The 53,752-nt window shown below is 42.7% G+C and carries 47 protein-coding genes; 24 read left to right on the forward strand and 23 right to left on the reverse strand.

The features are described from left to right. The first annotated feature begins 324 nt into the window (after positions 1-324). Positions 325-2,571 carry a penicillin-binding protein 1A gene (locus C8D94_RS13350; RefSeq protein ID WP_115124458.1) on the forward strand — a complete coding sequence of 749 codons (2,247 nt, stop codon included), beginning with the start codon at positions 325-327 and terminating at the stop codon, positions 2,569-2,571. Here the strand turns inward: C8D94_RS13350 and C8D94_RS13355 are convergent. The 8 genes from C8D94_RS13355 to C8D94_RS13390 all read right to left on the reverse strand — a co-directional run bounded on the left by C8D94_RS13355 (position 2,568) and on the right by C8D94_RS13390 (position 11,939). Continuing rightward, positions 2,568-3,785, reverse strand: coding sequence for a bifunctional folylpolyglutamate synthase/dihydrofolate synthase (locus tag C8D94_RS13355; RefSeq protein WP_115124459.1), 1,218 nt, complete (start codon positions 3,783-3,785; stop codon positions 2,568-2,570). The two genes, C8D94_RS13350 and C8D94_RS13355, sit on opposite strands and share 4 nt — an antisense overlap. Before the next feature lie 6 nt (positions 3,786-3,791). Next, complete coding sequence (locus C8D94_RS13360) at positions 3,792-6,296, reverse strand: VPS10 domain-containing protein (protein ID WP_115124460.1); 2,505 nt, start codon at positions 6,294-6,296, stop codon at positions 3,792-3,794. 71 nt (positions 6,297-6,367) lie between these two features. After that, positions 6,368-7,060, reverse strand: a complete 693-nt coding sequence (locus tag C8D94_RS13365) for a hypothetical protein (protein ID WP_115124461.1) — start codon at positions 7,058-7,060, stop codon at positions 6,368-6,370. 41 nt (positions 7,061-7,101) lie between these two features. Then, on the reverse strand, positions 7,102-7,926 hold the full coding sequence (locus tag C8D94_RS13370) for an energy transducer TonB (RefSeq protein WP_115124462.1): 825 nt from the start codon (positions 7,924-7,926) through the stop codon (positions 7,102-7,104). A gap of 128 nt (positions 7,927-8,054) precedes the next feature. Then, positions 8,055-8,447: an ExbD/TolR family protein gene (locus C8D94_RS13375; RefSeq protein WP_115124463.1), complete on the reverse strand. Its 393-nt coding sequence runs from the start codon at positions 8,445-8,447 to the stop codon at positions 8,055-8,057. A 1-nt stretch (position 8,448) separates the two neighbouring features. Then, positions 8,449-9,159: a MotA/TolQ/ExbB proton channel family protein gene (locus C8D94_RS13380; RefSeq protein WP_115124464.1), complete on the reverse strand. Its 711-nt coding sequence runs from the start codon at positions 9,157-9,159 to the stop codon at positions 8,449-8,451. 49 nt (positions 9,160-9,208) lie between these two features. Next, complete coding sequence (gene nhaB / locus C8D94_RS13385) at positions 9,209-10,681, reverse strand: sodium/proton antiporter NhaB (RefSeq protein WP_115124465.1); 1,473 nt, start codon at positions 10,679-10,681, stop codon at positions 9,209-9,211. Between the two features lie 31 nt (positions 10,682-10,712). Continuing rightward, the gene (locus tag C8D94_RS13390) at positions 10,713-11,939 is read right to left on the reverse strand and encodes a Glu/Leu/Phe/Val dehydrogenase dimerization domain-containing protein (protein ID WP_115124466.1); all 1,227 of its coding nucleotides are present in this window, start codon (positions 11,937-11,939) and stop codon (positions 10,713-10,715) included. A 142-nt stretch (positions 11,940-12,081) separates the two neighbouring features. Between C8D94_RS13390 and C8D94_RS13395 the strand changes: the two genes are divergently transcribed. Next, on the forward strand, positions 12,082-13,716 hold the full coding sequence (locus C8D94_RS13395; RefSeq protein WP_115124467.1) for a hypothetical protein: 1,635 nt from the start codon (positions 12,082-12,084) through the stop codon (positions 13,714-13,716). On the opposite strand, the gene C8D94_RS13400 is transcribed toward C8D94_RS13395, so the two are convergent. Genes C8D94_RS13400 through C8D94_RS13410 form a run of 3 tightly spaced genes read right to left on the reverse strand, consistent with a single transcriptional unit; the run spans position 13,713 to position 15,515 of the window. Continuing rightward, entirely contained in the window at positions 13,713-14,126 is a 414-nt protein-coding gene (locus tag C8D94_RS13400; RefSeq protein ID WP_115124468.1) for a DUF2452 domain-containing protein, read from the reverse strand. The genes C8D94_RS13395 and C8D94_RS13400 overlap by 4 nt on opposite strands. Before the next feature lie 28 nt (positions 14,127-14,154). Next, positions 14,155-15,222, reverse strand: coding sequence for an anhydro-N-acetylmuramic acid kinase (locus C8D94_RS13405; RefSeq protein ID WP_115124469.1), 1,068 nt, complete (start codon positions 15,220-15,222; stop codon positions 14,155-14,157). 53 nt (positions 15,223-15,275) lie between these two features. Continuing rightward, positions 15,276-15,515, reverse strand: a complete 240-nt coding sequence (locus C8D94_RS13410) for a hypothetical protein (RefSeq protein ID WP_115124470.1) — start codon at positions 15,513-15,515, stop codon at positions 15,276-15,278. Positions 15,516-15,569: 54 nt separating this feature from the next. On the opposite strand from C8D94_RS13410, the gene C8D94_RS13415 reads away from it, so the two are divergent. Beyond that, entirely contained in the window at positions 15,570-16,712 is a 1,143-nt protein-coding gene (locus C8D94_RS13415; RefSeq protein WP_115124471.1) for an acyl-CoA dehydrogenase, read from the forward strand. Positions 16,713-16,896: 184 nt separating this feature from the next. On the opposite strand, the gene C8D94_RS13420 is transcribed toward C8D94_RS13415, so the two are convergent. Next, positions 16,897-18,795, reverse strand: coding sequence for a putative porin (locus C8D94_RS13420; protein WP_115124472.1), 1,899 nt, complete (start codon positions 18,793-18,795; stop codon positions 16,897-16,899). A 107-nt stretch (positions 18,796-18,902) separates the two neighbouring features. Here C8D94_RS13420 and C8D94_RS13425 point away from each other — a divergent pair, with 107 nt between their 5' ends. The 8 genes from C8D94_RS13425 to C8D94_RS13460 all read left to right on the forward strand — a co-directional run bounded on the left by C8D94_RS13425 (position 18,903) and on the right by C8D94_RS13460 (position 28,284). Beyond that, positions 18,903-19,502, forward strand: coding sequence for a ribonuclease HII (locus C8D94_RS13425; protein ID WP_115124511.1), 600 nt, complete (start codon positions 18,903-18,905; stop codon positions 19,500-19,502). 114 nt (positions 19,503-19,616) lie between these two features. Then, positions 19,617-20,996, forward strand: a complete 1,380-nt coding sequence (locus C8D94_RS13430; protein WP_115124473.1) for a right-handed parallel beta-helix repeat-containing protein — start codon at positions 19,617-19,619, stop codon at positions 20,994-20,996. A 55-nt stretch (positions 20,997-21,051) separates the two neighbouring features. After that, positions 21,052-21,480, forward strand: a complete 429-nt coding sequence (locus C8D94_RS13435) for a LytTR family DNA-binding domain-containing protein (protein ID WP_115124474.1) — start codon at positions 21,052-21,054, stop codon at positions 21,478-21,480. 106 nt (positions 21,481-21,586) lie between these two features. Continuing rightward, entirely contained in the window at positions 21,587-23,995 is a 2,409-nt protein-coding gene (locus C8D94_RS13440; RefSeq protein ID WP_147278554.1) for a LamG domain-containing protein, read from the forward strand. A 142-nt stretch (positions 23,996-24,137) separates the two neighbouring features. Continuing rightward, complete coding sequence (locus C8D94_RS13445) at positions 24,138-26,924, forward strand: tail fiber domain-containing protein (RefSeq protein WP_115124476.1); 2,787 nt, start codon at positions 24,138-24,140, stop codon at positions 26,922-26,924. A 5-nt stretch (positions 26,925-26,929) separates the two neighbouring features. Next, positions 26,930-27,289, forward strand: a complete 360-nt coding sequence (locus tag C8D94_RS13450; protein ID WP_147278555.1) for a hypothetical protein — start codon at positions 26,930-26,932, stop codon at positions 27,287-27,289. A gap of 27 nt (positions 27,290-27,316) precedes the next feature. Continuing rightward, the gene (locus C8D94_RS13455) at positions 27,317-27,592 is read left to right on the forward strand and encodes a hypothetical protein (RefSeq protein ID WP_115124478.1); all 276 of its coding nucleotides are present in this window, start codon (positions 27,317-27,319) and stop codon (positions 27,590-27,592) included. A gap of 17 nt (positions 27,593-27,609) precedes the next feature. Next, positions 27,610-28,284, forward strand: a complete 675-nt coding sequence (locus tag C8D94_RS13460) for a TapB family protein (protein ID WP_115124479.1) — start codon at positions 27,610-27,612, stop codon at positions 28,282-28,284. A 41-nt stretch (positions 28,285-28,325) separates the two neighbouring features. Here C8D94_RS13460 and lipB read toward each other — a convergent pair whose 3' ends face one another. Genes lipB through C8D94_RS13475 form a run of 3 tightly spaced genes read right to left on the reverse strand, consistent with a single transcriptional unit; the run spans position 28,326 to position 29,944 of the window. Further along, the gene (gene lipB, locus C8D94_RS13465; RefSeq protein WP_115124480.1) at positions 28,326-29,039 is read right to left on the reverse strand and encodes a lipoyl(octanoyl) transferase LipB; all 714 of its coding nucleotides are present in this window, start codon (positions 29,037-29,039) and stop codon (positions 28,326-28,328) included. Continuing rightward, complete coding sequence (locus tag C8D94_RS13470; protein ID WP_115124481.1) at positions 29,040-29,780, reverse strand: hypothetical protein; 741 nt, start codon at positions 29,778-29,780, stop codon at positions 29,040-29,042. A gap of 5 nt (positions 29,781-29,785) precedes the next feature. Next, positions 29,786-29,944: a YqaE/Pmp3 family membrane protein gene (locus C8D94_RS13475; RefSeq protein WP_115124482.1), complete on the reverse strand. Its 159-nt coding sequence runs from the start codon at positions 29,942-29,944 to the stop codon at positions 29,786-29,788. Between the two features lie 88 nt (positions 29,945-30,032). Here C8D94_RS13475 and C8D94_RS13480 point away from each other — a divergent pair, with 88 nt between their 5' ends. The 4 genes from C8D94_RS13480 to C8D94_RS13495 all read left to right on the forward strand — a co-directional run bounded on the left by C8D94_RS13480 (position 30,033) and on the right by C8D94_RS13495 (position 34,175). Next, the gene (locus C8D94_RS13480; protein WP_245946327.1) at positions 30,033-31,091 is read left to right on the forward strand and encodes a helix-turn-helix transcriptional regulator; all 1,059 of its coding nucleotides are present in this window, start codon (positions 30,033-30,035) and stop codon (positions 31,089-31,091) included. Positions 31,092-31,445: 354 nt separating this feature from the next. Further along, positions 31,446-31,865: a DUF1573 domain-containing protein gene (locus C8D94_RS13485; RefSeq protein ID WP_245946328.1), complete on the forward strand. Its 420-nt coding sequence runs from the start codon at positions 31,446-31,448 to the stop codon at positions 31,863-31,865. A gap of 156 nt (positions 31,866-32,021) precedes the next feature. Then, positions 32,022-33,713 carry a lysine--tRNA ligase gene (gene lysS / locus C8D94_RS13490; RefSeq protein ID WP_115124483.1) on the forward strand — a complete coding sequence of 564 codons (1,692 nt, stop codon included), beginning with the start codon at positions 32,022-32,024 and terminating at the stop codon, positions 33,711-33,713. A 3-nt stretch (positions 33,714-33,716) separates the two neighbouring features. Beyond that, positions 33,717-34,175 carry a DUF805 domain-containing protein gene (locus C8D94_RS13495; RefSeq protein ID WP_115124484.1) on the forward strand — a complete coding sequence of 153 codons (459 nt, stop codon included), beginning with the start codon at positions 33,717-33,719 and terminating at the stop codon, positions 34,173-34,175. 73 nt (positions 34,176-34,248) lie between these two features. Here C8D94_RS13495 and C8D94_RS13500 read toward each other — a convergent pair whose 3' ends face one another. Genes C8D94_RS13500 through yiaA form a run of 4 tightly spaced genes read right to left on the reverse strand, consistent with a single transcriptional unit; the run spans position 34,249 to position 37,207 of the window. Next, on the reverse strand, positions 34,249-34,827 hold the full coding sequence (locus C8D94_RS13500; protein WP_115124485.1) for a GDYXXLXY domain-containing protein: 579 nt from the start codon (positions 34,825-34,827) through the stop codon (positions 34,249-34,251). Next, on the reverse strand, positions 34,820-36,094 hold the full coding sequence (locus C8D94_RS13505) for a DUF2157 domain-containing protein (protein WP_115124486.1): 1,275 nt from the start codon (positions 36,092-36,094) through the stop codon (positions 34,820-34,822). The genes C8D94_RS13500 and C8D94_RS13505 overlap by 8 nt, the downstream gene beginning before the upstream one ends. Beyond that, a complete protein-coding gene (locus C8D94_RS13510; protein WP_147278556.1) occupies positions 36,091-36,726 on the reverse strand; it encodes a hypothetical protein in 636 nt (211 codons plus the stop codon). The genes C8D94_RS13505 and C8D94_RS13510 overlap by 4 nt, the downstream gene beginning before the upstream one ends. Beyond that, complete coding sequence (yiaA, locus tag C8D94_RS13515) at positions 36,719-37,207, reverse strand: inner membrane protein YiaA (protein WP_115124488.1); 489 nt, start codon at positions 37,205-37,207, stop codon at positions 36,719-36,721. The genes C8D94_RS13510 and yiaA overlap by 8 nt, the downstream gene beginning before the upstream one ends. A gap of 363 nt (positions 37,208-37,570) precedes the next feature. Between yiaA and C8D94_RS13520 the strand changes: the two genes are divergently transcribed. After that, positions 37,571-39,031 carry a hypothetical protein gene (locus C8D94_RS13520; protein WP_115124489.1) on the forward strand — a complete coding sequence of 487 codons (1,461 nt, stop codon included), beginning with the start codon at positions 37,571-37,573 and terminating at the stop codon, positions 39,029-39,031. Positions 39,032-39,217: 186 nt separating this feature from the next. On the opposite strand, the gene C8D94_RS13525 is transcribed toward C8D94_RS13520, so the two are convergent. Continuing rightward, complete coding sequence (locus C8D94_RS13525; RefSeq protein ID WP_147278557.1) at positions 39,218-40,519, reverse strand: hypothetical protein; 1,302 nt, start codon at positions 40,517-40,519, stop codon at positions 39,218-39,220. A 184-nt stretch (positions 40,520-40,703) separates the two neighbouring features. Here C8D94_RS13525 and C8D94_RS13530 point away from each other — a divergent pair, with 184 nt between their 5' ends. The 3 genes from C8D94_RS13530 to C8D94_RS13540 all read left to right on the forward strand — a co-directional run bounded on the left by C8D94_RS13530 (position 40,704) and on the right by C8D94_RS13540 (position 42,964). Further along, entirely contained in the window at positions 40,704-41,966 is a 1,263-nt protein-coding gene (locus C8D94_RS13530; RefSeq protein ID WP_115124491.1) for a fibronectin type III domain-containing protein, read from the forward strand. A gap of 124 nt (positions 41,967-42,090) precedes the next feature. Then, positions 42,091-42,525: a hypothetical protein gene (locus C8D94_RS13535; protein ID WP_115124492.1), complete on the forward strand. Its 435-nt coding sequence runs from the start codon at positions 42,091-42,093 to the stop codon at positions 42,523-42,525. 91 nt (positions 42,526-42,616) lie between these two features. After that, the gene (locus tag C8D94_RS13540; RefSeq protein ID WP_115124493.1) at positions 42,617-42,964 is read left to right on the forward strand and encodes a hypothetical protein; all 348 of its coding nucleotides are present in this window, start codon (positions 42,617-42,619) and stop codon (positions 42,962-42,964) included. Positions 42,965-43,014: 50 nt separating this feature from the next. On the opposite strand, the gene hemL is transcribed toward C8D94_RS13540, so the two are convergent. The 3 genes from hemL to C8D94_RS13555 are packed head-to-tail and all read right to left on the reverse strand — an operon-like array spanning position 43,015 to position 46,057. Further along, on the reverse strand, positions 43,015-44,304 hold the full coding sequence (gene hemL, locus C8D94_RS13545; protein WP_115124494.1) for a glutamate-1-semialdehyde 2,1-aminomutase: 1,290 nt from the start codon (positions 44,302-44,304) through the stop codon (positions 43,015-43,017). Between the two features lie 3 nt (positions 44,305-44,307). Then, positions 44,308-45,135, reverse strand: a complete 828-nt coding sequence (locus C8D94_RS13550; protein WP_115124495.1) for a glucosaminidase domain-containing protein — start codon at positions 45,133-45,135, stop codon at positions 44,308-44,310. A 1-nt stretch (position 45,136) separates the two neighbouring features. Then, positions 45,137-46,057, reverse strand: a complete 921-nt coding sequence (locus C8D94_RS13555) for a 1-aminocyclopropane-1-carboxylate deaminase/D-cysteine desulfhydrase (RefSeq protein ID WP_245946329.1) — start codon at positions 46,055-46,057, stop codon at positions 45,137-45,139. 292 nt (positions 46,058-46,349) lie between these two features. Here C8D94_RS13555 and C8D94_RS13560 point away from each other — a divergent pair, with 292 nt between their 5' ends. From C8D94_RS13560 to C8D94_RS13580, 5 genes are all read left to right on the forward strand, one after another. Next, the gene (locus tag C8D94_RS13560; RefSeq protein ID WP_147278558.1) at positions 46,350-48,584 is read left to right on the forward strand and encodes a hypothetical protein; all 2,235 of its coding nucleotides are present in this window, start codon (positions 46,350-46,352) and stop codon (positions 48,582-48,584) included. Between the two features lie 283 nt (positions 48,585-48,867). Continuing rightward, on the forward strand, positions 48,868-49,692 hold the full coding sequence (locus C8D94_RS13565; protein WP_147278559.1) for a hypothetical protein: 825 nt from the start codon (positions 48,868-48,870) through the stop codon (positions 49,690-49,692). Between the two features lie 77 nt (positions 49,693-49,769). Continuing rightward, positions 49,770-51,137: a choice-of-anchor J domain-containing protein gene (locus tag C8D94_RS13570; RefSeq protein ID WP_115124498.1), complete on the forward strand. Its 1,368-nt coding sequence runs from the start codon at positions 49,770-49,772 to the stop codon at positions 51,135-51,137. Between the two features lie 34 nt (positions 51,138-51,171). Further along, positions 51,172-52,026, forward strand: a complete 855-nt coding sequence (locus tag C8D94_RS13575; protein ID WP_115124499.1) for a hypothetical protein — start codon at positions 51,172-51,174, stop codon at positions 52,024-52,026. A 31-nt stretch (positions 52,027-52,057) separates the two neighbouring features. Further along, on the forward strand, positions 52,058-53,752 hold a 1,695-nt coding region (locus tag C8D94_RS13580; protein WP_115124500.1), incomplete at its 3' end, for a DUF1028 domain-containing protein.

Genomic DNA, 53,752 nt, shown 5'->3' on the forward strand with positions numbered 1-53,752 from the left:
AAAAATGTGGAAGAGCAGGAAGATGATCGAAAAACTTATAGGCAAATAACCCTGCAAAAGGGTATCTGGAAGGTCCAGAGCATCCCGAGTTCACCTAGGGAGGGTCGGGGGTTCGAATCCCTCAGCGCCCACTTCCAATGAGACTGTCTAAAAAGTTTATACAGATTGTCAAACTGAACTTGTCGAAGTTTTAATATTATTGATAATCAATATATTTCGACAAGCTCAATGTGACATATTAATTGTTTTGATACTTTTAAACTTTGGTTAAAGGGTATAGCAAAACGTAATACATTGTTTTATTTTGTCGTTTCAAACAAAGCGATGAAACTAAACCGTAAACTCACAAAAGTCTTAAAAAAGGTAGGTGGTATCTGCCTGGTGTTATTTGGCGCAGCATGTGTCTTTATGGGCACTGTATATTTTGGACTTTGGGGTGCTTTGCCTTCAAAAAAGGAGCTGAAGGAACTCTCCCAGTACCGCGCATCCGAAATTTACGATGTGAACAATGAGCTTATTGGAAAGTTCTATATCCAGAACAGACAACCCATACCGCTGGACAGCATTCCAGAACATGTAATAAATGCCGTAATCGCTACCGAGGACGCACGATTTTACAATCATAGTGGCATTGATACCCGAAGTATGTTTCGGGTTGTGATAAAATCTATTTTACTCCAGGACAAGTCTGCTGGTGGCGGAAGTACGCTCACACAACAATTGGCAAAGAATCTCTACAAAAGAAAAGATTTCAGCATCTTTACATTACCAGTTGCAAAATGCAAAGAAATTTTTATCGCCAAGAGATTGGAGACCGTTTACGAAAAGGACCAAATTCTTGAGCTCTACCTCAATTCGGCTCCATTTAGTGGTAACACCCACGGCATAGAAAGCGCCGCCCGAAAATTTTTCAACAAATCTACCCAAAACCTGTCCCCTGCAGAAGCGGCGACATTGATAGGCACACTAAAAGCCACCACCTATTACAATCCCTATAAACATCCCGGGCGCAGCGCAGAGAGACGTAATATAGTGCTGGGGCAAATGCAGAAGTACGAGTACATCACTCAAGAGGAATTTCAGAAATTTAAAGAGGATTCGTTGGTTACAGATTTTGCCAGATATGACGAGCAGAGTGGGCTTGCCCCCTATTTCCGTGAAAAATTACGTCAACGTATGCTTACTTGGTGCAAAGAAAACACCAATCTGCTCAAACAGCCCAACTTGTATACCAGCGGACTTAAAATATATACCACGATAGACAAAAAAATGCAGGAATTTGCTGAAGCTGCTACACGTGAGCATCTACAAAAGTTGCAACAACAGTTTGAAGGTGAGTATGGCAACAAAAAACCGTGGGGACAAAAAACCACCCTTTTTAAAGAAAGACTGAAGACAACCCAAGCCTATATAAAACTGAAAGAGAAAGGACTGCCCGAAGATCAAATTCTTGACTCTTTAAGCATAAAACGAAAAATGAACATCTCCAGTTTTGGAAAACAGAAAAAAGTACGTTATAGTACCTTGGACAGCTTGGAGTTTTATTTAAAATCGTTAGCTACGGGAACATTGGTCGTAAACAACACTGGTGCCATTAAGGCCTGGGTGGGCGGTGTAGATTTTGAAAATTACAAGTACGACCACGTACAGAGCAAACGCCAAGTAGGTTCTACCTTTAAGCCCATTGTATATACTGCTGCACTAGAAAATGGCATATCCCCTTGCGATTATATATCTGCACGTGAGGTATCTTATGAAAACCTGAACAATTGGACGCCTTCCAATTCAGGGAAAAAGGATGAAAGTTACATTAACTACAGTGTTAAAGAAGCACTTACCCAATCTATCAATACCGTTTCGGTAAAAATTATTGAACAAACAGGAATCCCCAATGTAGTTCAACTTTCAAAAAAATTGAACATTACCACAAAATTGCCTGAAGTTCCCTCACTGGCATTGGGCACAGCAGAATTGAGCATTTTGGAAATGGCTGGCGCATATACAGCGTTTATTAATGGAAGCCGCGCATCAGCACCTCATTTTTTACGAAAGATCGAGAACGCACAAGGCAAAGTTTTAGAAACCTTTAAGGAAGAAGAACCAAACAAAGAAGCTTTTTCTGAAACTACCAGACAGCAACTATTGGCAATGATGCAAAATGTTGTGAACAATGGTACCGCAAAACGCCTTCGATCTGTTTATGGACTCAAAAACGAACTAGCGGGAAAGACCGGAACCACCCAATCCAACAAAGACGCTTGGTTTGTGGGAATTACCCCAAATCTTGTCATGGTAACCTGGGTAGGACACGACGACCACCGCATAGGTTTTAAAAGCACTAGGTTGGGCCAAGGAGCCAATGCTGCCTTACCCGTTTTCGCAAAGTTTATCCAAAAAATAAATGCCGAAAAAGATTTTACAACCTATACAACAGCAAAATTCCCTAATATAAGTGATGAAGTAAAAAGCACCTTGGATTGCCCACCCACCAAACGTGACGGATTCTTAAAACGCTTGTTTACCAATCCGGACAAAAAGAAGTCTAAAAAATTCAAGGGGAGGAAAAACTAAACCACTTCTGCCACTACAAATGTGCTGCCGCCCACAAAAATCAAATCGGTCGGGGCTGCATTTCTCTTTGCTGCTTTTAGTGCATCTTTGACTGTAGCATACGCTTCGCCATCCAACCCAGATTTTTTTGCCTGCTGCTGTAATATACTCACCTCCATCCCACGTGCAATGTTGGGTTTACAGAAATAATACCTAGCCGTTGTGGGGAACATAGGTACAATTGTATCTATTGCCTTGTCGCCCAACATCCCTAGTACGATGTGCAATTCGTTAAAATCTTCTTCTTGCAATTGCTGTAATACATACTTCAGACCTTCTTTATTATGAGCCGTATCGCAGATTATTCTTGGTTTTTCCTGTACTATTTGCCATCTCCCCAGCAAACCAGTATTAGCGACTACATTTTGAAGGCCTTTTGCCAAGTGTTGAATACCTACACTATATCTTTTTTGCTGTAAGACTTTCATCACTGTTTGTACTGTTTGAATGTTACTTTTTTGGTAATCTCCTTTTAAGTCAGATGGCAACAAAGCTCCTTTGTACTCAAACGCTTTGTAAAGTGTTGCGTTATTCTTTTTTGCAATTTTTTCAAAAACAGGAAGTGTGTGTTTATTGTATTCACCTATTACAACCGGGACTTTTGCTTTTATGATGCCTGCTTTTTCAGTTGCTATTTCGGGGAGCGTTGTACCAAGAAACTGTGTGTGGTCCAAGCCAATATTTGTAATTACCGAAACCTCTGGAGTGATTACGTTTGTACTATCCAGACGCCCTCCCATGCCTACTTCCACAATGGCGATGTCCACTTTTTCCCTTCTGAAATAATCGAACGCCAAGCCCACGGTCATTTCAAAAAAGGAAAGCTGGTTGCTTTCAAAAAAAGGTTTGTGCTTGGTTACGAACGTTGAAACAGTACGCTTGGGAATTACCGTACCGTTTATCTTTATGCGCTCCCTGAAGTCTTTTAAATGGGGCGAAGTATAAAGCCCAACTTTATACCCAGCTTCCTGTAACACAGAGGCAAGCATATGGCTGGTAGAGCCTTTCCCGTTTGTACCTGCTACGTGTACGCTTTTAAATCCATTTTCGGGATGGTTAAGATGTTTGGCAAGCTTTTGGGTATTGCTCAAATCTGCTTTATAGGCCGCTTGTCCCACGCGTTGGTACATGGGAAGCTGCGCAAAGAGCCATTCTAATGTTTCAGGGTACGTGATGGCAGTTTATTTTACGATCAATTTTTTGGTTTGGGTTTGGGTGCCTACCTGTATTTTCAGAAAATAGGTTCCTGCTCTCATATCGGCTATAGGAATGGTACATGTACGTGTATTGGTAATGTTGAGATTTTTCACGTTTCGTCCCAGTGCATCAAACATTTCAATAGAAGCGTTCGTAACATTTTCCGTAAAGGTGATTTCAGTAAAGTCTTCCGCAGGATTAGGAGCAATGGCGATAGTTGCACTTTCAACAACTTCAGAAGTACCCAACACCACTGTTGAGAGATCCAATTTATATATAGACCGCCCATATGTAGCTGCATAAAGGGTCTGGCTGGGTTCATGAATATGCATATCGTTCACCACCACAGAGGGTAAATTCCCATCTATCACTTCCCAAAGATAGGCTTGGGTTCCTGCTCCAAATATACCTACATCGGTTGCCAAGAATACTTTTCCGCTGGCATCCTTTACAATATCGTTAATGGGGATATCTGGCAGCTCTTCTCCAATTGCGCTCCAAGCTTGCCCCCTATTACTGCTTCTATATACATTTCCGTTGTCCTCGCCATACCGATACCCGGAGAGGGTTACAAAAACCCTGTTAATATTGTCACGATCTGCCAACACCTTGGTCACCCAACGGTTAGGAATCCCTATGGAAATATCTTGCCAAGTAGCTCCACCATCTTCGGTTACCCATACATTACCATCGTCTGTTCCTACGTAGATCAAATCACTGTCCAGCGGGGAAACATCTATCGTGGTTATAGTGCCATATACATTATTGCCACCTCCCGAACCATTGGTAAGGTCTGGACTAATGGCCTCCCAACTTCCTGCAGCATTTGTGGTTCTATACAACCTATTGGCTCCGTAGTATAATATTTGTGAATTGTTTGGGTCGAAGGTCACGGGGGTATCCCAATTTTTACGATCACCACCCGCTATACCACTGGTTGCACTGGAAAATGACGCTGCATCGTTAGTAGATTTTACAAAATTTCCTCGTTGCGACAGGGCGTAGATTACGTTGGTGTCATTCTCGTCCACCAAAGGTTGAAAACCGTCCCCACCGTTTATGATACTCCAATCTGTCAAGCCACCTGTTATAGTTCGCACGGTGCTGTTGTCTTGGGCACCGGCATACACTTTGTCCTCGTTTTGGGGGTCTACGTACATACGGTACAATTGTGTGATGGGCAAGCTTACATCTTTTGTTGAACTAGCACCATCATCGTTGCTGTAATACAACCCACCATCGTTGCCCAATAGCACTTCGCCTCCTGTTTGGGCGTTAAAGGCCAATGCGTGCTGATCTACGTGAACGTTTGGAAACGCTGTATTCCACGTGTTTCCACCATCTGTGGATTTTTCAACTATAAAATCTACATTGTAGATCGTATTTTCATCTAAGGGGTCTACATAAATTCCCCTGAACCACCAGTGAAAACCTACATTGGTCAACTGATTTGAATTACGCTCTTGCCAGGAATCACCTCCGTCTTGCGAGCGATATACCCCTTCAATACTTCCCGAAGCATTTGCATAACGGGCGTACAGTACATCGGGGTTGGATTGTGAGATAGCAATGCTTATGCGTCCTTTATCGTTTGCAGCGGTTGGCAATCCGTTGGTCAGTTCGGTCCACGTAGTACCACCATCTATAGAACGGTACAGACCTGAGGTGGCACCTCCAAATACGGTATTTTCGGGTCTTCGCTCCCGCTCCCACATAGCTGCGTAAAGTATTTCGCTATTTGAAGGGTGTATGGCCATATCTATCGCTCCCGTTTTATCGCCAATAAATAATACTTGTTCCCAAGTATCACCCCCATCTTGCGACCTGAACACACCACGGTTATCATCGTTCCTAAAAAGCGGCCCCATTGCTGCCACAAAAACTGTTTCGTCATCATTGGGATCTATCATTACTTTTCCCACGCTACCAATATCTGCTAGGCCTTTTGACTCCCATGTGCTTCCTCCATCTTCAGATTTGTAGATGCCGTCCCCATCGTACACCAAGGAACCCCCACCGGAATTGGGCTCACCAGTCCCCACCCAGATAGTGTTTGTATTATTTTTTGAAATCTCCATATCGCCAATGGAGAGCATATCCATTTCATCGAAAATGGGCTGCCAGGTTGTACCACCATCGGTTGTCTTAAAGATCCCTCCTGAAGCTGCACCCACATAATATGTAGTCGCATTGTCCACAGGTATTTCAATATCGGTTATGCGGCCACCAATGTTGAGGGGGCCCGCAAATTCCCAGACATTCAGTTGGTTTCGCTGCTGCGAAAGCTGTCTCTTTTTCCATGCAATTGCTTCTCTATAGGCTTCCGGTTTTATCTTGCCCCTTGGGTATGCTCGTTGAAGGAACATGAGGTCTGAGGGAAGTTTTTCTGAAATTTCTGAAGTTGGAGTTTTTACGTTTTCTTCAGAAGGATTAGTACAGGAAACGAACAGGAAAACTATTCCGAAGAAAAAATATAGGGAAGATCTCATAGCATTAAAATTTGAAGGCTAAAGATACTGATTATTTACCCAAGCAGTTTGTGAGAATGATACGGATAGATTTAAATGAGCCATTCCTGTTTCTTCAAGAATTCGCTTCTGGAAATCAGGAATCGAACAAACGCAAATTGTGCTATAATTTCAGTTGTATTTATGAGGGCAATCAATAATGTGTTGGTAAATAACAGTTCGTAGACGAGATACCCAATACAAACAATAAAATAACATATACCTACAATAAACAATGTTACTTTCTTGGGGTGTGGGTGAAATAAAGTTACATAAAAGCAACTACCAACAAAACCTACAAATGTTATGGCACCTATAACCGCTGGCACCTGTTCGTTAAATTCTTGCACTGAATAATACACAAGTGCATAGACAATATATAAGATAATAGAAGAAAACAATACCCCCAAGATACCCGTAGTATTGCTGAGTTTTAATTTCGCTGTCTTGAGTACAGGAACCTGGAACAAAATCCCAATTGAAAAGTAAATTGCAAAAAGAATGTTTATAATGGCGTAATAATATTCAAAATTCTTAGCTGTTAAAAATTCGGCGACCATACCAGCTAGGAGAAACATGAGCAACAAACCACTATGTTTCTTGTTTGAAACATAAAAAAAAGTGTACAAGCCTACATGAAATAATGGTTTAATATATAGGGTTTCCTCGTTTCCGAAAAACAAGGATGTTAGTACGGAAACCAAACCAATAAACCAAGTAGTATATCTAGTGTAGGTTAGTAGCATAGTAAGTTGGGACTACCAAAATACTATAAAAATCTAAACAATTACTGGGAGAGGGTAAAATTGTAGATAATCTTCCCTATTTGCTTGGCGGGGGCATTACTATCTGAATTGAACTTAGTAGCCATTGCATTTTCCTTTGCCTTGTCCAACAGGCACTTAGAATTGTTTGTGGTACCTCGCACACCAGGTTGTGCCGCAATCACCTGTCCGTTTCGATTTACCTCTATGCTCACGACAACCTTACCTGCCTCGTTACAATCTTGGGGGTTTCTGGGTTTGTTAAGGGGCTTCCGGCCTCCCAGGAGGTAGTTTCCGTCGCCATCCAATCCCTTGCCAGTGCCGTAATAACTCTGTGCATTGGGATCGCCACTGGGGTCGCCTTTATCTCCGCCACCCTTTGTGTCGTCGCCCTCGCTACCCTTTGCGGTTCCGTCACTCTTGGGGCCGTTAATCAAGTTTGAGAGGGCATCTGTGGTGGTTTTATCTGGCTTTGGCTCCTCTTTTTTGGGAGTTTCTTTTTTGGGCTCTACTTTTTTGGGAGTTTCGGTCTGTTCCTTTTTCTTTTCTTCTTTTTTTATTACGGGGGCCTCCTCATTATCTTGGGTAACCACTTCTTCCTTGATTTCAGATTTGGGCTGTGAAGTGGGCGGTGGTGTGGTTACCTTTGGGGCCGATTTTATGGGCTCTCTGGGTTGTATATCGCCGCTACCCATCTCTGTTGTACCAAAGTTCACCGCTATACCGTTTTCTGGGGGTGGATCCAGATAGGTCATCCCAACATAAAATAATAAAACAAGCAGTATCACGTGCAGGATTACCGTGATGGTCATACTCTTTTTTTTATGTTTGGTGTCCAGAACAGGCATTAGTGACTTTAATTTTTTATGTTTTATTTGCGTGAGGGATTGAATATGCTACCATGTAGCGATGAAAGCCCGACCCGGTTTAGGGTCACGTCCAAATACCTAATCGCTACCAACTATACACTACCCTCTTAATTGGGCCGTACTGCTAAAACGACTTTAAAGTTGTTTTTATTGGCTACGTCCATCACAAAAACGGCATCCTCTATGGGCACGCCTTCTTCAGCCCTTAAAATAATAGTGGGCTGTTCCTGCCCAGCCAAGATGGATTGCAATTCTTTTTCTATGCTGTATTCGCTTACGCGTTCTTTGTTTACGTAGTATGCTCCGTCCTTGGTAATACTTACGGAGGCTTTTTGTTGGTTTGTGGATTTACCTTTGGCCTTTGGAAGGATTAAATCCAAAGCATCTGGCGTAATGGCCGGGGAGGTTAATAGGAAAAAGACCAAGAGCAGGAACACAATATCGGTCATGGAGCTCATACTGAACTCTGGACTTATTTTATTTCTTCCGCGTAGGTTCATATTATGCCGGTTCGTTTAGGAGGTCCAAGAAATCTACCGCGGTGGCTTCCATTTGGTGCACTACTTTATCGGTCCTAACCACAAGATGGTTGTAGCCCATATAAGCTATGATACCAACTATAAGTCCGGCAACGGTTGTTGTCATTGCAGTGTAGATACCTTCGGCCAATGCCCCCATTTCTGCCTGGCCGCTACTTGTGGCCAATTGATGAAATGCAAGCACCATCCCAATCACTGTTCCCAAGAACCCAATCATAGGTGCCGCTCCTGCGATGGTCGCTAGGATACTTACGTTTTTTTCGAGTTTATATACTTCGAGACGGCCTGCATTCTCAATGGCGGTATTGATATCTTCCAAAGGACTGCCTATGCGACTTATGCCTTTTTCGGTGAGTCTTGAAACGGGTGTATTTTGTTGCGCGCATAGCACTTTTGCTGCTTGTACATTGCCATTGGCCACATTGTCGCGTATCTGGTTCATAAAATTACTGTCCATTTGTGAAGCAGCCTTAATCGCGAACAAACGTTCAAAATAAATATAGACCGCTACAAACAGCAGGATGAACAGGACTCCAATGATGATCTGGGCACCAAGGCCACCGTTCATTATCAATTCTAAAACTGAAAGCGTTTTTTCTTCGGGTGCAGCATCGGTGAGTTGCATAGCGTTGGCTGCATTTTCAACCTCGTCTTGAAGCAAGAAATTGGTCATAGATTTGTTTTGGTTTACAATACTAACGTAAAAAAGTTTCAATAATTATTTAGAGGAACATAATAACCCCCAACAACCCAACAGCACCAAGTACAATGGTGTAAGGAAATGCCATTTTCACCATTTTGATATAATTTAGGTTGATCAATGGTGCCAAGGATGAGGTGAGCAGAAACAAAAAGGCTGCCTGCCCATTTGGGGTAGCAACACTAGGTAGGTTTGTTCCTGTGTTTATGGCAATGGCTAGGTGGTCATATTGCTCTCTTGTAATTACGCCATCCAAGAAAGCCTGTTGCACTTCACCAATGTATACTGTGGCCACAAAAACGTTATCGCTTATCATAGAGAGAATTCCGTTGGCCGCATAAAATATGGCGGGTTGTTGTGAAGGCGGGTGGTTCAGTGCCCATTCTATGATAGGCTTAAAGAGGTGCTGGTCGTGAATCATTGCAACAATAACAAAGAACACTACCAAAAGGCCTGTAAAGGGCAGGGCTTCTTCAAAGGATTTACCAAGACTGTGCTCGTCCGTAATACCCATAAATGCTGTTTGAAGGATGATCAATGCCAACCCAATAAATCCTACCGGGGCCAAGTGCAGCGCCAACCCTATAATGAGGAATATGGCGGCTACCGCCTGGACTATCAGGCCATTTTTTTCAGACTTTGTTCTTTTTGCATCTACTTTTTCGGTATATCCTTCGATGATTTGCCTAACAACTGGAGGCATCTTGGCTCCAAAACCGAACCATTTTGTCTTTTCAAGCAATGCGGTGGTTAACAATCCTGCGAACAATACAGGAATGGTTATAGGTGCCATACGCAGGAAAAATTCTATAAAGTCCCATTCCATTTTGGCTCCAATAAGCAGGTTCTGTGGCTCGCCCACAAGTGTACAAACCCCTCCCAACGCTGTTCCAACTACACCGTGCATCACCAAACTGCGTAGAAAACTCCTGAATTGCTCCAAAGTTTCCCCACTAAGTTCCTTGCGGTCTGCAATGCCATCTTTATTATAATCTGTTTCCGTGCTGGAATGTATTTTATGGTACACTCCGTAAAACCCAACACCAATACTAATAATTACCGCTGTTACCGTAAGGGCGTCCAGAAAAGCTGAAAGCACTGCGGACAATAGCACAAACAGTAGCGAGAGCACCATCTTGGACTTTATCTTTGTGAACACCTTGCTGAAAATATACATGAGCAATGGTTTCATAAAATAGATCCCCGCTACCATAAACATAAGCAAAAGGATTACCTCTAGGTTTGCAGCTACCTCAGCATAGGCCGCATCTGGGGAGGTGAGTCCCAACGCCATGGCTTCAATCGCCAAGAGTCCACCACTTTGCAATGGGTAGCATTTTAAGGCAAGCGCGAGCGTAAAGATAAACTCACCTATAAAGAGCCAAGCTGTTATAACTGGGCCCAACAGGTAGAAGCTCACGATGTTAAAAATAAGAAATGCTATCATGGTGTACTTAAACCATCGCGGACTAGTGCCTAAAAAGTTTTTGAACATGTGAAGTTGTTTTTTTGTTTAAAAAATGATTTTATAATAATTGTTTCAAAGCGATTTCAAAAGCAGTCTTGCTAATATTCGTCTTTGTGCTGTTATTGTCGAATGTATTTTGAATCGCATTGCGTATGGTCATGGAGGTATCATTAAAGATAGCCTCATCTGTCATCTGTACTTTGCGCTCCATAAAATAGGCAAACACTCTTGCCATGCCACAGTTTGAGATAAAATCTGGGATAAGGCTTACGCGTTCATCGGTATACTCCATAATGGGACCGAAGAAAATTTCTCTATCGGCAAACGGTACGTTGGCCCCACAACTTATTACTTCGAGACCGGTATCTATCATTGCTGAAATTTGTTCCTTGGTAATTAATCGTGATGCCGCACAAGGGGCAAACACTTCACATTCCAGCGTCCATATCTTTTCGTTTATTTCTTCAAAAGGCATCATCTTTTCTGCCACTAAGGTGTTTCCGTCCTTGTTCAGAAACAATTCTTGTACCTCTTCAAAACTGAAACCGTCCTTGTTTATAATGCCGCCTACCCTATCGATAATCCCGACCACTTTGGCTCCCATTTGGGAAAGGTAATAGGCCGCAGCCGCTCCTACATTTCCAAAACCTTGTACAATGGCATGTTTCCCCTTTACCGAACCTCCGTATATTTCATAATAATGGCGCACTGCTTCGGCAACTCCATAACCGGTAATCATATCGGCCACCGTATATTTTCTTGAGACGTCCGGAGAATAATCGCTATTTTCCAGGACCTTTATCACTCCTTGGCGCAATTGGCCAATTCGGTTTATCTTGTCGGCTTCGGTCGGGGTAAAATGTCCATTAAAGACACCTTCCTGTGGGTGCCATACGCCGCTTTCCTCGGTAATGGGGATTACTTCATGAATTTCGTCCACGTTAAGGTCGCCTCCCGTTCCGTAGTAACTTTTCAGCAATGGAGATACAGCTTTGTACCAACGTTCCAGCACGCCTTTTTTACGCGGATCCCTTGGATCGAAGTTGATTCCAGATTTTGCACCACCTATGGCAGGACCCGACACGGTAAACTTTACTTCCATGGTTTTTGCCAGGGAGAGCACCTCGTTTTCGTTCAGTCCCGGGCGCATACGCGTACCGCCGCCAGCAGCACCCCCCCGCAAGGAGTTGATGACCGTCCAGCCTTCGGCTTCGGTTTCTGGATCGTTCCAATGGAATACTATTTCGGGGTCTTTTTCTTCGTATTTCTTGAGTAGTTCTTTCATAAAAAAATCACTTCGGTTGGTTGTTTGGAAGTAAGGATTACAAATATACTATTTTGAAAAAGGTGCTGTATTATTTTAAGTTTATTTTAAAAGAACTGCTCTGAATTCAAATTTCAGTAACTTTAAAAACAAATTTCTGTGTATGAGAACTTCAGCATTTATTTTCCTCCTTTTGGTTTCAAACGTATGTAGCATTGCACAAGAAAATGATGCTCCAGGATACGGCCAACTCGTACAATTGTTCAAGGAGTGGCGAGATTTTGAAAAACCACCTTTGTTGAATGGTGCACCAGACTATACTACAGCAACCTTTAAAAAACGAGAACCTGAATTTAAAACACTACAGGTCCGCCTGAAATCCATCGACACTACAAATTGGTCCATCCCCAAAAAAGTAGACTGGATGCTGGTTTGGGCCGAAATGAACGGATATGATTTTAACCAGCGCATCCTAAAACCGTGGGAGCGTGACCCTGCCTTTTACAAAACTGTTTGGACCTATAAAAGTGACGTGCCCGCACACGAAGGCCCTACGCACCATGCCGTTTTGGAATTGTGGACGTATTCGTTTCCGCTTTCTAAAACAGAAAGAGACCGACTCATAAATGACCTAAAAGTAATAGCTCCTTTAAACGAACAGGCCAAGATAAACTTGACCGGCAACGCCAAAGATCTTTTTAGTACGGGAATACGGGATATTGAAGGACAGCGCAACGTACTGGCACAACTGAAAAGTAAAGCGAGCATAGCAAAAGACAAAGAACTGGATAGCGCCATAGACAAAGCCACCCAGTCTACCGAAAACCTGGTTTCCTGGCTCAAGGCCGAAGCAAAGAACAAAACGGGACCCTCGGGCATTGGTAAAGAAAATTATACCTGGTATCTGCAAAATGTCCACTTGGTCCCACTTACTTGGGAAGACGAGGTGATGATCTTAAAACGCGAACTGGCACGTGCATGGACATCATTAAAACTAGAAGAGCACCGTAACCGAAACATACCCAAACTAAAAGCTGCGAACTCAGCAGCCGCATATAATGCGCTTGCTGAAAAATCGGCACAGAGTTTTCTGAAATTTTTGGACCAACAGGAAATACTCACCGTGAAACCCTATTTTGAGCCTGCGCTGCGAGCACATCTGGGCGAATACATTCCCGAAGAGAAACGGAACTTCTTCAGGATCGGGCAACATTACGATCCAAGGCCACTCTACTCACACTTTTATCATTGGTTCGAGCTGGCACGCATGGAATACGAACCCAACACCAGCGAAATAAGAAAGGATGCTTTGCTCTATAATATATTCGACTCACGCAACGAGGGCACCGCCACCGCAGTTGAAGAGTTATTTATGCAAGCAGGATTTTATGATGACAGCCCACGCACCAAGGAAATCGTGTATATCATGATTGCCCAACGCGCTGCCCGAGGACTCGGTTCGCTATACGCCCACGCCAACGAGATGACCATGGAGGAGGCCGGTGGCATCCATAGCGAATACACTCCAAGAGGCTGGATGAAGACCGAAAAGGAACTATTGATTTTTGAACAACATTTATACCTGCGCCAACCTGGCTACGGCACGAGCTATATCACTGGGAAATATCTATTGGAACACGCAATCGCAGATTATGCCAAGATGAAAGAAGACAAGGGCGAACCTTTTGTACTAAAAGATTTTTTTGATGAATTGAACAGCATTGGCAATATCCCTATCTCGTTGGGGCATTGGGAAATGACGGGATATGCGGAGCATTTAAAGGAAATAAAAGATTAGCCTTTTACTTGCTCCCAAAGTTTATCGGTGGTCAATTTAAAAGTACCTACGAAATCCCAAGAACATTCTTTGGGTGAGATAATGGAAAGAAACGGTTCGCCATTCTTGTCTCTGTACAAATGATACACCTCGCCAAGCACAGGCTCAAAACTGAATTTGGCGGTATAGATCAGGTTGTTGTATTCAAAGGTCTCCATCATCGCTTCGTATTCTTTTTTCAAGCTTTCAAATTTTGTCTTGAAATGATGGTTCACCTTGTGGACGTTGGTGTTTTTCCAGGTAGTAACATCGTCTACCTTAATGGCAGGTGCTCCTAAATTTGTTGAATACGGTTTTAAAGCAGCATCGTAGCTTCCTTTTTCTCCATCAAAAACAACTTGGTCTGGTTTTTTGGGTTCTTTTTTGGACATAGCACCACAAAGATACGAAGCCCTTGAGCTACCTAAAAATTTTTCCGCTGCTGTGGTCCTGGCTGGCCCCCGTAACACTGGCGAGACAGTTTATCTCACCCCGTAATTTAAGTACCCCAAGCAGACCAAAAATGAGCGCCTCCTTATATTCAACCAGTTTTGGCTCTGGGAGGACCACCTCAACGCTCTTGTGGTAGCGCAAACGCTCTAAAAGAAAGTCATTATAGGCTCCACCACCCGTTACGAGTATGGAGCTACCTTCTTCAAATTGCTGGGCCAATTGTTGCGCCACGTGTTCGGTAAAGGTCGCGAGGGCATCTTCTGCTGAAATGTCAGCTTTTTCAATAACGGGGAATACAAATTGCTGCACCCACTCCAATCCCAATGATCTGGGAGGCTCTTGCTTATAAAATTGAAGCTTGTTCAACACATCCAATACATTGATATCTATTGTGGCTCCTCTGGCCACCATACCCCCATCGTCGTAGGGAAGGTCCAGTTGTTCTGCCAAAGCGTTCAATACAATATTCACGGGGCAAATGTCGTAGGCAATGCGGGAACCGTCTTTCTCAAAAGAGCAATTCGCAAATCCTCCCAAATTGAGGCAGTAGTCGTATGCTGGGAAGAGCAGTGTGTCGCCAATGGGCACTAACGGGGCACCCTGCCCACCCAGTTGCACATCCCGGACCCTAAAATCGCAAACCACTGTCTGTCCGGTGAGTGCTGCAATTTCGGGCATGTTGCCTATTTGTAATGTTATTCCCTTTTCTGGTTGGTGCAGGATGGTATGGCCGTGGCTACAGACAGCATCTAGGCTTTCAATGGCATTCTCAGCCACAAAGCTGGAGATTGCTTCAGCAAGGTACACCGTATAGTCTTTGTTGAGTGTTTTTAATCTGCCTTCGGAAAAATGGACGGCCTCCTTTAAAATAGCCACCCATTCCGAAGGGTAGGGAATGGTCTTGGCCCTCCCTATTTTAAACGTCCAAGTTGCTTTATCTGAAACCTGAAAATCCAGTTCAGCAAGATCGATACCGTCCAGCGAGGTGCCGGACATAACCCCCAAGACCCGATATGTATTTTTTTGTGATGACATAGTTTAAAGGTACTATGCAGGGGGCAAATACACAACAAAAAAGAAATCCCGAATTACAATGCTTTATATAGCAGCATTTTTTTGGGAATGAGACGATTGGAATCACGACCGCTAGCTAAAGCTAGTTGCACGAACCACAACATAAAGCCACGATTAGCAACTATGTCGTGACTCGTGCAGTCTGCCTTGACGGACGTATCGTGCATCCAATCGTCCTTGTTATCAAACTTGTCCTTGTAATTTAGACCTTCTAATTTGAGATTTATCAATAATAAGGTATCTTTGCACGGCATTTCTGAAATAGTTTCAGTACAGTGCCATTTTTACGAACATTTCAACAAAAAGCTATGGATTTTTCTCTTTCCGAAGAACACTTGATGATACGCGACGCAGCTCGTGATTTTGCCAAAACCGAATTGCTCCCAGGTGTTATTGAGCGTGACAACAAACAAGAATTCCCTGCCGAACAGGTACAAAAAATGGGCGAGCTAGGGTTCCTAGGGATGATGGTAGACCCCAAATACAACGGTGGCGGTATGGATACCGTGAGCTACGTGTTGGCCATGGAAGAGTTGAGCAAGATAGATGCTTCGTGTTCGGTAATTGTTTCGGTAAACAACTCCTTGGTATGTTACGGCCTTGAAGCCTACGGAACCGAAGCACAAAAAGAAAAATACCTTAGCAAACTGGCAACAGGTGAAAAATTGGGAGCTTTTTGCCTCAGCGAACCAGAAGCTGGAAGTGATGCTACCTCGCAACGCACCACAGCCATCGACAAAGGAGACCACTACTTGTTGAACGGAACCAAAAACTGGATCACCAATGGGGGCACGGCAGATTACTACTTGGTCATTGCCCAAACCGACAAAGAGAAAAAACACCGCGGTATCAATGCCTTTATCGTGGAAAAAGGTTGGGAAGGTTTTGAAGTGGGACCAAAAGAGGACAAGTTGGGAATTCGTGGTAGCGACACCCATACCCTCAACTTTAACGATGTAAAGGTTCCTAAGGAGAATAGGATTGGTGAAGATGGTTTTGGTTTTAAGTTTGCGATGAAAACCTTGAGCGGTGGCCGTATTGGTATTGCTGCACAGGCGTTGGGGATTGCCTCAGGAGCTTACGAGCTTGCCAAGGAATACTCTAAGCAACGTAAGACTTTTGGCACCGAAATTTGCAACCACCAGGCCATCGCATTTAAATTGGCCGATATGCACACCCAAATCGAGGCTGCACGTCACCTCGTAATGAAAGCCGCTTGGGACAAGGACCAAGGCAACAATTACGATATGAGCGGTGCTATGGCAAAACTATACGCCAGCCAGGTGGCAATGGACGTTACCGTAGAAGCGGTACAGGTGCACGGCGGTAACGGATTTGTAAAAGAGTACCACGTAGAGCGATTGATGCGTGACGCAAAGATTACCCAGATTTACGAAGGAACCAGCGAGATACAAAAGATCGTGATCTCTAGGGGGTTGTTGAGGGACTAGTGACTCACTCCCCTAAATCCCCTCCCCAAAGGAAAAGGGGACTTTAAAAAAATATAATTCCAAACCCGGCTATTTGGTCGGGTTTTTTATGTGGGCGAGACCCCCATACGCAACTGCCAGCGAACGGGTCGGGCTATTCGCTACCAGCCATCAGCAGAGCGTCCTACCGCCTACAACCTGCCAACTAAAGAAAGAAATTCCAAACCAACCCGAAACGTATCACCGCATCGCGGTATGGATAGGTAGGTGCCGAAAAATGGTTGTTCGTGCTGTTGAACAACTGGTTTATGTGCTCGTACTTAAAGTAGATCCTTGTTTGGCGTATCTTGGCGTTAAAGAAAACATCTACCAACGGGAAGCCACCTAGTTTTTGGTCGTTCTGCACGTAGAACTCTGCCAGGACAGGATCGTAGGCATTCATAGTGTACTCGGTGAAGTATTTAAAGGTGATACCTGTTTGGATAAAGGCCGCTTTTTTAAACCATTCGTCTTGGTAGTATAAGCTTTGTCTGGTAACGATTTCAGGGACATTCAGCACCTCACCTCCCGAAATTGCTTGCTGGAACAACACCGTGTTCATCAAGGCAAATTTTTTGTAACGGAACTCCTTTTCGGCTTTCACCTTTATATAATCCACCCGCTCGCTGAACTGTTGTGGCGTTGGGGTAGAATCGTTGGGCTGTATGGTAAAATAGGTATAATCGTCAATACCCGTATAGGTTACCGAGGCATCCAACAATTTTTCGGATTGTAACTTAAAATTCAATTCCTGTGTCTTTACATTATTGAAATTGGTCTGCCAATTGTAGTTCACATAATCGCTCTGGTACAGCAAAAAGTTGAAATTGGGCGCGCTGGAATGGATACTCGCCGAAGCTTCCACCCTATTGGTCTCATTAAAGCTGAAAGAAGCCGCACCCTTTAAATAAGTAGCGTCGTAATCTCCCGCTACGTTTATAAAACCTTCGCCTTCCAGTGCGAAGCCCCTATATTGTTTTTTGTAGTTGGCACCAGCCGTTAGTATATCCCCCTGTAACCTGTTGGGAATACGGCCCTCGTCAAAAATAATGACCGAGTTATAGCCGTAATTAAAATTTGTGTAACTAACATACGCCCCAATTTTTCCTAAAATGGAATTGTCCAACTTTGCAAATGCCTGGGCGTTAAAATCCTCGAGGGTGGTTTCTTTTTTTAGGTCGGCACTTTCGTAACTATCGCCAAAACCGTTAAAGGGAGCTGTTTGCCTGTATTCGTAAAATTTGTCCTCGTAGCTTATCTGGTTTCCAATGGCAAGCACGTTATGGCTCAAGCTATCGCGCTGGCTTATGAGTTCGTATTGATGGTCGCCATAAAACCGAAGCCCTTCCAATTTGTTTTCGGCATTTTCAAAATTTACGTCCAGCCTTCCGCGGTCGTCAAAATCGCCTTCATCGCTGGCAAAGAGCGCCAGGGAAGTGGCTGGTAAGCCCCCGTTTTCTTCATTCAGGATATCCTGCGCCACAATGTGTCCTCTAAACCTATAGCGTTTGTTCTTGGTGTGATAGTTTGTGGTAAACCTGAAGTTTCCCGTACTGGCCAACGATTGCTGGTACAGCCCCAAGGAACGCAACCCTTTGTAAGAAATACTAAAATTGAACTGCTCGTTGGTATTTACGGTGAAAAAAGCATCCAGTTGTTGCCCCTGCTCAAAGGCGGTCTTGAAGTACAGTTCGGTCAAGGGTGTGGGAACGCTGTAATAGGAAATATCTTCAATTTGTTCAAAATTGAAATGATGGCTTTGCGCCACAAAAAGCGGTTTAAAGTTTTTTCTGCTGAAATCGTACGCAAGCGTATTGTAGGTCTGCCCCACATTGGCAAAGGGCAACAGCTCGAAAGTATCCTTACGCAGATAATTGAACCTATATTCCTTTTGAATGCTTAGCGTAGTATCTACATAGGTGGTATCCCAGTCGTGGCTAATTATCTTGTAGAGCTCTATGGGCGGTTTTTCCTTTTTCTGGTTTGGTGCATCGGCTTCATTTTCCTGCGAAAATGCAAGGGCCGGAACACAGCACAACAACACGAAAAGGAGTCTATTTTTCATTCAAATTATACTAAGCGGTAAAGGTACTATTTCAATCGTGAATTCAGAATTAGGATTTCAGAATTTTGAACCCACTGCCTATTCCCTATATTTGTTGGGTATTTGCTATGCTTCAACTTAAAATAAACAAACACCTATTGGAATGTGGTACCGACGAAGCCGGACGGGGCTGTCTTGCCGGGCCGGTAACTGCGGCCGCGGTAATCCTTCCGGACGATTTTAGCCACCCATGGCTCACCGATAGCAAACAGCTCACAGAGAAAAAACGTTTGGAACTGAAATCTATTATAGAAGCCGAAGCCATATCGTACGCCTTCACCCACGTAATGATGGACGAGATAGACAGCATAAACATTTTGAATGCCTCCATACTCGCCATGCACCGGAGTATAGAAAAACTATCACAAGTCCCACAGTTTATAGCCGTGGACGGTAACCGTTTTAAGTCTTTTGCCAAAATCCCCTTTGAGACCGTAGTAAAGGGCGACAGTAAATACCTGCATATTGCCGCGGCCTCTATCCTTGCAAAAACTGAAAGGGATGCCTTTATGAAGCATATTGCCACCCAATTCCCACAATACCAGTGGCAACAAAACAAAGGCTACCCCACCAAGGCACATAGGGAAGCTATAAAAAAATTGGGGGCTACCCCCTACCACCGAAAGAGTTTCAGGTTGCTTCCTGAACAATTAAGTTTACCCTTGTAATTATACATACAAAGACATATACCTCCATTCAAGGCGGATAATTTCTGTTTACATACACTTTTTTTAAGATACAGATTCCAAAATTTACTTTTAGGGGAACTTAAATTAAGGAAAATGAAAAAAATTACCACCCTACTATTTATTATGGTCGCTTTTAGCAACCTTACTGCTGCGGACCTTCTTGTTCCCTCGCAGTATAGCACCATACAAGCCGCAATTGACGTGGCCAATACCGGAGATGTCGTTATCGTATCTCCTGGAACATATTTCGAAAATATCGATTTCTTGGGGAAAGCCATACTGGTTACGAGCACATTTCATCTTAGCCAAAACCCACTCGATATTACTAACACTATAATCAACGGTAGCCAACCAACGGATCCTGAGTTTGGCAGTTGTGTAAGTTTTGTAAACGGAGAGATAGAAGACTCTATTTTAAAAGGATTTACGATTACTGGTGGCACAGGTACCAAAACATACAATCCTTCCGAAGATTTATATTTTAGGACTGGAGGAGGCATCCTTATTAACGAATCCAGCCCAACCATTGTTCATAACGTAATTCGCAACAACGAAGCCATTGCCGAAGCAGGTGTTTTTGGGGCAGGAGGCGGCGGGATACGCATGGGGTTTGGCGTACCTGTTATTGAGAACAATGTCATAAAAAACAATACTGGAGGATATGCAGGGGGCATCATGATCGCCTACTGCGAAGGCGCTGTACTGAAAAATAATATTATCGCAAACAATACTGCCACAGGGTCGTTCAATGGTGGCGGTGGTGTTTACGTAGATTGGGAGCCTATAACCCTAGAGAACAATACGATAGTTGGTAACTATTCTGGAGACAGAGGGGGAGGCATTATAAGCACGGGAACTACAACCATAATTAAAAACTGTATAATTTACGGTAACGAGGCTGCAGTTGACGCAGATCAAATTTTTAAGCGATTTGGAGGAAATGCCGAGACCACCTATTGCAATATTGAAGATGGGTTTGATGGAACAGGCTCCGAAGAAGGAAATATTGATGAAGATCCTGAGTTCATCAATACAAATAATTATTATTTACAAAGTTCTTCCCCATGTATAGATGCAGGCAATGCAGACCCAAATTTCAACGATATTGAAGATCCCAACAACCCTGGGAATGCATTATTTCCAGCAATGGGGGGCCTTAGAAACGATATAGGCGCCTACGGGGGTGCAGGAGCAAGTGAAATGCTATCGGTCACTGAAACTTTTTTACCTACAAAATTTTCAATAAAAGCTTCAAACCCTTATGACAACAGTGGTTTACATATTACTGTGGCAAAAAACACACAAGCCGATATTTGGTTTTACTCACTGCTTGGACAACCAAAACTATTGGCGAAAGAGATATCCCTTACTGAAGGAAATAATATCATTAAAGTTGAAATCCCAACCAGTGGATTGGTTATCGTGAGAACGGTGAATGGGCACAGTGCTACAACAAAATTATTTAAAGAATAATTATGCGTTACTACATAAATTTGCTGATAGGTAGTAATGGGAGTACTTTTAGGTTATGGCTTTACAGCATATTACAAATCAAGAAGAAACTCCCAATATATCGGTATTGCATGTAGTACCAGATACTAAAGGAGCAACGTTAAAAAACACTTATAAGCTTCGGTTTTTTGGTCGGTTACACAACTCTTTATATTCTATTCCTTGTAGTGAAGTAGGGTATCTTTCGGCAGAAGACAACACAACCGTTTTAGTGACAAAAGCTAGTAAAAAGATTTTTGTACAGGATAGTCTTGATGGGCTTGAGAAGAGCGTAAACCCAAAGTTATATTTCAGAATAAACAGAAAAATACTGCTTCACATAAATAGTATTACCCAATTAACAGTTATCTCAAAAAGCCGAATTAAGGTTACGCTACTGGATAAAAGCCAACATATGGTAAGTAGAGCTAAAAACGGCAGCTTTAAAGCATGGCTCGATTTATAGGCAACTGTTGAAAACCCGTAAATAACCTTTTACATTCTACACTAAAAGCCCTGCAATCCTTCTTATTTTTGTAGTAATGGTCGCTATAAAAAATTTCTGCGTTGCAATGCTTTGCCTCTTTGTTATAATGGGGTGCGAACAACAAGCTGCTTCCAATAAGGAGCTTTCATCTTTTGTTCCTCAAGATGCCGCTTGGGTACTAAAGGTGGAAAATTGGGACGCTGTACAGAATGAGGCAAAAAACAATGTGCTGCTTTCAGCTTTTCAGAAAGCTTCTATGTATAAAATTCTGAATAAAAAAGGCAATCCCCTCTCCTACCTCACACCCCAAAATGAAAGTGTAATCAGTCTTACAAAACGCAATGATAGCATGTGGGACTATACCGTTGCCACCAAGCAGGATTCCACCGTTTTTTTGCTAGATTCTATTGCCAACAAAAGTGTAGAGACTTTGCAGTACGATGGTTTTTCTCTACAACGAATCACTTTAAACGATGCAAAATTTTTCACAGCCATAAAGGATAGTGTGTTCTTGGCCAGCACCTCCCAAGAGAAATTACAGCAACTTTTAAAAAACGAAACAACTGTTTCAGCAAGTTTCCAAAAAGCCTTCAATGTGCTGAAAAACAACGAACTAACCTCGTTACTGCCCAAACCCACTTATAGCTTTTCTAATAATGAAACCCACACGCTCGCAGACTATTCGGCGTTGGATGTGGTGTTGAGCCCCAACGGCATCTCGGCATCGGGAGTTGCTTTGGTTCAGGACACTTTACCCAGATTGCTTGCAGTCTTTAAAGGACAAGTTGCGCAACAAAACGATCTGGAGAACATCATTCCAGCAAATGCAAAAAGTGCAATTTCGATCACCTTGAGTGATGCTTCCTTGTTCATCTCCAACATACAGAACTATCGTGGTGAATCTTCTGAAATAAAAAATTTGGATCTTCTCGGTTCAGCTAATGAAATTGGCGAAATAATGCTCCCACAAGGAAAAGCCATTGTACTAAAAAGCATAGATACCGACCTTACAAAAGAAGCGTTGGCCGCCTCGCTCACCGAGCTTGAGACCTACAGGGACACACAGCTCTTTCAGTTTAGCGACGGGGAAATTTTCAAAAAGAACTTTAAACCCTTTATACAAACCGATAGTGTTTCGGTTGCTTTCCAACTTGAAAATTTCTTCGTTTTTGCACAAGATAAAGACGTAGCACAAACCGTGATTTCGGCAGTGAAGAACAATACAGTGCTGGCAAAATCACCTATGTTCGAAAATGCTGAATCGCAGATCAGCAATGCCTCATCCTTTTTAACCTATGGAATGAACGATGGTGTTATCGACCTTGTTACCAACGTACTAGAAAGTAACACTATCTCTTTGCAACCTTCCAAGAAAATTGATGGTTTTTCACTGGCTATGCTTCAGTTTAGGTTCGATCGTGATTTTGCACACGTTCACTTTGTGTGTGAGGAAACCAGTAGTGCCGTGGATATTGCGGGAGGTATTTCGGAACAGTTCAGCAAGACAATGGATCAAGCAATTATGGGTGTTCCGCAGTTTTTTAGCAACCATCGTACAGGCACCAAAAATGTAATAGTACAGGATATTGCCAACACCCTCCACTTGCTGTCCAACAACGGGAAGACCCTTTGGACCAAACAACTGGACGACGCAATTTTGGGAGAGATCCACGAGGTGGACATCCTGCGTAACGGCCGCAAGCAAATGGCCTTTACCACCAAGAAAAAATTGTATGTGGTGGACAGGAACGGCAAGGATGTGCGCGGCTTCCCTATTAATTTTAAGGATGAAATCACACAACCGCTTTCGGTTTTCGACTATGACAATAATCGTAAGTACCGTTTTGTAATCGTACAGGGTAAGGAAATATTACTTTACGACAGCCAGGCGAAAATTGTGCGGGGATTCACCTTTAAGAAAACGAAGAGCCCCATCACACTGCCCGTGGAACACATTCGTATGGGAAACAAGGATTATATCTTGATTGCGGAAGAAAACGGCAAGCTGAATATCTTGAGCCGTACCGGAAAAACAAGGGTGCCCGTAAAGAACACCTTTCAGTTTTCGGACATACCGATAACTCGTGAAGGTTCAAATTTTGTGGTAATTGTTGATGGAAACGTAAAGAACACTATCAATTCCCAAGGGAAGGTTACCACACAACCACTCCAGGTAGCGAACAACTACCATTTCACCGTACTGGGAACCACAAAGGCTACACTGGACGACAACCTGTTACGAATCAACGGGAAGCTTGTTGAACTTCCTTTGGGTGTATATACTGCACCCAAGTTGGTTAGCGCCAACAGAAAGACCTATGTTACCGTAACCGAAACCCAAGAAAAAAAGGTGTATCTCTTTCAAAAAAATGGGGATCTGGTAAATGGTTTTCCAGTGTTTGGGGCTTCTCCTGCCTATGTGGAATCTACAAATGGCAATATGTATTTAGTAGCCAAAAGCGGGGACAGAGAAGTAGTCGTTTATAAGTTCTAATAATATCATAGTTATTTTTCTTTAGCCCGATCCCCTCAGAAAGAGGGGTTTACCCCTTTGTTTTCAGTTCAACAGCCCTGGAATTTGCCCATAGGATCCCTTTATTTTGTTTTCAGAAATTTCACATTGAAAACCTCACAAGATGAAGACAAAAATCAGCCTCACATTTATATCGCTTATTCTTTGCGCTACGCTCTCGGCACAAGTAGGTATCGGGACCGTTACGCCAGATCCTTCGGCCATTCTGGATATGGATGCTTCCGATAAAGGAATATTAGTTCCCAGAGTTTCCCTTCCCGATATTACCACGACACAACTTGATGGCACCAATACAGCTGCTGAAGGATTATTGATCTGGAACACCAATGCTTCCACTACGGGAGGCGATGGTGTAGGCTTTTACGCTTTTAACGGAACCTCTTGGGAAAAATTATCGGTTGGAATCTCAGAAGATATAGATTGGTACGAGGAAGGTACTACCAACGGCCCTAACGATATCAACGATAATATCTTTACCAATGGAGCGGTGGGTATTAACACCAATGCAGATGTAACCCGACAACTGAATGTCGCAGCATCCCCCGACGCAAACTATGGAGGGTATTTCAGCAATACCAGTACGCTGGCAGGAACCAAGTATGGTATTCAAAACTACGTAACCACCGGTAATATTGAATTTAAGTACGGAATACGCAACGAAATAGGACAACCAGGAGATGAAGGCCGAAGCGTTGGAACACAAAATATTTTAAACGGAGACTCCTCCACAAATCTTTATGGGACCGACAATACTTTCTTGGGAACCGATGGAGGAACGCAAGTGGGTGAGGTAAACCGATTTCAAGGAACCAGTGATGCAAATGCCTACGGAGATTATAACATTGTAGATTACGAAGGAGTAGGCTTATTGCACGGAAGCTTTACTCAAATGCTAGGATCTGCCGCCAACCAAAAAGTGGCCTATTGGGCAAACATTGCCAACGGAGATGGGCTTCAGGTTGGGTATTACACGGGATACTCTGGCACAGGAAACGGCGGTCAATATGGTGCTTGGTACGTAAATACTTCAGAGGGCACAGGTGCCCATATAGGTGCTCGCAATGACATGGCTGGAATTGGCACGGGGTATCAAGCAGGAGTTTACAATACACTTACCAATACCAGTGACGGAACCCACGACGGTATGCAGAACCGGATCACAGGAGATGGCAATGGCCTGCACCGCGGGGTTTTGAACTTCTTGAACAACAATGGTACAGGACAACATGAAGGAACTACCAATCACCTACTAGGAACAGGCGACGGTCACCAATTGGCCACGCTCAATCTTGTTGACAATACGGGAGATGGTATACACGATGGAGTGAACAACCAGATACGTGGAGATGGCAACGGCTTGCACCGTGGGGTATTAAATTATATTGACAATGATGGGACCGGCCAGCACGAAGGTACCACCAACCATCTTCGTGGCATAGGGGGCGGAATACAGCTGGGGGTGTATTCCATAATAGACAATTCTGGCGATGGCAACCACTGGGGAACCTATAATCAATTGAGCGGCTCCGGGACGGGTGTGCACGAAGGCACGGTAAATTTCCTTTCTGGAGTTGGCACGGGTGTACAGATTGGCACCAGAAATAGATTGACAGGTACAAGCGATACATTTATGTCTGGAACTACCAATGAACTATTGAGCAACGGTAACGGGGAACACCGTGGTGTTTCTCAGGTTTTAAGCGGGACGGGTACTGGTAACCAATCTGGAATGGTAAACTTTATGACCAATACCGGAGGAGGTGAACACCATGGGGTATATGGGCAATTTTCTGGCGATGCAAGCAATTCGTACGGGATGTACAATGTACTTTCAGGAACAGTGGCCAATCGCGCACGTGGGGTGTTCAATGCCTTTTCGGGAACTTCGGGCACACAATCTGGGGTTTACAACACCTTTTCAGCAGGGCAAGCAGCTATGATAGGCTCAGAAAATTATTTTACAAGCGACGGTGGCTCTGGTTACGGAACCTACATGTTTTTTGCAGAAACCAGTAACGCAAACCAATATGGGCACTATGTTACGTATGTTTCTACTTCCGCAGGTACTGGTAACAAATACGGGTATTATGCAAATTACAATGCCGCTACTACTGGAACCCCCATCGGGTTTTATGCGAACGTTCCAAACACAAATGGTTTTGCCGCATTATTGGATGGAGCCGTGGTGGCCAACGATAGTGGCCGTAATGTGGATTTCCGGATTGAGACAGGAAACCGAACCCATACACTATATGCAGATGGAAATAACGATCTCATCAGGTTTGGCACCACAGCTGGAGCAACAGTGAACAATGGCAATGTAGTAAATGGATATACCCTAAGCTATGTGGCCGATTTTGACATGGGCGCTCTTGGAGGCACTACCATTGGTGTTGGCTCTGCTGAATATCTTATGGACGGTGGAAGCAACATTAGTCGAATTAGCGGAACCTTTACCCCCGTGAGCGACAACACAACCGATCTGGGCAGTCCCACCTACCGTTGGGATGATGTATATGCCACCAACGGGGTGATACAAACCAGTGACATTAGATTGAAAACCAACATAGCCCAACTTGATTATGGCTTGGCTGAAATTTTAAAATTGAAACCCATTAGTTACCAATGGAAAGAACAAAAACTTGCAAACGAGGTGAAACTCGGGTTCTCCGCACAAGATTTGCTCGAAGTAATTCCTGAAGTGGTAAAGACACACGATGTAGTATTCAACGAAGATGAAAAAACTACAAAGACTGTTGAAAATGAACGTCTGGGCGTGAACTATAGTGATATCATCCCCGTGCTCACCAAAGCGATACAGGAGCAACAAGACCTGATAAAAAAGCTAGAAATAAGGGTTGAAAACCTAGAGAACCAACTTAAAAGATAAACATCATGAAACATATAACCACCCTAATAGTATTCTTAATCACCCTACAATCAACGTGTCTATTTGCACAGGACACTTCAAAAAAATTGAACCATGAACCAGCTGTAACGATAACCCCGCATGTGGAAAGTGAATTACCTCAGCTTATCATCATGCCCGATACGAAGCCCAAGATATCCAACAATACCGAAGCAACCTTTCATTATAATTTTGAAGGAACATTTCAGGAAGACACAAACGACCCATTACAAAAAAATGTAGTGATAGGGCCAGTGTTACGCGAGCCCTTTATCCAAAAAAAAGAAAAAAGTAAACAAGAGACTTCTGCAGCAACAAAAAAGAAGCTACAACACAACATACCGTAAACAACTTTAATTTATACTAATTTGATTATGAAACATTTGATAATTCTAATTATCTTGCTGTGTACCAGCACGATGCAAGCACAACTATTGGAAAAACTGGGCAAAAGTGCCGAAAGAGCCGCCGAGCGCACCATAGAGAGGCGCGTGGAGAAAGAAACCACAAAATCTACGGACCGGGTATTGGACACCGTGGTGAAAGCGCCCAAAAAGAAACAAAAGAGAAAAAAGAAAAGAAAAGCCCGACGCAATAAAAATGAAGAAATTTATATCATTGGTGGGCCAAAAAAAGATTCTATTCAATAACAAATCAAAACATAAAAATGAAAAAACACATTCTTACGATCGTAACAATAGTACTCATTACATTTTCAGTAAAAAGCCAGAGTTGCAGTGCTTTTTATCCCTTCGAAGAAGGCGCCACTTTTACCATTACCAGTTATAGCAAAAAGGATAAAGTGGTTGGTATTTCAGAATATAGGGTGAGTGAGGTTTCTTCAAATTCAGCAACCATGACCACCAAGCTAAAGGACAAAAATGGCGAAGTATTAAGCGATGGTTCCTATAAAATAAATTGTAACGGCGACGGTATTTCCATGGATGTGGAGTCCCTTTTGAATCCGCAGTTGTTCGAGCAATTCAAGGATTTTGAAACCGATATATCAGGTACGGGAGTCGTATTGCCAAACAACCTTAGCGTTGGACAGGAATTGCCCGATGCCACCATGAGCATGAAAATAAACATGGGCGGCATTAATATGAATATGGACGTAATGATGACCGACAGGAAAGTGGTAGGCAAAGAAAAGGTAACCACCCCAGCCGGAACTTTTGACTGTTATGTAATCACCTACACTTCAGACATCAAAATGGGAATGAACCGCAAGGGCACGGCAAAACAATGGATCGCAAAAGGAGTTGGTATGGTGAAACAGGAAGATTACAATAAAAAAGGAAAAGTGACCAGTAGCAGTCTTCTTACGGCGTACAGCAAATAATAGTGCTTAACCTACTTCCCAAATGCAAAACCGAAGCCTCCCTAAGCTTCGGTTTTTTGCTGTATTCCAGCTTCAAAGAGTTGAGCAAAATGTTTCAGTAGTTTTTGTTTTACCTCAGCAAGATCGATCTGGGGTTTTCCCAGTTCTACGTTAAGGGAAGTCACCGCTTTCCCTCTAATTCCGCAGGGAATCATGTTGTCGAAATACCCCAGGTCTGCATTTACGTTCAATGCAAAACCGTGCATGGTGACCCAACGGCTGGCACGAACTCCCATAGCGCATATTTTTCTGGCAAAGGGGGTGCCCACATCCAACCAAACGCCTGTTTCACCAGGGCTTCTTTCAGCTTTTATGTTGTATTCAGCGAGGGTTAGGATGACCATTTCCTCCAACAACCGGAGATATTTGTGAATATCGGTAAAGAAATTTTCCAGATCCAGGATGGGATAGCCCACGATTTGCCCTGGACCGTGATAGGTAATATCGCCACCACGATTGATTTTATAAAAACTGGCCCCAATTTTTTTTAGATACTCTTCAGAAACGAGCAGGTTTTCAAAATCACCACTTTTCCCTAAGGTATACACATGGGGATGTTCTACAAGCAAAAAATGATTGGGGGTTTGCAGGCCAGCATCTTCTCTTCGGTTCTTGATTTTTATATCAAGTATTTCTTGAAAGAGCGTTTCCTGGTAATCCCACGTTTCCTTGTAGTCCTTGCGACCTAAATCTTCGACCAGCAAATTTTTGTTCATCTATTTTTCTTCTAGGATTATCTCTACGTCCAACTCGTCTGGATCCTTAACGTAGGCAATAAAAGGTTTTTTAATGGTCACTGTTTTTCCATCATCTGAAATTTCAGCCTTAGATACAGATACACTTTTTATTTTTTTGGGGAATGTATATTTAATCGTGTACATAGCTTCCCCCATAAATGCTTCAAGGGATTGTATACTATCCTTCATAGCAGCAAAGGCTTTTTCGTCTTTTATATAGGCATCTCTTGTAAACACATTGTCTTCAAAACTGAACTTTACCCCCGTAGGTTGCTCTTGTGGTTCCTTCTCCTTGGGTTGGGCTTGGTTTCCAGTAGTTGAGATGTTCATCCCTTCGGTTGCATTCATCCCTTCCAAAAGGTTGTTGGCCTCACCTACATTTTTAAAGTCAGTATAAATATCATACTGCATTTTCTGTGCGGCTTGATCCATTACTATGTGCATTTTGTAATTTTCAAGCAATTTCAGCTTTTCTTGTTCTTCCTTTGGGAGCTTTGCGATACTATCCTTTTTTTCATCAAAAATCTCTTTGAAAGAAATTATACTATCCACTTTTACGTCCATTGAGTCGCTAGGCGGCATCATTGCCATCATCTCGCTCATATCCATACTAATTTTCATAGTACCAGAGCCATCTTCGTTAAGCACCATGGTCTCGGTAAATTGGCAACTCACCAAGGTTAGTGCAAGCACCAAGAGCAAACCTATTTTTTTAAACATCACGATCAGTTTTTTGGGTTATTCAAAATAATGAGCGCAGCTATTACGCCCGGGATCCACCCGCAAAGGGTTAAGATAGTTACAATTACGATAGAGCCACAGCCTTTGTCCAACACTGCCAAGGGCGGGAATAAGATGGACAACAAAACACGCCAAATACTCATAAGCACAAAATTACGGATTAAAATTCAGTATATCTGTCGGGTGAAAAATGTTTTGTTACAGTAAAAAGTTGTGGTTATATTCGTTGCAATGAAACGCTTGTGTTTTCTTCTCACCATGTTATTGGCTGTCGCCCCTTTTAAGGCTACGGCACAATATCTTTTTGAAGGAACCGTAGACACCCAATTCATAGAAGGTGAAGTATACCTTTCTATGATAGAGGATTACCGTAAACTCTCCGGCGTATACCACGAGCAAATCATTGCCAAGGTGAAACCAGACAGCTTGGGAAATTTTAGCTTTGCCGGCACCAACCTTCCAGACGAGAATAAAATGTACCGCATACATGCGGATACTTGTAAGGAAACGGACCAGAACCTCTCCCACATCACGGGACACTGTAAGAACAGTGAGGAAATAGTTTTTGTGGCCAACAACACCACGACCCTTGCCCTCCCCTTTTCTTTTGAACAGGAAATGTTCTGCAAGGTGGTCTCAAACAACGAAAAGGCCAAGACTTTTTTAAAGATAGATTCGCTCAAGAACGATATGCGCTTTGCGTTTTCCAATTACAGGAGCGAAGCCAACCGGAAAGTAAATACCGAAAAATGGTTCAGCATCCTTCAAAACTATGGAGAGCAATTGCAGGAACCCCTGGCAGAGCTGTACATTTATTCCTTCCTTAGCGACCGCAGAAGCATCCTGCACAGCTACTATTTAGCCGATTTGAAACAAAATCCCTATTACGATAATTTGTTGGAACGCTTGCAGGAAAGCTACCCAGATACCCAATACACACGCCAATACGAAGCCGAACTGAAGAGCGACCGTTTTTTGATCTCGGAAAATGAGCCAGAGAAATCCTTACCTTGGTGGGCGTACGCTCTTGGCGGCGTTTGCTTGCTATCTATTGTAGGGAATTTTTATTTCTTCGGAAAGGCCAGAAAGCAAAAGGCAATGGCAGAAGGAAAAGCCACCCTTACCCAACAGGAAAACAATGTTCTGGAACTTATCCTCCAACAAAAGAGCAACAAAGAGATCGCTACCGAACTCTTTGTGAGCGTAAGCACCGTGAAGACCCATATTAACAGTATTTATAAAAAACTGGGGGTTTCTTCAAGGAATGAAGTGAAGGCTCTGTATGCTTAAGGGCTATGAGCTATTAGTTTTGAGTGTTATTTTAGGTGCTATGTTGGCTGTAACCTGACGGGTTTCTTGTGGACAATGCGGTGGCAACACGTTAGGTTCGAGCGAAGGAATTTTTAATTCTCAAAGACCTTTCAGGTTTACATCTTTTTAACCCAAATGTAATCATTGTTTTCTCACCCTTCAGGCCACTGCCATTGATGCCCGGTTTCAGTTTCGATTTCGATTTCAGTTTCAATTTCCCCCTAGGTCTAGTCCTTTTTTACAGCGTACTATCGTCTCCTATTCTGCTATGTAATGTTCAGTTTTGAGGAAAGAATGAAACTCATTCCTTTTTAATCTTTAAAACCACGTATTATGAAAATTAATTTGAACACAGTAACAAAAGGAGCCATTGTATGTTTCCTTTTAATCGCAACCGCCCATGTAGGGCATGCACAAATGACCCTCGCCAAAACAGAAGCGAAAGTCGCCATCATCGATTTTGACGTTGAAACCTTAGATTACGGCAAGATCGCCCAAAACAGCGATGGCACAAGAACCATTAGTTTTACCAACACAGGCGATGCACCGCTTGTTATTTCCGAAGTAAAATCGAGCTGTGGTTGTACGGTGCCAACATATTCAAAAGCCCCTATCCTACCCAACGCTACCGGGGAGATTACCGTTAAGTACAACACGTCAAAAGTGGGGGCATTTACAAAAAAGATCACCGTTTTATCCAACGCTACGGAAGCTTCTAAGGTAATTCGTATTAAAGGAGTAGTGGTTAAATAGAATCACCACTGTTTTTTCTCTAAATAGAAGAAAGTCTTTTTCGTATTAAAACGAAAAGGGCTTTTTTGTGTTCGTATATCTGCATATCAAATTTTTAGCATTGAATACAGTTTAAAATTATCAAATAGGCTAATTTTGCACCTTAAATTGAACAAAATGCAACTTTCTGAACTTGAAATCGTACGACGCGAAAAATTGGCCCAACTACGGCAGATGGGCATCAACCCATATCCGGCAGATCTGTTCCCGGTAAATACTACTTCCGCAAAAATAAAACAGAAATTCGAAGCCGGAAAAAAAGTAGTGATCGCTGGTAGATTGATGTCCCGCCGTATCCAAGGAAAAGCAAGTTTTGCCGAGTTGCAGGATGCCGAAGGACGTATACAGGTATATTTCAACAGGGATGAGATTTGCCCGGGCGAAGACAAGACACTGTATAACGATGTGTATAAAAAATTGCTGGACATTGGTGATTTTATAGGTATCGAAGGCGAACTTTTTGAAACCCAAGTAGGCGAGAAAACGGTAATGGTAAAAGATTTTAAATTGCTTTCCAAAGCATTAAAACCATTGCCACAACCCCGTGTAGATGCCGAAGGAAAAGTACACGATGCGTTTACCGATCCCGAACAGCGTTACCGCCAACGGTACGCAGATTTGGTCGTAAATCCATACGTAAAAGAAGTGTTCGTTAAGCGTACAAAACTGTTCAACGCCATGCGCACCTTTTTCAACGAGCGTGGTTATTTTGAGGTGGAAACCCCCATTTTGCAACCCATTCCGGGTGGTGCAGCTGCAAAACCATTTGTCACGCACCACAACAGTTTGGACATCCCGCTGTATATGCGCATCGCAAACGAGCTGTATTTAAAGCGACTTATCGTGGGTGGTTTTGACGGCGTTTACGAATTCTCCAAAAACTTCCGTAACGAGGGGATGGACCGTACCCACAATCCAGAGTTTACCGCTATGGAAATTTATGTGGCCTATAAGGACTACAATTGGATGATGGATTTCTGCGAGCAGCTTTTGGAGTATTGTGCCATCGAGGTGAACGGCACTACCAAAGCTACTTTTGGAGAGCACACCGTAGATTTTAAGGCACCGTACGCCCGTGTTACCATGGCCGAGAGTATCGAGCATTTTACAGGTTTTGACATCACCGGAAAGACCGAGGCCGAAATTAGAAGAGCAGCCCAGGATATGCAGATTGAAGTGGACGAAAGTATGGGCAAAGGAAAGCTCATAGATGAAATTTTTGGTGAAAAGTGTGAAGGGAACTACATCCAACCCACCTTTATAACCGACTATCCCAAAGAGATGAGTCCGCTATGTAAAGAGCACCGCGACAATCCCGAACTCACCGAACGTTTTGAACTGATGGTTTGCGGAAAGGAAATAGCCAATGCCTACAGCGAGCTAAATGACCCAATAGACCAACGCGAGCGTTTCGAGGCCCAATTGAAACTTGCAGACCGTGGTGACGATGAGGCGATGTTCATTGATAACGATTTTATCCGTGCGCTGGAATACGGGATGCCCCCAACATCAGGGATGGGGATTGGGATGGACCGATTGATTATGTACCTCACTAATAATCCGTCCATTCAGGAAGTGCTGTTCTTCCCGCAAATGAAGCCAGAGCGCAAAGCTGTTGCCCTAACCGATGAAGCAAAAGCCATATTGGCGTTGCTTAAAAAGGAAGGCACTATGGAACTTTCCACTTTGAAAGAACAAGCTGGACTCTCCAACAAAAAGTGGGACAAAGCCGTAAAGGAACTGACCAAAAACAAATTAGCAAAAGTGGAGAAGACCGATGAGGGTCTTACCATTCAATATTTAAATTAAAAAATGAACGTATCTAAAAAACCCGAATCACAGTTCAACATATACGACTGGTGGAAAAAAGCCGCCTTCGATAATTTTGCAAACTTTGATGGTCGAGCAAGACGGTCTGAATATTGGTATTTCACTTTGTTCAATGTATTGGTCACGATCGCATTTGTCTTTGTCGCAGTCATATTAGTGGGAGTATCTGGCGCACCAGAGGAGCCGCCTGCTATATTTTACATGTTAATGTTACCGTTCGGGCTTTTTTATTTAATACTCCTGATTCCCAGTATAGCCGTTTCCGTTCGCAGGCTCCACGATACTGATAGATCTGGCTGGTGGTATTTGTTAAATGTAATTCCAATCGTTAATTATGTGGGCAGTATTGTACTGTTGGTTTTTTATTGTACAGAAGGGACACGGGGGGCCAACCAATACGGAAAAGACCCGAAAAACCAAGAGAATGAATTGATGTGGTAAATTATTATTTTTAACAAGAAAACGACTCCCTCCTCCAAGGCAGCCGTTTCCCAATCATCAAAACAAACGCCAGCTATAGGTTGGCGTTTTTCTGTTGTCCTTCCTCTACATATTCTTTTATGGGGGTATCGTTTACAAATACATTCTCTAGCACTGCCGATCCGTTTTTTATAAAGACAAGACCGTAGCAGTTGTCCAGCAAACTATCGCTGGCGGCTTGTTGTACGGCCAGTTCGGCTGGGTATGCTTTGCTCTCCTCCATATAGAACCGTGTAAAGGACAACTGGAAATTAATTGAATCGTTATACACCCCGTACCCTTGGGCAACCACATATTCTTGGTCTGTTTTCAAGGGTTTGTTACTCGCTTGGGTTGCCTGTGCAAAGCCGTTTTTGTCTTTTTTGAGATAGACATATACGTTGTCCTTCCAATTTACAGGAGCCTCCCCAATCCATTTGGCTTTATTCATTTCGTAAGAAAGGGTGATGTATTTTCCCCGTAGCGGGTCGCTGGGGTCTATAGGCCTTGTCCTGAATTTATAGGAAGTCCCTTCGGCAAGGACCCGTTCTTGGTCCAAGATCATCTTGCCGGGCACAAACCATTGCGCAAGTACCATAACGGCAAATCCTATGGAGATGAATAACTTATTCATGAGCTTTCGTTTTTAATTGTTTTTTGTACATAAAATAGTTGGCCGCAAAAAAACCTGCACCAATGGCCACAAACAGCAACCCTCTAACCACAAAGGGGATTTCGGTATCGAAAAACCTACACGTAACCAGAGCCGTGATGACGAGCAGGCCATAATTAAGAATACTGAATTTTTCTTTTCTAGACCCAATAAGTACTGCGAACAGCCCTAATGCCAATATGAGGATATTGGTAAGCACCGAAGCTATTTCAGGCTGTGAAAAACCAAAAAAACACAATCCCCCAAATATCAAAAAGGAAAATTGAAAGAGATTGAACGGCAGCAGTTTATGCTTTCTGAACAAATATCCCAACACCGCAACTGCAGCCATTGCAAGCGATATTGTTATTACCGTATCGTTCGTAGAAATTTTCTCTGGCAAAAATTCTTCCCAAACATAACTGAAACTAGCGATGAGCAATGAAACCACTGTGCCCAAGGAACCTATGATTAAATACCCATTGCGTCTTAATTTTTGGGCATTGAAATAGGGTAGTTTTCCTAAATTGTAGAACAATCCAAAAAGACAAACGTGCGTAAGCAACCCTATACTGAAACCACTGTTTAAAAATGCTCCCAACAGTACCAGAACACTTAAGGGAAGTATCCAATGGTATATTCCCGTAAGGTTTCCTGCGGGCAGTTCCTTTATTAACTTCAAATAATGTGGCACAATAGCCAACAGTGCGACCAATGCCCAATATGGCGACTCATTATCGCCATACCCTACCGCACAACCGTAGCTTACCAACAACACTACATACAGCAATGTGGTAGCGTGCGATTTCAGCAAATAGATAATGGGGGCTGCCAGCACCAGCCAAGAAAGTAGATACGAATCTACGGCCCCGGGAATATTATAAATCTGGCTCACCAGCGAAATACTAGTTCCAATGGCAAAAAACAGGAACACTCCTGTGGTTTCCTTCCATGCGGCACTTTTGTTCTTAAACAAGGTAAATGCTGCCAACAATTGTCCCACGGCCAAGGGCACAAAAGCCCAGATAGTCCTAGTGGTCCGTGAGAAGTCGTCCCAGTTGTGGGCCAGGATCAAAATAATGCCCAAGCCCGTAAGGACGGATCCCAACACGCCAAAAATAGCAAACAACCTGTTGGGACGATCGGTTTCTTTGGTGGCGTAGTATTGTTTAATATCTTGCCGTACCTGAGGAGTTACAATCTTGTGTGCAACCAACTCGTCCAGTTCTTTTTCTATCTTACTATTCATTGCACCACTTTTTTAATTGTATCTGAAATGTTTTCAAACCTGTAGGTATATTGGTAATTTCTACCACCAAAAAACATAAATAGCGCTGCTCCGGACCTATGTTCACTTGTGTTAAAAATTAAATCTCCATCACTATCTACCGTTAATCGTATGCGCTTTACATCTATGCCACCCAATATATAAGGTATTAAAAGCAGTTGAAGGTTTTTGTTTTTCAGCTTTACGAAGCCGTCTTTGGTAATTTTGGCCTTAAGGCTTCGCCGTCTGTACACTATACTGTCCTTTATATATTCAACCTGAAGTAAATTAGGATTTTTCATTTTAAGCTTAAAAGCATTGTTGCCCACCGTATCAAACTTTAAAGTATCCTTTATAAGTTTTCTGTCTATTTCTTTTAGAAAATTCCTGTGGTACACAAACCATTCTCCATTGGAACGCTGGATACTGTCACCTCTATTGTTAACGGTATATGTTCCATTTAAAAGAGAAATATTTTCACTGTTCAATTTTGAAGGGTTATCCAGGTTTTTACTGAAAGGAGCACAACTGATTAATGTCCCGTGACCAACTACCAAAAAGAGTAGCCTGAACATCCAGACTACTCTCGTGTTTTTATTTTTACAACTATGCATCTTCCTGTGTTTTACGTTCCAGAAACTTTACATCCCTGGTATTTTTTTGAACGGCTACAGCTGCAAATAAACTGAGCAAAAAACTCATTCCATAGAATCCTTTTTCGCTCAGCTCCATATCTGCGTTCCATAGGCCTATAATAAGCAACAGTATGGAAGCAGTGGTAGTAAACCAGCTTATCCCGTAGTAAATATCGGTCACTGGGATACCCTCCAACTTGTCCCGTACACTTTTTTGCACCGAGACTACCGAGAATAACCCAAATAACAGTATGGTGAAATAGTACCCTTTTTCGTTGAGCCACATATGGGCGTTCCACAAGCCAATGCAATAGGACGTCATTCCTATGAAGAGCGCAGTCCACGAGGCCCCAATAAAAGCCGGAGTGGGTTTACAGTTGAACTTTTCCTTTTCCTTTTTGATAGCAGCTGCCAATGGTGCGTTTACCAGTTTCTTTTCTTTTACGATTGAATGTTCCATAATCTATTTGTTTTGATGATTATGGAACAAAGATGCGGCAAGTGTAAAGACCACTACACGCAATTATTTAAAAAAACTTATTATTTAATTATATAATTATTTTTTAAAGAGCACTATATAATTTAAGTTTATACTTAAATTTACTTATTATTAATAACGTCATAGTTTAATCATTTTATAAAAATAAATGTCACTCTAAAAACAATCCTATTATGAACATTTTTCTAAATCTTCCTTCAAAGGGAGATTTTAAGCCCCTTTCTTTTGAAGAGAAGGCTGGGTTGGGATGTAAATTCTAATTATCACGCTCAATCTTTAGATCAACTCTATTTCCTTTTCAACTAAACATCTAAAAATTTTAAATTGAAACATATAAAAGCAATTGTCGATACCTTTTCTGAAGAGGAAGCCCGTGAATTCTTATTGTTTCAACAAAAAAAGAACCGTCGGGGCGACACTAAAAATGAAGTGCTGTTCAACCTGATCGTACATGGAGAAACAAAAAATCTGGACGAAAAAGTGTACGGCAGTCCTGCAAAAAATAAATACCACGCCCTTTGCAAACGATTACAGGATTCCTTGATAGATTTTATGGCCACCAAGAGCTTTTCTGGTGAGACCAGCCAGGAGATGGACATCCTGAAATTGTTGCTGGCCGCTAGGATTCTGTTTGAGTACAAACAATACAAAACAGCTTTCAAAACCTTGGCACAGGCCGAAAAAAAGGCAACCGCACTGGACGTGTACGCCATCCTTACCGAGATTTACCACACCAAGATACAATACGCACACCTCGACCCTTCCATAGATCTTGCCGAGGTAAAACAAAAATGCTTGGACAACCTACAGCACTTCCAGCAGGAGCAGCATTTAAATATAATCTATGCCACGATAAAGCAACAATTACAGGGACCAAGCGACGCCTCGGTGGACCAGGTAATCGAGAAGGCTTTCAAGGATTTTGCCAGTACTGTGGACAGTTCACTTACCTACAAAACGTTGTTCCAGCTACTTCAGCTAACGGCCACTGCAGCAAAATTACAGACCGATTATTATAGTACCCTCCCATATATGGAGCAATTGTACGCCTTGGTTTCAGCAAAAAAAGAACCTACCAAGAAGCACTTGTTCTACTATATCCAGATTCTTTATTTAATGGCGCTGGCACACTTTAGAAATAAAAATTTTGAAAAAGCCTCAGGTTTTTTAAATGAAATGGAAACCGCCATGCAGCATAAAAACAAGATGTACCATAACAGGTTTGCTGAAAAATTAATTACCCTAAAAGGCGTGAACTTAAATTACCGCGGGAAGGCTCCCCAGGCAATTGCTCTACTAGAAGAACACAAGGAGCATTCACTGGATATAGCACTATCGCTGCTTATGATGTATTTTCAGCAAAAGGAATACACACGGGCATTCCAAATTTTACGAAACCTCAATCACAGCGATATATGGTATGAGAAAAAGATGGGGTGGCTCTGGGTGCTGAAGAAATCTATTATAGAAATCTTACTGCTCATTGAATTGGACAAACTTGACCTGGTACTCTCACGCTTGCAAAGCTTTCAGAAAAAATTCAATAAAAAACTGAAATCGCTGGGCGAGACAAGAGTGTTAAATTTTATAAAACTGGTAGCCTTTTACTACGAGAAGCCCCAAGAAGTAACCACTAAAGCATTTTACGATAAAGTTGAAAATTCTTTTGAGTGGATAGGCAAAGAACGTGAAGATATATTCGTGATGAGTTTTTACGCTTGGCTCAAGGCAAAAATGGAGCAACGGGACCTCTACGAAGTAACGCTAGAGCTGGTCCAAAAATAAAAACCCCACAGTGCTCCTACCTTTTGGCATGGGCGGTCCCATATCCCTATGGGCGACTGTGGGGTTAGCTTTTCCGCTCAAGGGCGGAACCAACTTAAACATCAAACTATAATTGGTACTATAAATATAAACACTGGCATCGGGCTGTAAAAGCAAAGGGTATCTTGCTTTATAAATCTAGACCCGTTACTTGCCCATATTGCTCAAATATTCTATATCGTTCTCCACGGTGAGCAACAATACACTGGTCGCTGTGCAAAAAACCGGACTGGTAATACAGTGGTGACCGTTCCAGCTACCGTCTTCATTTTGGATTTTGAGGATACGACCGCTCATGTTGTCGTACCATTTTTTCCAGTCGTCGTCCTTGTTCACTACCATAGACTCCCCTGTTTGTAAAAAACTGAGAAATTCTTCACCACCGTTGTTCCCAAATCCGTTGAGAACCTCGTCTTCCTGCGCTTTGTTCTTTGCAGATTGGTATACTTGGTAGGAAGTATTGTACTCAATTGCTTCGGCTTCGCTCCACCCAGCTTTTTGTAAATTTCGGACCGTAACTGGAGCTGCCTCATCCAGAATTCCTTCTTTCTTGGCGTTGTTCAATTTTTCCTGTGCTTTTCGGGCATCTTTTGCGCTGGCACGCACGCTTCCACTCACTGCGTAAAGCATCACACCGGCTCCGTCTTCGGTTTTAATATTTCCGCTTTTATCGTCGTAGTTATCTTTTTGATATTTTCTGGCACGCTCCAGCACCTCGCTATCTACATCTGCTCCTACACTTTGCGCCGCCTCCAAGGCACTGTTTGCCAAGCCACTTTGCAGCACGCCAGCCCAGCCAGCGCCTTTTTGTTTTCCAGATGCATCGGTCCCCGCCTGTATTTTTGCCACGCAAATGTCCAAGGCACGGTTTACACGTTTTTTGTCCAGTCCCTTAAAATTTCGGTCTAAAAGGGTAGAAAGGAATTGTGCCGTTAGAACTGCATCTATGTTCTGCCCTAGTTTGCTTTGGATCTGTGTATTGCGTACATCTGTAATATACGGGTCTGTCTTTGGGCTATTTTCTACGGTCTCCAATAAATAATTAATGGCCTTTGTAAGCTGTGCAGAATGCGCACCCTTCTTAAGCGTAACCCCACTGCGCACCAAGGCTTGTGCGACCATTGCAGTGGTAGCGGGGTCTGCCTTTACGGCGTGTGGGTCCCGAACGTGTTGTGCCGCGTGGCTTCCAGCACCATAACCACCATTGGGCAATTGGGCCTCGGCAAGCCAGGATAGCCCGTCACGGACGGAGAATTGTACATTTTCGTTGTTCTTAAAAATACTAAAACCTTCGGAGGATTGCTCTCCCATGGTTGTCATAAATACGCAACCCTCTTCAGGTTGTAGCGTTCGTTTTGTCTCTGGGTAATCTTCAGAAGAAATAAATCCTGAAACTACACCCGCAATCAATGCTATAGGTAATACTAGCAAAATCAGTTTTGTTTTCATGGGTATATTTTTATAATTCAAAACCGAAACTACCACAGTTACCGTATCTTTAAAAGCTACAATTAGGGAAGCGACTCTTCTGGCAAGGGAAAGCAGTGTTTGCTTGAGTTTTATTTTTAACACCTGCCAAATCGTGGATTACCTTTTGTTTTCCTATTTTTAGCACCGAAAAAGCTATTTTTATATGAAAAAATTCGCGTACGCCTTTCTACTACTAGGTGCTTTTACACTTCATTCTTGCGGAAGCGACGATGATGCCCCGCCACCTGTCGCCGAAGTTGACGAAGAAAACCCAACGGCACCAGCAAATCTCGAGCTTATCCTAAGTGACGAGACCGCCATAACGCTATCTTGGGATGCCGCAACGGATAATGTAGGTGTAACCAGCTACACCCTTTTTCAGGATGGTGTACAGGCTCAGGAAAACATTATAGGGACCACTACCGTAATAAGCGGACTCACCCCCGAGACCACGTACAGCTTTTACGTAATTGCCCTGGACGACGCTGGCAACCAGAGTGACCCCAGTGCGAACATAAACGCTTCTACGGCCATTACTTTTAAGAATTCACTATCCCAAATGGGCGTATTCAGTGTGATTTCTGAAGATTTAATCCCTGCTACCGGTGTTCAGCTGTATGAATTGAACACAACCCTTTTTACAGATTATGCACAAAAACAACGTTTAATCCGCCTTCCAGAAGGAACCACCTTGACACCAAACGGCAACGACCTGTTACCAAACTTCCCGGACAACACACTTATTGCCAAAACATTTTTCTATAACATTGACGACCGTGACCCCTCATTGGGTCGCCAAATAATCGAGACACGTATCTTTTTAAAGATTGCAGGACAATGGCAGGCCGCAGATTATATATGGAACGAGAACCAGACCGAGGCTACATACACAACCAATGGTTCTACCACACCCATAAGCTATATTGATGAAAATGGTGACACACAAAATGTAGACTACCAGATACCATCGCAACAGGATTGTTTTACGTGCCACAACAACGATAATAGCACATTACCAATAGGTCTTAAGCTGCGCAGCTTAAATTTTGTACCCTCCTACGCCAACCAGAACCAACTGGACTTTCTTGTATCGCAAGGAATTCTTGAGGGTGTAAATTCAGGCTCGGTAAGTGTGTTGCCGGATTGGACAGATACTGCAACCTACTCTCTGGATGAGAGGGCAAGAGCATATCTGGACGTTAATTGTGCACATTGTCACCAACCTGGAGGCAGTGCCCCCAATGGTTTTGATATAGATTTTAGGCTAGAAACCCCTTTTGAAGATACCGGTATCTATCCCAACCGCGGTGAGATTGAAGTCCGTTTCCAGAGCACACTCCCCACGTACCGGATGCCACAATTGGGCCGTACCGTAGTTCATGAGGAAGCACTGGACATGTTGATTGAATACATAGACGCCCTGTAGCCAACGGTTCTTATTTATCACAAGCTGTCTTCGGGCAGCTTTTTTTTGCTGAAAAATATGTAAGCCATTAAACCCTTTGGCAACAATTACAGTCATAACAGTATAATCTAAAAAAAATACTAGTATGAAAAAATTGGTTTTAATCGCCTTGGCACTGTGTACGCTTACCCTTAGCGCTCAGCCAGGAGATCACTCAAGAAAAAGAAAAAAGGAATTTGCTGAAAAGAAAAATGATTGGACCCCAGAGCAAAAAGCTGAATTGGCCACAAAACAAATGGCACTGAAGCTAGACCTTACGGAAGCCCAACAGCAAAAAATTTATCCCATACAGCTAACCATGGTTAAGGACAGGGAGCAGTTACGAGCACATAGGGACAAAAAAGAGGAGCTTACTTCTGAAGAATTGTTCGTTCGTAAAAAGGAACAATTGGAAAAACGGCTACAAACAAAGGAACAGCTAAAAGCCATCCTCACACCAGAGCAGTTTGAACTATGGAAAAAAACGCACAAAAGAAAACGCAACAGGAAAAAAAGTGAACGCAAACACCGTGGACGATAAAAATTTGGTATAAATTTAATTTTTGGCTCAATTATTGGATTATTGACACCAAAATAGTTACATTAGTAACCTAAAATTAAATTTAAAACCAATGAAAAAGTTTATTACAGGTATAGCAGTAGCTTGTTTCCTAGTATTAGGAATGAACACGGTTGCCGCCCAGAGTCTATCCACAAATAGCCAGAGTCCAGAGGTTGTTGCAAAGCAAAAAGTCGCAGAACTTTCTGAAGACTTAGGACTATCAGGAGACCAGCAACGTTCTCTCTTTAGAGCCTATGTGCAAAAAGAAGTAAATTATGACAAGCACGTAACTGGAAAAGATCAAAAAAGCGCTGCCGTAATTGCTGAAAAGAAAAAGCACGACGACCAACTTGCAGCTGCCGTAAAAAGGGTATTAACACCAGAGCAGTACAAGAAGTGGTTAGCTATGCAAAAATAGCCGACCCTTTTTGAAACACTTAAAAATCCTTCCCTTTTGGGAGGGATTTTTTATTTCAGTTGTTTTGCGACCGTTGCGGCCGCATCAATAGTCTTGTCCAAATCTTTATAGGTGAGTGCATCGCACAAGAACCAAGTTTCGAAGGCGCTGGGGGCAATGTAAATTCCTTCACGCAACATTCCGTGGAAGAACGTCTTGAAGTTTTCCCCATTGGCATTTGCGGCAGTTTCAAAATCTGTAACAGGAGTTTCAGAAAAGTGGATTGATATCATAGAACCCACCCGGTTAATGGTATGGGCCACATTATTTTCGATCATCACTTTTGAGAGGCCTTTATGTAAGTATTCTGTCTTTTGTGCTAAGGAATCGAATATTTCTGCATTTTGATTCAATTCTGTTAACATTGCAAGTCCTGCGGCCATAGCCAAAGGGTTTCCACTCAAGGTACCAGCTTGATACACGGGGCCCAATGGCGCCAAATGATTCATGATTTCTTCTCGGGCAGCAAACGCCCCTACTGGCAAACCGCCTCCAATGACTTTTCCGAAGGTAACAATATCTGCATCCACACCATACAATTCCTGTACACCTCCTTTTGCAAGCCTAAAGCCCGTCATCACCTCATCAAAAACGAGCAAAATGTTATTGTCGTCGCAGAGTTTTCGGAGCGCTTGCAAAAAACCTTCGGCTGGAGGGATGCAGCCCATGTTGCCTGCAACAGGCTCAATGATGATACAGGCTATTTCGTTTTTATTTTCAGCAATGATTTTAGCAACGTTATTAATATCGTTGTACATGGCCAAGAGCGTGTCCTTTGCAGTTCCTTGGGTAACACCCGGGCTGTTAGGAGTCCCAAATGTCACGGCACCACTCCCTGCTTGTATTAAAAAAGAATCGCTATGGCCGTGGTAGCAACCTGCAAATTTTATTATCTTGTCCTTGCCCGTAAATCCCCGTGCCAAGCGTACCGCACTCATACAAGCTTCGGTACCACTGTTCACGAACCTGATTTTTTCTATATTGGGCACCATGGAAACGGCCAATGCGGCTATTTCGGTCTCAATTTCAGTAGGCATTCCGAAGGACGTCCCCTTTTGGGCCATTTCCACCACGGCATCCACCACTTTTGGATGCGCATGCCCCAAAATCATCGGGCCCCAAGAATTTATGTAATCTAGTAGCTTGTTTCCGTCTGCATCGTAGAGATAGGCTCCTTTGGCTTTTTCAGCAAAAATAGGTGTTCCCCCTACTGCCTTGAACGCTCTCACTGGAGAATTTACCCCACCCGGGATGACTTGTTGTGCCTCTTGAAACAGCGCGCTGCTGCGTTTGTATAACATAGATTATTGATTTTTTACAGGGTGCAAGTATAACTCTTGACCTATTGAAATGGTATTGTTGGTGAGACCATTGTATTTTTTAAGAGTCTCTACCGTTATATTATAGCGTCTTGCAATATTATAAAGCGTATCTCCTTTTTTCACTGTGTGTGTTGCAATTTTTTCAGCAACATCGGTCTTTGTTCCTCTTTTTTTGCCTAAAACAACATCATCATATTCATCAAGATCATAGCGCTCAATGATACTTATAAGTTTATCAGGGTATTTAGGATCTGTAGCGTAACCAGCCTTTTTAAGGCCTTTAGCCCACCCTTTGTAGTCGTCTTTTCTAAGCTTGAAGAGGTTTTGGTACCTACTTCGTTGGGTAAGGAACAAAGAATGGTCACGAAATGAATATTTTGGGTCGTTGTATTTTCTGAAACATTCCTGTGCCTCATCATCGTCATGATATACTTTGTCTCCTTTCCACCCGTGGCATTTAATACCAAAATGGTTGTTTGCCTTTTTTGTGAGCTCGCCCCTTCCTGCACCACTTTCCAAGATACCCTGCGCAAGTGTAATACTTGCGGGTATGCCGTATTGTGCCATTTCTTCCTGGGCTATCTGGCGATAATTATTAATATAGGCTTGTACAACCTCTGCATAGCTGGCGTTGGGTGCGGGAGTAACTATGATTGTTTTAGGTGTCTCCGCTGGGGTATCCTCATTTTTCTTTTCAATGACAACACGTTCTTTTTTGGGTCGTTTTTTGGAAGATACCACTCGTTTTTTCGAAGTACATGCTCCCATGGTTACTATTACCAATAACAACAATACCAGTTTTTTGTACATACTATACTTTAATTTGAGGTAAATTTTTTCTTTTCAGTTTTTGGTTCATTCCTTCAATCCCTTGCAACCCGCCCGTGTGGATGGCTAAAATACGGCTATTTTCAGGGAAATATCCATTTTTGATATCTTGTACAATACCGTACATCATTTTGGCCGTATACACAGGGTCCAGTAAAATTCCCGTATTTTCTTTAAACGTATTCATGAAACGCACTAAATCTGAATCTATTTTGGCATATCCGCCAAAGGTGCTGTCTCCTTTGATTTCGAAATTGGTTTTTTGAGTATATTTTTTTACTTCGGAATCCTGAAAAGTCCCTTTTAATGCCGAATATCCTACAATTTGTTGATGTTCCTTGGACGCCGAGACCAGCCCGGCTAGAGTTCCACCTGTTCCAACAGTGGTGCAAATATAATTGAAAGAACTGTCTTTCCGGGTCAAAATTTCTTCACATCCCTTGATGGCAAGAGCATTGGTACCGCCTTCAGGAATTATAAGAGCTTCGGGGTATTGGGAGGTTAACTTGTTGAGATAGGGATGGGTGTCCTTCAGCCTATAGTGTTCTCTTGAAACGAATTTGAAACGCATCCCACAAGATTCAGCAAAAGAAAGGGTTGGATTGTCTTTATACTTATCCTCCAATTCCTCCCCTCTTATAACCCCAATGGTATCGAGCCCGACTATTTTCCCGGCAGCGGCAGCGGCTGCAATATGGTTTGAGTATGCCCCCCCAAATGTGATGAGCGTATTTTTTTGGGTTTCGAGGGCTTTTGTAATGGAATATTTTAGTTTTCTTAATTTATTTCCTGAGACTTGTGAATGCAACAAATCCTCTCTTTTCAGAAATACTTGGCAAGGTGCATCAACAACCCACTCCAACTCTAATTTTTGATTAAGAGGCTCTATTATTGAAAATGGCAAATTTTAGATTTTAATTCCAAAAATAACGAATGTATTCAAGCTTTTCGATATGTTAATATTAATGCATTGATATTAAAAAAACATTTTACAATATATATCGACAATAATTATTGAATTTTATTAAAAATAAAACATTAAAATCATACTATTTTTGCACAAATATGAATTATTATTTTAACATTTTATAAGATTTTTCTGATTTATGTTAAAGTTTTATGTATTTCATCTAATTTTTATGCATTTTGTCGTTTATTGGCATATCATTGTGGTACCAAATCTAATACCTACAACTATGACAACAAAACTACCTCAGAAAAATTTATTGACGATAATCGCGCTCTCCTTGAGCCTTACCATGGCATCCCAAGTGGGGATAGGAACCATTACCCCAGACGCAGGATCTTTACTGGATATTGAAAGCCCTGACAAAGGATTGCTCATCCCCAGAGTATCAATTGACAATTTAAACAATATCGCACCAATCACAGGCGGCGCAACCGAAAGTCTTTTGGTTTACAACACCAATACAACTACAGGCAAGGGATTTTATTACTGGGACGGCTCGCAATGGGTCAATATGAACAGTATGGACTGGAAACTAAGAGGCAATTTAGGAACCGATGAGGATACCGACTTTGTTGGAACCTTGGACAATGAGGCCTTGACCTTTAGAACAAATGATATTGAGCGCTTTAGAGTTGCCAATGACGATCAAGTGCTTGCGATGGCAAATGGAAGTGCCGCCAGACCCTTTTATTCCTGGAACTCTGACCAAACGATGGGTTTTTGGAAATCTGGAAACCGACAGATGGATATGGTAATCAATGGTTCTACATTTTTTAATGCCAATGCCAACACGGGAGGAGGCTCAGATCTTGAGTGGTCCTTCAACCCTGGCGGGGTAGACATGAACCTGCGGGTAGAGACCGACAATAATGCAAACTCTCTTTTTGTGAGTGGTGAAGAAGATAACGTGGGGTTGGGAACCAACGCTCCAGACCCAAGTGCCCAACTAGATATGGCTTCCATAAACAAAGGAATACTAATAAATAGAGTTTCACTCACAGCCACCAACAGCGCATCACCCATAACAGCACCAGTAGAAGGCCTTTTAGTTTACAATACAAACACCGCAAGCTCTGGCAGTACAGAAGTACTCCCTGGCTTCTACTATTGGGATGGCTCAAAATGGATTGCCATGGGAGGCACCAATGGTCGAGACTGGTCACTAGAAGGTAATGCAGGAACAACCACTGCTGACAATTTTATGGGCACAACAGATGCAACAGATATTGTTACCAAAACCAACAACGCTGAAAGAATGCGTATTTCTGCAGATGGGAATGCCGCAATTGGAGCTGGAATTTATACAAATGCAGGTTTGCGTGTAAATAAATCTGGTGAGGATTATGGAGTGGTTGGAGAAAGCAACTCAGTAAGTGGTGGAGGTATAGCAGGTTTTGAAAGCGGAAGTGGAGATGGAGTGATAGGACAAAATACCGGGATGGGAACTGGAGTCTTTGGTTATGCCGCAAACAACTACGGTGTGCTTGGTCTTACACCATATACTGGTGGAGCATATCTTACCGCTGGCGTTGTTGCCTGGGGATCTGGAGCAAATAATGCCAATGGCTTACTTGCAGTAACAAGCAATACTGCCACAACACAACAAAGTATTGCATTTAGAGCTATTAGCGGAGGAACTACTTCGTACTCACCTACAACAGTATTAAACATTGGCGTTAACAGTAACTCACCAGAACTCGCATTTTACGGCCAAACCGAAGGACCCATTACCACCTACGGAAATCTGGATGCAGCAGAATTTACTACTAACTATACAGGCATACAAACCGATGCAGATGCACGCGATCCTCGAGCAAAATTTGCAGGCCGAAACAACAATGCTACTACACCTTTGGGTACAGCAGACACCTATTATGGAGCTTACCTATACAGTGGCGGCGTATCCTCAAATGCTTCTTATGCGTATGCTGGTGCCAGACACAATGGTGTAAATTACAAGATAATTGGGAATGGTGTTGTTTCAACAATTGTTGAAGGAGCCAATGCAAACGACAAAAAGGTGATGTTTGCGCCAGAAGCACCTGAAATCCTTTTTGAGGATTATGGCACAGGACAACTTATTAATGGCTCGGCCTCGATTAACATAGACCCTATTTTTGCAAAGAACATATTGGTAGACCAAAACCACCCTTTAAAAGTGTTTATTCAACTTGAAGGGGATTGTAATGGAGTATACGTAAAAAATAAAAGTGCAACTGGCTTTATCGTTAAGGAATTACAGGGTGGATCAAGCAATGTGAACTTCTCTTGGCACATCGTTGCAAACCGGAAAGATGAAACAAGTGGTAATACAGGCGAAAATATAGCCTATAGCACACTACGTTTTCCAGATGCTCCTGAAGTTATAGCACCGTTAGACAAGATTGCTTCAAATGTAGACAAGACCATGGGAGAAAAGACAATTTCACCCTTGTCAGAAAATACTGAATTTGAAAGGTAAGAAGCCGCCTTTTAGATATTAGGAATATTTATCAGCAACAAACAACCACTTTTAACACTATTCATCTTATTTTTAGATGTATACAAAATAAAGTGGTTGTCTGGTTTTAGAGAAAACAACAACATATTCAACCATTTCAACAAATTTTGTAAGTATTTACTTATAAAAATCGAAATAGTATTTTAAAGGTTTCTTAAAAAATTATGTATTTCATCGAATAAATTTGGTTTTAATCGTGTTTTATTCGTACTATTGGCACACCAAATCGTTAAACATACTACTTATGTACTTTAAAGCCTCCCCCGCTTTCGCTTTAGTTACATTTTTTTTACTTTCAGTATCCATTACTGAAATTAAAGCGCAAGCAGGAATTAACACTACTGCTCCAGCAAACGGAGCCTTGCTAGATATATTTAGCGATAGCAAAGGATTATTAATTCCTCATGTTGAACTTACTGGCACAAACGACAACACCACCATAACCCCCGCTGCGACCGTAGGTCTTCTGGTATACAATACAGTAATAGCCGGCGCATTACCAATCCAGGTAACACCCGGTTTCTATTATTGGAACGGGACTCAATGGCAACGCTTCTACAATAGAGGTTATGGCATTAAGTTTGACCAGACGTCCCAGACCAATGCAAGTGTACTAAGCTCTGTTTATACTCAAATCTCAGGTCTGGACACTGGTTTTATAACTGTTCCTTATTCTGGAACTTATCAAATAAAAGTTGAAACAGCTTACGCCTGCGGCAATCTATCGAGCACAACTTCAGAAGGTGTAGGGCAAGCTTCCATTAGCCTGAATATGACAACCGGGCTCCTTGGGCTACCTGTACGTGTTGAAGAAAAGTATGTGACTTCCACCTCTAAGAGAATTGGAAGTACAACCTTGAACAATTTGCCGCAAAACACAACTATAATCTATACAGTAGACCTAGATATTCTTGACACATACCGTTTTACTGCTTCGGGCAGGGAATGGTCCAGAAACAATGTTGGCACTGGAACCTTTGGTAAAGATACAAGCGGTTACCCTGGGGCTAGCGGAGTTGACAACGCCCAGCGCGGTTCAATTTCCATCACACTTATAAAACAGCAATAACTAAACAACAACTATAATACTGGAAACAAATATCTACGCAGATATACTTCAGTTTGGTTGAATTAAAGTAGTACAATATGAAATTTTTTACCATACCAAAACAACTATTACTTGTGTGCAGTTGTGTGCTTTTATGTTCGTTTTTCTCTAGCGCACAGGTGGGGGTTAACACTACATCACCAGACGCATCATCTGTTCTGGACATAACTGCAACGGATAAAGGGTTTTTAATGACCAAAATCGCTCTCACCGGTACCGATGATACTACCACAATTACCCCATTTCCTTCTACAGGGTTACTAGTGTACAATACGGCCACTGCAGGAAGTGCAGGCACTGAGGTAGTCCCAGGATTTTACTATTTTAACGGCACATCCTGGCGTCGTTTCTACACACAAGGTTACACCCTAAATTGGGAACAAACCTCTGAGGTAACAGCAAGTACGAGCAATGTCTCTTACGTAACACTTCCAGGACTGGACACAGGCGATATAACGGTTCCATTTAGCGGCACCTATCAAATTAGGGTGGAAGGCTATTATGCTGCTGGTGATTTGGTGAGTACCACAGGAGATGGGGCAGCACAAGGATCTATTAGCCTGGCTATGGTCACCTCTGGCGGCGGTGGCGGTGGCGGCGGTGGTGGCGGAGGCTGTGCTGGAGGGATTTCAGCATTTCCATACACTGAAAGTTTTGAAAGTGGATTAGGCGCTTGGACACAATCTACCGCCGATGATCTCGATTGGACACGTGATGCCAATGGCACACCCAGTGGAAATACTGGGCCAGGTTCAGCATCTAACGGAAACTGGTATATGTACGTCGAAGCTTCTGGAAATGGCACTGGATATCCAGACATGCAGGCTATTTTCAACTCACCCTGCTTTGACCTTAGCGCTGTACCCGCAGCAACATTCAGTTTCGATTATCATATGTATGGCGCAGCAGACATGGGAACTTTCGATCTAGAAGTAAGTGATGACAATGGTGGGTCGTGGACCTCTATTTGGTCTCAAACCGGGAACCAAGGTAATACTTGGAGGACTGAAAATGTAGATTTATCTGCATACATTGGAGGATCTATACAATTGAGATTTAACAGAGTAACCGGTTCCACTTGGCAAGCAGATATAGCCATAGATAATGTAAGCTTTACCGACACTGCTGCAACAAGCTTTACTACCTTAAAAGAAACGTACATCACCACTTCCTCAAAACGATTGGGTAGCACAACTGTAAATAACTTGGCCCAAAGCGCTTCCATTGTTTACAATATTGACCTGAACGCTGGAACCACGTACAGATTTGCCGTACAAGGAAGAGAGTGGCTAGCTAACAACGTTACAACTGGCACTTTTGGAAAGGACACGAGCGGTTATTCTGGAAACAGTATTAATGATGCCCAGCGAGGCACCATGACCATTAGTCTAGTCAAACAACATTAATCAACATCAGTAGTCCTATCATAATTTAATTGACATGAAAAATTATACTACAGTACATTTCCTACTCATCACACTGCTAGCATCTCTAGGGCTATCAGCTCAGGTAGTAATTGGAGAATCACCTTCTGGAGACCACACCGCTGATGATGGCGCCATTCTTCAGCTTAAAAGTGAAGACAAAGGTCTCATGATTCCTAATGTATCGCTACAATCCAGGAATGATGTTACCACCATTTCAACCCCTATCCAAGAAGGGCTATGGGTGTACAACACATCAAACCTAGGCAGCGGAGTAGACAAGGTATCGCCTGGTTTCTACTTTTGGGATGGATCGAGATGGGAAAAAATGTTCAACGAAGGCTTCACCACTCAGTTTGAACAAACCGAGACGGTACGTGCCGCCAATACAACAACTACCTATACCATCCCCGGTTTAGATCAAAATTTTGTAGCCCCATACACAGGAACCTACGAAATACACGTGACGGGTTATATAGCTGCTGCTAACATACTGGACACATCCCGAGAATGTACGGTACACGGTTCCTATATGTTAGAGATAGACAATGTAAAGGTTGGAGAAAGCACAGTGTCTTCCAACACCAAAAGGACTCCTACTAACGCTTTTCAAGCACTTGGCCGTCAAACTACAATAGTTCACTTCGTAAATTTAAATGAGGGGGACACTTATAATATTAGGGTACGTGCACGGCTCTGGGACCATGAAAATGTGGACCCAAATAGCTTAAACGTATCATCCCTTTGTGGTGGTCCAGCTAGTGGCTATGCTTTCTTCGGTATCTGTTCAGGCCCATATAATGGAAACAACAGCATTACGGATAACGCACAGGACACCTATTTAACAATAACACTTTTACAACAATTATAATCTTAAATAAATTTTTTAAGCCCCCCTCATCATGAATAAAAAAATACTAAAGCACCCCGGTAAAATGGCTCTAGTTGGAGCTACTTTACTTTTATCAACTATTTTTTTTCTTACAGAAAACAACACCTTAGAAACCAATAATCATACTGAAGAAATTTTACCCCAACCTGTTGCAGACCCTGAAAAGGATGCCATGGGAGATACTTTTTCTATTGTAGCATACGACAAGACAACAGGCCAAGTTGGAGGTGCCGGTTGTAGCTGTGTTCCTACGATTAGTGGTGGTATTGTCTTTTTGAGCGACCTTATTACCGATGGAACCACCAATGCTGATAATATTGTTGGAGCAATCCATTCACAGGCATCCTACAACTCCTCGACCCAAACATTCGCCCGAAATAGAATGTTGAATGGCGATACTCCTCAGGAAATTATTAACGCAACTGTGGCCGCCGATGGTGGTTCTGCATCAAGACAATACGGCGTCGTAGGTGTTGACAGCCCTGGCGCAGCTGGATTCACAGGTAGTAGCAATGGTAATTACGCCAATGACATACAATTTGACAATGCAGAATTTACAATATCTATTCAAGGAAATATTTTGGATTCTTCAACAAGTGGAGGACGTGATGATATTTTAAATGACATGCAGAGTGCTTTTTTAAATGCCGAGGGAACCCTTGCCGATAGATTGATGGCTGCTTTACAGGGTGCCAAAAGAGTGGGTGGCGACAGTCGCTGTTACACCACTGGTTCGGGCAATCGAGGCAGTAGTGGCACCACCGCATTTGTGCAAGTACTATCTCCCGGCGAAACCACACCCAGTCTCTCCTATAATACTGGAAATGCGGTATCTGCACTGGTTGAACCAATAGATGTGCTACAATGCCTATATGATAACGGAGAAAATGCCCCTGTTTGTAGAGAAACCATCGATACGTTTCCATACGTTATGGATTTTGAAACAAAGTCTTGGGAACAGGAAACCGCAACCTGTTCTACCAATAGTTCTTGGATTCGTTCTCGTCATACCACACCTTCCAGCGGAACTGGCCCTTCAGGATCGAATCAAGGCGACCTATACATCTATGTGGAATCATCAGATATTGGAGGCCAAGGCACCGGTCCTAGAAGTGCCATACTTGGCTCCCCGTGTATTAAAATTCCAAGTGACCAAAAAGCCCAGTTAAGTTTCGACTATCATATGTCCGGAACCGCTATGGGAACACTTTCTATTGAAGTTAGTGAAGATGGTGGCACTACTTGGGATACAGAATGGTCAGAAACTGGCAATCAAGGAGCCAACTGGTTTAATGATACAACCGTAGATCTTTGCAAATACTCAGGAAAAACAATTAAAATTAGACTAAATGCACTATTGGGTAATGGATTTACCAGCGATATGGCTGTTGACGATATTCAAATTAGCCTAAGCTCTGCTAAAACCTGGGATGGTGCTTCTTGGTCACCTACTGGTGTCCCAACGAGCACGGATCTTGCGGTAATTACAGGAAATTACAGCACTGAAACCAATGGCAATATTGATGCTTGTAGCATTATGGTTAGCAGTGGCGCAACCCTTACTGTAAATGCCGGTGAATACATTCAAATCCAAGGAAACATGACGGTTGACGGCACCCTCCAGGTGGACCACCAGGGCAGCGTGGTGCAGGTGGACCCCTCTGCGACGGTGTTGAACAACGGTACGATCAACGTGGACGTGACC

The sequence above is a fragment of the Marinirhabdus gelatinilytica genome, from assembly GCF_003353425.1.
Classification (GTDB): Bacteria; Bacteroidota; Bacteroidia; order Flavobacteriales; family Flavobacteriaceae; genus Marinirhabdus; species Marinirhabdus gelatinilytica.

Coding starts and splice junctions, on each gene's coding strand:
- C8D94_RS13575 (WP_115124499.1), top strand. CDS start 51,172: ATGAAAAATTATACTACAGTACATTTCCTACTCATCACACTGCTAGCA.
- C8D94_RS13470 (WP_115124481.1), bottom strand. CDS start 29,780: ATGTTTAAAAAAATAGGTTTGCTCTTGGTGCTTGCACTAACCTTGGTG.
- C8D94_RS13530 (WP_115124491.1), top strand. CDS start 40,704: ATGAAAAAATTCGCGTACGCCTTTCTACTACTAGGTGCTTTTACACTT.
- C8D94_RS13510 (WP_147278556.1), bottom strand. CDS start 36,726: ATGCATAGTTGTAAAAATAAAAACACGAGAGTAGTCTGGATGTTCAGG.
- C8D94_RS13460 (WP_115124479.1), top strand. CDS start 27,610: ATGAAAAAACACATTCTTACGATCGTAACAATAGTACTCATTACATTT.
- C8D94_RS13565 (WP_147278559.1), top strand. CDS start 48,868: ATGTACTTTAAAGCCTCCCCCGCTTTCGCTTTAGTTACATTTTTTTTA.
- C8D94_RS13395 (WP_115124467.1), top strand. CDS start 12,082: ATGAGAACTTCAGCATTTATTTTCCTCCTTTTGGTTTCAAACGTATGT.
- C8D94_RS13430 (WP_115124473.1), top strand. CDS start 19,617: ATGAAAAAAATTACCACCCTACTATTTATTATGGTCGCTTTTAGCAAC.
- C8D94_RS13475 (WP_115124482.1), bottom strand. CDS start 29,944: ATGAGTATTTGGCGTGTTTTGTTGTCCATCTTATTCCCGCCCTTGGCA.
- C8D94_RS13500 (WP_115124485.1), bottom strand. CDS start 34,827: ATGAATAAGTTATTCATCTCCATAGGATTTGCCGTTATGGTACTTGCG.
- C8D94_RS13445 (WP_115124476.1), top strand. CDS start 24,138: ATGAAGACAAAAATCAGCCTCACATTTATATCGCTTATTCTTTGCGCT.
- lysS (WP_115124483.1), top strand. CDS start 32,022: ATGCAACTTTCTGAACTTGAAATCGTACGACGCGAAAAATTGGCCCAA.
- C8D94_RS13390 (WP_115124466.1), bottom strand. CDS start 11,939: ATGAAAGAACTACTCAAGAAATACGAAGAAAAAGACCCCGAAATAGTA.
- C8D94_RS13550 (WP_115124495.1), bottom strand. CDS start 45,135: ATGTACAAAAAACTGGTATTGTTGTTATTGGTAATAGTAACCATGGGA.
- lipB (WP_115124480.1), bottom strand. CDS start 29,039: ATGAACAAAAATTTGCTGGTCGAAGATTTAGGTCGCAAGGACTACAAG.
- hemL (WP_115124494.1), bottom strand. CDS start 44,304: ATGTTATACAAACGCAGCAGCGCGCTGTTTCAAGAGGCACAACAAGTC.
- yiaA (WP_115124488.1), bottom strand. CDS start 37,207: ATGGAACATTCAATCGTAAAAGAAAAGAAACTGGTAAACGCACCATTG.
- C8D94_RS13360 (WP_115124460.1), bottom strand. CDS start 6,296: ATGAGATCTTCCCTATATTTTTTCTTCGGAATAGTTTTCCTGTTCGTT.
- C8D94_RS13480 (WP_245946327.1), top strand. CDS start 30,033: ATGAAACGCTTGTGTTTTCTTCTCACCATGTTATTGGCTGTCGCCCCT.
- C8D94_RS13440 (WP_147278554.1), top strand. CDS start 21,587: ATGCTTTGCCTCTTTGTTATAATGGGGTGCGAACAACAAGCTGCTTCC.
- C8D94_RS13420 (WP_115124472.1), bottom strand. CDS start 18,795: ATGAAAAATAGACTCCTTTTCGTGTTGTTGTGCTGTGTTCCGGCCCTT.
- C8D94_RS13570 (WP_115124498.1), top strand. CDS start 49,770: ATGAAATTTTTTACCATACCAAAACAACTATTACTTGTGTGCAGTTGT.
- C8D94_RS13525 (WP_147278557.1), bottom strand. CDS start 40,519: ATGAAAACAAAACTGATTTTGCTAGTATTACCTATAGCATTGATTGCG.
- C8D94_RS13425 (WP_115124511.1), top strand. CDS start 18,903: ATGCTTCAACTTAAAATAAACAAACACCTATTGGAATGTGGTACCGAC.
- nhaB (WP_115124465.1), bottom strand. CDS start 10,681: ATGTTCAAAAACTTTTTAGGCACTAGTCCGCGATGGTTTAAGTACACC.
- C8D94_RS13435 (WP_115124474.1), top strand. CDS start 21,052: ATGGCTTTACAGCATATTACAAATCAAGAAGAAACTCCCAATATATCG.
- C8D94_RS13540 (WP_115124493.1), top strand. CDS start 42,617: ATGAAAAAGTTTATTACAGGTATAGCAGTAGCTTGTTTCCTAGTATTA.
- C8D94_RS13405 (WP_115124469.1), bottom strand. CDS start 15,222: ATGTCATCACAAAAAAATACATATCGGGTCTTGGGGGTTATGTCCGGC.
- C8D94_RS13485 (WP_245946328.1), top strand. CDS start 31,446: ATGAAAATTAATTTGAACACAGTAACAAAAGGAGCCATTGTATGTTTC.
- C8D94_RS13410 (WP_115124470.1), bottom strand. CDS start 15,515: ATGCCGTGCAAAGATACCTTATTATTGATAAATCTCAAATTAGAAGGT.
- C8D94_RS13375 (WP_115124463.1), bottom strand. CDS start 8,447: ATGAACCTACGCGGAAGAAATAAAATAAGTCCAGAGTTCAGTATGAGC.
- C8D94_RS13560 (WP_147278558.1), top strand. CDS start 46,350: ATGACAACAAAACTACCTCAGAAAAATTTATTGACGATAATCGCGCTC.
- C8D94_RS13400 (WP_115124468.1), bottom strand. CDS start 14,126: ATGTCCAAAAAAGAACCCAAAAAACCAGACCAAGTTGTTTTTGATGGA.
- C8D94_RS13350 (WP_115124458.1), top strand. CDS start 325: ATGAAACTAAACCGTAAACTCACAAAAGTCTTAAAAAAGGTAGGTGGT.
- C8D94_RS13455 (WP_115124478.1), top strand. CDS start 27,317: ATGAAACATTTGATAATTCTAATTATCTTGCTGTGTACCAGCACGATG.
- C8D94_RS13365 (WP_115124461.1), bottom strand. CDS start 7,060: ATGCTACTAACCTACACTAGATATACTACTTGGTTTATTGGTTTGGTT.
- C8D94_RS13495 (WP_115124484.1), top strand. CDS start 33,717: ATGAACGTATCTAAAAAACCCGAATCACAGTTCAACATATACGACTGG.
- C8D94_RS13415 (WP_115124471.1), top strand. CDS start 15,570: ATGGATTTTTCTCTTTCCGAAGAACACTTGATGATACGCGACGCAGCT.
- C8D94_RS13380 (WP_115124464.1), bottom strand. CDS start 9,159: ATGACCAATTTCTTGCTTCAAGACGAGGTTGAAAATGCAGCCAACGCT.
- C8D94_RS13505 (WP_115124486.1), bottom strand. CDS start 36,094: ATGAATAGTAAGATAGAAAAAGAACTGGACGAGTTGGTTGCACACAAG.
- C8D94_RS13370 (WP_115124462.1), bottom strand. CDS start 7,926: ATGCCTGTTCTGGACACCAAACATAAAAAAAAGAGTATGACCATCACG.
- C8D94_RS13450 (WP_147278555.1), top strand. CDS start 26,930: ATGAAACATATAACCACCCTAATAGTATTCTTAATCACCCTACAATCA.
- C8D94_RS13535 (WP_115124492.1), top strand. CDS start 42,091: ATGAAAAAATTGGTTTTAATCGCCTTGGCACTGTGTACGCTTACCCTT.